The sequence below is a fragment of the Desulfovibrio sp. genome, from assembly GCF_047607245.1.
Taxonomy (GTDB): Bacteria; Desulfobacterota; Desulfovibrionia; order Desulfovibrionales; family Desulfovibrionaceae; genus Desulfovibrio.
Map to the genome: position 1 here is coordinate 1 of NZ_JASGDK010000064.1, position 55,671 is coordinate 55,671.

The 55,671-nt window shown below is 55.8% G+C and carries 62 protein-coding genes and 2 tRNA genes (1 of these 64 only partly in view); 18 read left to right on the top strand and 46 right to left on the bottom strand.

The window, feature by feature from the left end; translation table 11 throughout:
* Positions 1 to 135 precede the first annotated feature (135 nt).
* The 3 genes from QM579_RS04610 to QM579_RS04620 form a co-directional block, all read right to left on the bottom strand.
* Positions 136 to 879: a basic amino acid ABC transporter substrate-binding protein gene (locus QM579_RS04610; protein WP_414998027.1), complete on the bottom strand. Its 744-nt coding sequence runs from the start codon at positions 877 to 879 to the stop codon at positions 136 to 138.
* Between the two features lie 60 nt (positions 880 to 939).
* Positions 940 to 1,683, bottom strand: a complete 744-nt coding sequence (locus tag QM579_RS04615; protein ID WP_414998028.1) for a basic amino acid ABC transporter substrate-binding protein — start codon at positions 1,681 to 1,683, stop codon at positions 940 to 942.
* 239 nt (positions 1,684 to 1,922) lie between these two features.
* The gene (locus QM579_RS04620) at positions 1,923 to 2,639 is read right to left on the bottom strand and encodes an NYN domain-containing protein (protein WP_414998029.1); all 717 of its coding nucleotides are present in this window, start codon (positions 2,637 to 2,639) and stop codon (positions 1,923 to 1,925) included.
* A gap of 150 nt (positions 2,640 to 2,789) precedes the next feature.
* Between QM579_RS04620 and QM579_RS04625 the strand changes: the two genes are divergently transcribed.
* Positions 2,790 to 4,166, top strand: coding sequence for an O-antigen ligase family protein (locus QM579_RS04625; protein WP_414998030.1), 1,377 nt, complete (start codon positions 2,790 to 2,792; stop codon positions 4,164 to 4,166).
* A gap of 297 nt (positions 4,167 to 4,463) precedes the next feature.
* Here QM579_RS04625 and QM579_RS04630 read toward each other — a convergent pair whose 3' ends face one another.
* Positions 4,464 to 5,270: an FAD-dependent thymidylate synthase gene (locus tag QM579_RS04630; RefSeq protein WP_414998031.1), complete on the bottom strand. Its 807-nt coding sequence runs from the start codon at positions 5,268 to 5,270 to the stop codon at positions 4,464 to 4,466.
* A gap of 329 nt (positions 5,271 to 5,599) precedes the next feature.
* Here QM579_RS04630 and trpB point away from each other — a divergent pair, with 329 nt between their 5' ends.
* The gene (gene trpB, locus QM579_RS04635; protein WP_414998032.1) at positions 5,600 to 6,811 is read left to right on the top strand and encodes a tryptophan synthase subunit beta; all 1,212 of its coding nucleotides are present in this window, start codon (positions 5,600 to 5,602) and stop codon (positions 6,809 to 6,811) included.
* Positions 6,812 to 7,034: 223 nt separating this feature from the next.
* Here the strand turns inward: trpB and QM579_RS04640 are convergent, their stop codons facing one another.
* From QM579_RS04640 to rpsJ, 36 genes are all read right to left on the bottom strand, one after another.
* The gene (locus tag QM579_RS04640) at positions 7,035 to 7,457 is read right to left on the bottom strand and encodes a hypothetical protein (protein WP_414998033.1); all 423 of its coding nucleotides are present in this window, start codon (positions 7,455 to 7,457) and stop codon (positions 7,035 to 7,037) included.
* Positions 7,458 to 7,777: 320 nt separating this feature from the next.
* Positions 7,778 to 10,219 carry an endopeptidase La gene (gene lon, locus QM579_RS04645; protein WP_414998034.1) on the bottom strand — a complete coding sequence of 814 codons (2,442 nt, stop codon included), beginning with the start codon at positions 10,217 to 10,219 and terminating at the stop codon, positions 7,778 to 7,780.
* Positions 10,220 to 10,407: 188 nt separating this feature from the next.
* Positions 10,408 to 11,706, bottom strand: coding sequence for an ATP-dependent Clp protease ATP-binding subunit ClpX (gene clpX, locus QM579_RS04650; protein WP_414998035.1), 1,299 nt, complete (start codon positions 11,704 to 11,706; stop codon positions 10,408 to 10,410).
* Between the two features lie 2 nt (positions 11,707 to 11,708).
* On the bottom strand, positions 11,709 to 12,317 hold the full coding sequence (gene clpP, locus QM579_RS04655; RefSeq protein ID WP_414998036.1) for an ATP-dependent Clp endopeptidase proteolytic subunit ClpP: 609 nt from the start codon (positions 12,315 to 12,317) through the stop codon (positions 11,709 to 11,711).
* A 103-nt stretch (positions 12,318 to 12,420) separates the two neighbouring features.
* Positions 12,421 to 13,791 (bottom strand): trigger factor, encoded by a 1,371-nt coding sequence (tig, locus tag QM579_RS04660; protein WP_414998037.1) that lies wholly within the window; start codon positions 13,789 to 13,791, stop codon positions 12,421 to 12,423.
* Positions 13,792 to 13,819: 28 nt separating this feature from the next.
* Positions 13,820 to 13,903 (bottom strand) — tRNA-Leu (locus QM579_RS04665).
* Positions 13,904 to 14,179: 276 nt separating this feature from the next.
* A complete protein-coding gene (gene selD / locus QM579_RS04670; protein ID WP_414998038.1) occupies positions 14,180 to 15,238 on the bottom strand; it encodes a selenide, water dikinase SelD in 1,059 nt (352 codons plus the stop codon).
* Positions 15,239 to 15,695: 457 nt separating this feature from the next.
* Positions 15,696 to 16,199, bottom strand: coding sequence for a 50S ribosomal protein L17 (rplQ, locus tag QM579_RS04675; RefSeq protein WP_414998039.1), 504 nt, complete (start codon positions 16,197 to 16,199; stop codon positions 15,696 to 15,698).
* On the bottom strand, positions 16,189 to 17,232 hold the full coding sequence (locus tag QM579_RS04680) for a DNA-directed RNA polymerase subunit alpha (RefSeq protein ID WP_414998040.1): 1,044 nt from the start codon (positions 17,230 to 17,232) through the stop codon (positions 16,189 to 16,191). The genes rplQ and QM579_RS04680 overlap by 11 nt, the downstream gene beginning before the upstream one ends.
* Positions 17,233 to 17,244: 12 nt before the next feature.
* The gene (gene rpsD / locus QM579_RS04685) at positions 17,245 to 17,871 is read right to left on the bottom strand and encodes a 30S ribosomal protein S4 (RefSeq protein WP_183717189.1); all 627 of its coding nucleotides are present in this window, start codon (positions 17,869 to 17,871) and stop codon (positions 17,245 to 17,247) included.
* A 44-nt stretch (positions 17,872 to 17,915) separates the two neighbouring features.
* On the bottom strand, positions 17,916 to 18,305 hold the full coding sequence (rpsK, locus tag QM579_RS04690) for a 30S ribosomal protein S11 (RefSeq protein ID WP_183717181.1): 390 nt from the start codon (positions 18,303 to 18,305) through the stop codon (positions 17,916 to 17,918).
* Positions 18,306 to 18,429: 124 nt separating this feature from the next.
* Positions 18,430 to 18,798, bottom strand: a complete 369-nt coding sequence (gene rpsM, locus QM579_RS04695) for a 30S ribosomal protein S13 (RefSeq protein ID WP_414998041.1) — start codon at positions 18,796 to 18,798, stop codon at positions 18,430 to 18,432.
* A 15-nt stretch (positions 18,799 to 18,813) separates the two neighbouring features.
* Positions 18,814 to 18,927: a 50S ribosomal protein L36 gene (gene rpmJ, locus QM579_RS04700; protein ID WP_005027799.1), complete on the bottom strand. Its 114-nt coding sequence runs from the start codon at positions 18,925 to 18,927 to the stop codon at positions 18,814 to 18,816.
* Between the two features lie 137 nt (positions 18,928 to 19,064).
* Complete coding sequence (map, locus tag QM579_RS04705; protein ID WP_414998042.1) at positions 19,065 to 19,859, bottom strand: type I methionyl aminopeptidase; 795 nt, start codon at positions 19,857 to 19,859, stop codon at positions 19,065 to 19,067.
* 18 nt (positions 19,860 to 19,877) lie between these two features.
* Positions 19,878 to 21,191 (bottom strand): preprotein translocase subunit SecY, encoded by a 1,314-nt coding sequence (gene secY, locus QM579_RS04710; RefSeq protein ID WP_414998043.1) that lies wholly within the window; start codon positions 21,189 to 21,191, stop codon positions 19,878 to 19,880.
* 227 nt (positions 21,192 to 21,418) lie between these two features.
* On the bottom strand, positions 21,419 to 21,880 hold the full coding sequence (gene rplO, locus QM579_RS04715) for a 50S ribosomal protein L15 (protein ID WP_414998044.1): 462 nt from the start codon (positions 21,878 to 21,880) through the stop codon (positions 21,419 to 21,421).
* A gap of 19 nt (positions 21,881 to 21,899) precedes the next feature.
* Positions 21,900 to 22,076: a 50S ribosomal protein L30 gene (gene rpmD / locus QM579_RS04720; protein ID WP_183717171.1), complete on the bottom strand. Its 177-nt coding sequence runs from the start codon at positions 22,074 to 22,076 to the stop codon at positions 21,900 to 21,902.
* Between the two features lie 2 nt (positions 22,077 to 22,078).
* Positions 22,079 to 22,591 (bottom strand): 30S ribosomal protein S5, encoded by a 513-nt coding sequence (gene rpsE / locus QM579_RS04725; protein ID WP_183717169.1) that lies wholly within the window; start codon positions 22,589 to 22,591, stop codon positions 22,079 to 22,081.
* A 1-nt stretch (position 22,592) separates the two neighbouring features.
* Positions 22,593 to 22,952: a 50S ribosomal protein L18 gene (gene rplR / locus QM579_RS04730; RefSeq protein ID WP_414998045.1), complete on the bottom strand. Its 360-nt coding sequence runs from the start codon at positions 22,950 to 22,952 to the stop codon at positions 22,593 to 22,595.
* A 10-nt stretch (positions 22,953 to 22,962) separates the two neighbouring features.
* Positions 22,963 to 23,502 carry a 50S ribosomal protein L6 gene (rplF, locus tag QM579_RS04735; RefSeq protein ID WP_183717165.1) on the bottom strand — a complete coding sequence of 180 codons (540 nt, stop codon included), beginning with the start codon at positions 23,500 to 23,502 and terminating at the stop codon, positions 22,963 to 22,965.
* 11 nt (positions 23,503 to 23,513) lie between these two features.
* The gene (gene rpsH / locus QM579_RS04740) at positions 23,514 to 23,894 is read right to left on the bottom strand and encodes a 30S ribosomal protein S8 (RefSeq protein WP_183717163.1); all 381 of its coding nucleotides are present in this window, start codon (positions 23,892 to 23,894) and stop codon (positions 23,514 to 23,516) included.
* 102 nt (positions 23,895 to 23,996) lie between these two features.
* Positions 23,997 to 24,182, bottom strand: a complete 186-nt coding sequence (locus QM579_RS04745; RefSeq protein ID WP_012624307.1) for a type Z 30S ribosomal protein S14 — start codon at positions 24,180 to 24,182, stop codon at positions 23,997 to 23,999.
* 10 nt (positions 24,183 to 24,192) lie between these two features.
* Positions 24,193 to 24,732, bottom strand: a complete 540-nt coding sequence (gene rplE / locus QM579_RS04750; RefSeq protein WP_183717161.1) for a 50S ribosomal protein L5 — start codon at positions 24,730 to 24,732, stop codon at positions 24,193 to 24,195.
* A 9-nt stretch (positions 24,733 to 24,741) separates the two neighbouring features.
* Positions 24,742 to 25,074 carry a 50S ribosomal protein L24 gene (rplX, locus tag QM579_RS04755; protein WP_012624305.1) on the bottom strand — a complete coding sequence of 111 codons (333 nt, stop codon included), beginning with the start codon at positions 25,072 to 25,074 and terminating at the stop codon, positions 24,742 to 24,744.
* 9 nt (positions 25,075 to 25,083) lie between these two features.
* A complete protein-coding gene (gene rplN, locus QM579_RS04760; RefSeq protein ID WP_183717157.1) occupies positions 25,084 to 25,452 on the bottom strand; it encodes a 50S ribosomal protein L14 in 369 nt (122 codons plus the stop codon).
* Positions 25,453 to 25,461: 9 nt separating this feature from the next.
* Positions 25,462 to 25,725 carry a 30S ribosomal protein S17 gene (gene rpsQ / locus QM579_RS04765; RefSeq protein WP_012624303.1) on the bottom strand — a complete coding sequence of 88 codons (264 nt, stop codon included), beginning with the start codon at positions 25,723 to 25,725 and terminating at the stop codon, positions 25,462 to 25,464.
* 1 nt (position 25,726) lies between these two features.
* Positions 25,727 to 25,957: a 50S ribosomal protein L29 gene (gene rpmC / locus QM579_RS04770; protein ID WP_414998046.1), complete on the bottom strand. Its 231-nt coding sequence runs from the start codon at positions 25,955 to 25,957 to the stop codon at positions 25,727 to 25,729.
* On the bottom strand, positions 25,958 to 26,371 hold the full coding sequence (gene rplP / locus QM579_RS04775; protein WP_012624301.1) for a 50S ribosomal protein L16: 414 nt from the start codon (positions 26,369 to 26,371) through the stop codon (positions 25,958 to 25,960). It lies immediately after the preceding gene.
* Positions 26,371 to 27,012, bottom strand: coding sequence for a 30S ribosomal protein S3 (gene rpsC, locus QM579_RS04780; protein WP_183717151.1), 642 nt, complete (start codon positions 27,010 to 27,012; stop codon positions 26,371 to 26,373). The genes rplP and rpsC overlap by 1 nt, the downstream gene beginning before the upstream one ends.
* 3 nt (positions 27,013 to 27,015) lie before the next feature.
* Entirely contained in the window at positions 27,016 to 27,354 is a 339-nt protein-coding gene (gene rplV / locus QM579_RS04785) for a 50S ribosomal protein L22 (RefSeq protein ID WP_179979729.1), read from the bottom strand.
* Between the two features lie 9 nt (positions 27,355 to 27,363).
* A complete protein-coding gene (rpsS, locus tag QM579_RS04790) occupies positions 27,364 to 27,648 on the bottom strand; it encodes a 30S ribosomal protein S19 (RefSeq protein WP_183717149.1) in 285 nt (94 codons plus the stop codon).
* Positions 27,649 to 27,657: 9 nt separating this feature from the next.
* Positions 27,658 to 28,506 (bottom strand): 50S ribosomal protein L2, encoded by an 849-nt coding sequence (gene rplB, locus QM579_RS04795; protein WP_414998047.1) that lies wholly within the window; start codon positions 28,504 to 28,506, stop codon positions 27,658 to 27,660.
* Positions 28,507 to 28,508: 2 nt separating this feature from the next.
* Positions 28,509 to 28,799: a 50S ribosomal protein L23 gene (rplW, locus tag QM579_RS04800; protein WP_183717145.1), complete on the bottom strand. Its 291-nt coding sequence runs from the start codon at positions 28,797 to 28,799 to the stop codon at positions 28,509 to 28,511.
* A 2-nt stretch (positions 28,800 to 28,801) separates the two neighbouring features.
* Entirely contained in the window at positions 28,802 to 29,434 is a 633-nt protein-coding gene (rplD, locus tag QM579_RS04805; protein ID WP_414998048.1) for a 50S ribosomal protein L4, read from the bottom strand.
* A gap of 11 nt (positions 29,435 to 29,445) precedes the next feature.
* Entirely contained in the window at positions 29,446 to 30,075 is a 630-nt protein-coding gene (gene rplC / locus QM579_RS04810; protein ID WP_414998049.1) for a 50S ribosomal protein L3, read from the bottom strand.
* 12 nt (positions 30,076 to 30,087) lie between these two features.
* Complete coding sequence (rpsJ, locus tag QM579_RS04815) at positions 30,088 to 30,405, bottom strand: 30S ribosomal protein S10 (protein ID WP_022658146.1); 318 nt, start codon at positions 30,403 to 30,405, stop codon at positions 30,088 to 30,090.
* 78 nt (positions 30,406 to 30,483) lie between these two features.
* Between rpsJ and QM579_RS04820 the strand changes: the two genes are divergently transcribed.
* A complete protein-coding gene (locus QM579_RS04820; RefSeq protein WP_414998050.1) occupies positions 30,484 to 30,630 on the top strand; it encodes a hypothetical protein in 147 nt (48 codons plus the stop codon).
* Positions 30,631 to 30,721: 91 nt separating this feature from the next.
* On the opposite strand, the gene QM579_RS04825 is transcribed toward QM579_RS04820, so the two are convergent.
* The gene (locus tag QM579_RS04825) at positions 30,722 to 30,910 is read right to left on the bottom strand and encodes a hypothetical protein (protein WP_414998051.1); all 189 of its coding nucleotides are present in this window, start codon (positions 30,908 to 30,910) and stop codon (positions 30,722 to 30,724) included.
* A gap of 256 nt (positions 30,911 to 31,166) precedes the next feature.
* Between QM579_RS04825 and QM579_RS04830 the strand changes: the two genes are divergently transcribed.
* Positions 31,167 to 32,528: a tetratricopeptide repeat protein gene (locus QM579_RS04830; protein ID WP_414998052.1), complete on the top strand. Its 1,362-nt coding sequence runs from the start codon at positions 31,167 to 31,169 to the stop codon at positions 32,526 to 32,528.
* 292 nt (positions 32,529 to 32,820) lie between these two features.
* On the opposite strand, the gene ftsY is transcribed toward QM579_RS04830, so the two are convergent.
* From ftsY to queF, 4 genes are all read right to left on the bottom strand, one after another.
* On the bottom strand, positions 32,821 to 34,485 hold the full coding sequence (gene ftsY, locus QM579_RS04835) for a signal recognition particle-docking protein FtsY (RefSeq protein WP_414998053.1): 1,665 nt from the start codon (positions 34,483 to 34,485) through the stop codon (positions 32,821 to 32,823).
* Positions 34,486 to 34,848: 363 nt separating this feature from the next.
* Complete coding sequence (locus QM579_RS04840) at positions 34,849 to 35,976, bottom strand: hypothetical protein (protein WP_414998054.1); 1,128 nt, start codon at positions 35,974 to 35,976, stop codon at positions 34,849 to 34,851.
* On the bottom strand, positions 35,963 to 37,732 hold the full coding sequence (gene murJ / locus QM579_RS04845) for a murein biosynthesis integral membrane protein MurJ (protein ID WP_414998055.1): 1,770 nt from the start codon (positions 37,730 to 37,732) through the stop codon (positions 35,963 to 35,965). The genes QM579_RS04840 and murJ overlap by 14 nt, the downstream gene beginning before the upstream one ends.
* A gap of 325 nt (positions 37,733 to 38,057) precedes the next feature.
* Positions 38,058 to 38,558, bottom strand: a complete 501-nt coding sequence (gene queF / locus QM579_RS04850) for a preQ(1) synthase (RefSeq protein WP_183717131.1) — start codon at positions 38,556 to 38,558, stop codon at positions 38,058 to 38,060.
* Between the two features lie 154 nt (positions 38,559 to 38,712).
* On the opposite strand from queF, the gene QM579_RS04855 reads away from it, so the two are divergent.
* Entirely contained in the window at positions 38,713 to 39,543 is an 831-nt protein-coding gene (locus tag QM579_RS04855; RefSeq protein ID WP_414998075.1) for a MogA/MoaB family molybdenum cofactor biosynthesis protein, read from the top strand.
* A 97-nt stretch (positions 39,544 to 39,640) separates the two neighbouring features.
* Here the strand turns inward: QM579_RS04855 and QM579_RS04860 are convergent, their stop codons facing one another.
* Positions 39,641 to 39,814: a hypothetical protein gene (locus tag QM579_RS04860; protein ID WP_414998056.1), complete on the bottom strand. Its 174-nt coding sequence runs from the start codon at positions 39,812 to 39,814 to the stop codon at positions 39,641 to 39,643.
* A 9-nt stretch (positions 39,815 to 39,823) separates the two neighbouring features.
* Between QM579_RS04860 and QM579_RS04865 the strand changes: the two genes are divergently transcribed.
* The 13 genes from QM579_RS04865 to QM579_RS04925 form a co-directional block, all read left to right on the top strand.
* Positions 39,824 to 40,735: a 4-hydroxybenzoate octaprenyltransferase gene (locus QM579_RS04865; protein ID WP_414998057.1), complete on the top strand. Its 912-nt coding sequence runs from the start codon at positions 39,824 to 39,826 to the stop codon at positions 40,733 to 40,735.
* Positions 40,736 to 40,743: 8 nt separating this feature from the next.
* On the top strand, positions 40,744 to 41,355 hold the full coding sequence (yjgA, locus tag QM579_RS04870; protein ID WP_414998058.1) for a ribosome biogenesis factor YjgA: 612 nt from the start codon (positions 40,744 to 40,746) through the stop codon (positions 41,353 to 41,355).
* 100 nt (positions 41,356 to 41,455) lie between these two features.
* Positions 41,456 to 41,531, top strand: a tRNA-Thr gene (locus QM579_RS04875).
* A 497-nt stretch (positions 41,532 to 42,028) separates the two neighbouring features.
* Positions 42,029 to 42,718: a MotA/TolQ/ExbB proton channel family protein gene (locus tag QM579_RS04880; protein WP_414998059.1), complete on the top strand. Its 690-nt coding sequence runs from the start codon at positions 42,029 to 42,031 to the stop codon at positions 42,716 to 42,718.
* Positions 42,719 to 42,823: 105 nt separating this feature from the next.
* Positions 42,824 to 43,075: a hypothetical protein gene (locus QM579_RS04885; RefSeq protein WP_414998060.1), complete on the top strand. Its 252-nt coding sequence runs from the start codon at positions 42,824 to 42,826 to the stop codon at positions 43,073 to 43,075.
* A gap of 308 nt (positions 43,076 to 43,383) precedes the next feature.
* Positions 43,384 to 46,284 carry a M16 family metallopeptidase gene (locus QM579_RS04890; RefSeq protein WP_414998061.1) on the top strand — a complete coding sequence of 967 codons (2,901 nt, stop codon included), beginning with the start codon at positions 43,384 to 43,386 and terminating at the stop codon, positions 46,282 to 46,284.
* Positions 46,284 to 47,180, top strand: a complete 897-nt coding sequence (locus tag QM579_RS04895; RefSeq protein ID WP_414998062.1) for an ATP-binding cassette domain-containing protein — start codon at positions 46,284 to 46,286, stop codon at positions 47,178 to 47,180. The genes QM579_RS04890 and QM579_RS04895 overlap by 1 nt, the downstream gene beginning before the upstream one ends.
* Positions 47,181 to 47,199: 19 nt before the next feature.
* Entirely contained in the window at positions 47,200 to 47,868 is a 669-nt protein-coding gene (locus QM579_RS04900; protein WP_414998063.1) for a hypothetical protein, read from the top strand.
* Positions 47,865 to 49,169, top strand: coding sequence for a DUF4857 domain-containing protein (locus QM579_RS04905; protein ID WP_414998064.1), 1,305 nt, complete (start codon positions 47,865 to 47,867; stop codon positions 49,167 to 49,169). Before QM579_RS04900 ends, QM579_RS04905 begins: the two co-directional genes overlap by 4 nt.
* 177 nt (positions 49,170 to 49,346) lie before the next feature.
* Complete coding sequence (locus QM579_RS04910; RefSeq protein WP_414998065.1) at positions 49,347 to 51,899, top strand: TonB-dependent receptor plug domain-containing protein; 2,553 nt, start codon at positions 49,347 to 49,349, stop codon at positions 51,897 to 51,899.
* Positions 51,900 to 52,022: 123 nt separating this feature from the next.
* On the top strand, positions 52,023 to 53,831 hold the full coding sequence (locus QM579_RS04915) for an extracellular solute-binding protein (protein WP_414998066.1): 1,809 nt from the start codon (positions 52,023 to 52,025) through the stop codon (positions 53,829 to 53,831).
* Positions 53,831 to 54,919 (top strand): microcin C ABC transporter permease YejB, encoded by a 1,089-nt coding sequence (locus tag QM579_RS04920; RefSeq protein WP_414998067.1) that lies wholly within the window; start codon positions 53,831 to 53,833, stop codon positions 54,917 to 54,919. The genes QM579_RS04915 and QM579_RS04920 overlap by 1 nt, the downstream gene beginning before the upstream one ends.
* A protein-coding gene (locus tag QM579_RS04925) for an ABC transporter permease (protein WP_414998068.1) crosses the window boundary here: on the top strand, positions 54,916 to 55,671 show its 5' portion. The gene runs 291 nt beyond the window's last position; only the first 756 of its 1,047 coding nucleotides appear in the window; the start codon lies at positions 54,916 to 54,918; its stop codon lies off the right edge, out of view. The genes QM579_RS04920 and QM579_RS04925 overlap by 4 nt, the downstream gene beginning before the upstream one ends.

The window sequence follows — 55,671 nt, forward strand, 5'->3', positions numbered from 1 at the left end:
AGGCTCCATCCGTGACCATAATGATATTGCCTTTGCTTCCGTCTTTTTTATCGTGCATCTCAATCCTTCAGATCAGTACGGCTGCGGCGTCCGGGCAAGAGCCCGGACGCCCATAAAGTCATGATGGAAAGCGGTCTACTTGGACGCGCCCATCCACTTGTCGAGCAACTTGGCTTCAACGCCGGAAGCTTTCACTTCCTTGATGCCCTTGTTCAGCTTTTCAACAAGATCCTTGCGGCCCTTGCGAACGGTAAAACCGTAGTATTCCTTTTCATCCGTCTTGAACGAAAGGTTCAGTTTGCCCGCGGTGTCAGCCTTTTTATTGGCATAGTACATAGCAACAGGATCGTCGCAGATGACAGCGTCAAGGCGGCCGCCAAGCATGTCCTGAATGGCCAGACCCACATCGTCATATTCCTTCAGGTCCACGGGAACGCCAGACTTGCGAATGACGAAAACGCCGGTGGTGCCGATCTGGCCACCGACCTTCTTGCCCTTGAGGTCTTCAAGGCTCTTGATGCTCTGCCCGGCAGGCAGCACCACAGCCTGAGCCACTTCATAGTAAGGGTCAGAGAAGTCAAACTGCTTCTGGCGCTCGGGCGTGATGGTGGTGGCAGCCGCAACAATGTCGTACTGACCAGTAGCCACGCCGCCAAAAATGCCGTCCCAGGCAATATTGCGGACATCAACTTCAAAACCGGCGGCCTTGCCCACCTCGGTAATGAAGTCAACGTCAAAGCCCACGGGCTGCTTGTTTTCGTCAAGAAATTCCATAGGGGGCCAGGTGCAGTCTGTAGCCACAATATATTTTTCAGCGGCCACAGCCTGACCGCAAAGCAGAGCCAGGGTCAACAGGGTGAGAGTAAGACGACGGATCATGAAACCTCCTTGCATAGCGGCAAACGCCGCTGGCATGCGTCAGCAGCGTTCCCTTGCGGGCTAATTGGATTTGCCCATCCATTTTTCAATAATCTTGGCTTCTTCTCCAGAAGCCTTTACTTCCTTGATACCCTTGTTCAGCTTTTCAAGAAGATCCTTGCGGCCCTTACGTACGGTGAAGCCGTAGTATTCTTTTTCGTCCGTCTTGTACGAAAGGTTCAGCTTGCCGGCGGTATCGGCTTTCTTATTGGCATAATACATAGCAACGGGATCATCGCAGATCACAGCGTCAATACGGCCATTCACAAGGTCCTGCATAGCCAGGCCCACATCGTCATATTCCTTGATGTCCGCGCCCACATCAGCCTTGCGCAGCACAAATATACCGGTGGTGCCGATCTGCCCGCCCACTTTTTTGCCTTTCAGTCCAGCAAGATCCTTGATGTTCTGCCCTTCAGGCAGCACAACGGCCTGCACCACTTCGTAGTACGGATCGGTAAAATCAAACTGCTTCTGGCGCTCGGGCGTAATGGTGACAGAAGAAGCCACCACGTCATACTGCCCAGTGGCAATGCCGCTGAAAATGCCATCCCAGGCCACATTGCGAACATCCATATCCAGGCCTACTGCCTTGCCAATGGCGCGCAGATAGTCCGTGGAATAGCCTTCAGGTTTTTTGTTGGCGTCAAGCATTTCCATTGGCGGCCAGGTACAGTCGCTGGCAACCACAATTTTCTCAGCCGCCAAAGCAGGGCTGCACATAAGAACGAGACCAATCATGGCGAGGGTAATTCGGCGAAGCATGGGGACCTCCTAAAATGGTTTCCTTCAAAGCCCGCCGCCCACGGCGTCTGTGGGGGGGACGCCTGCTCCGCAACGCCGCTCGAGCGGCAAACAGACCGCTGTTGGACCGTTTTTTACCGGATTGCGCAGTGCCACCAGTGCGGGGCGGGCAGCCAGAAAAGAGCGTGTTCTTCTTTAGCGTCGAGCGCACGTCGCGTCAAGCGCCCAAGCCGTTCAAACACGCTACTTCAAGAACACGTTTACCATGTGTTGCCGGGGGAAGGTTCGTTGCCATCAGGGATGTCTGATGGAATATCCTCTGCTTTATTGCCGTACCCGTTGCTGTCGCCAGCATCAATTTTTCGGGCATGCGGTAATATATGGGGGACCGATTTTCCTACAGTGTCCACACCGTCGCCATCCAGATCGTCACGGTCATCTCGCAGAGCCTGTTGCAAAAACCAGTCTTCGCGGATGCGCCACGATGCCGCAGCCGTATACGCCGGGGAAGAATATCCCACTGACAGCACCAGGGTGCGGCGGGCGTGCTCCTGAAGGCGGATAAGCAAGGGCGTGAAATCGGCATCGCCAGAAAGGATGATAAACTCGTCAAACTTGGTGGAATGCGAAAGATCATCCATACAGTCCATGACCAAGTGGATGTCAGTGCTGGTCTTGCCACGCGATGTAAGCGGAGGACAGTCCACCACCTGAAAGGCGCTACGGATGAAGAAATTACGAAATTCCTGATATCTCTGTGGATTAAGATAACACATACGCTTCAGAATGCGGCGGCGTACGCCCTCGCCATAAAGAATGCGCAAGGCATGATTTTCTATCCAGCGCACCCAGCGGTAGGGTGCAGAACCAAAAGCGCGTGCGGCCTCGGGGTCAATTTCAAGAAATCGGGTGAAAATATTGTCGAAATCAACGTAAAGAGCGCTGTAAACCTCATCAAAACCAGTAAATCGTGCCATATTATCCTCATAGTAAGCTCACGTATTAGCTTAGTATATTTTGCCTGCCTTCAGATGGCAAGGTTTTTGCCCCACTTGAATTACCAATGTCCACAGGGTATTATTGAGCCTCATACAAGTCAGCTTTATATTTTTTGGCATGGAGGGACAGTGTACAACCTACTGGAATACGGAAAAAGCCGTCTGGCCGCCCTACGGACGTTGGCCGAAGCTTTCCGGCAGTCCCCTCCGGCAGAGCGCTGGTTCTCCTGCCTGTTCTGGTCCTTCTGGGCTTCTCTGGTCACATTCCCTATGGGCTACGCTATCCGCGACATTATGCCCCTGCTTTGTCTGATATTCCTGATCCTTTACTACCGCCACAACTGGCGAAACAGCGTTCTGCGGCGGCTCACCCCGTGGCCGCTTTTTGTCTGCCTTGGACTCATGATTTTTATCGGCGTGGCCTTTTCCGAAAACGTAATCGCATCATTGCAACACGCGGGTTCCGGCCTCAACAAGGGTTTTATTCTTCCCTTCATCGCGATGGAATGCGTCCGCTGTGAAAAAGATCTGCGCCGACTGGTCTGGGCCAGTGTACTGGCTGTATTCTGGCAAGGCCTGGACGGCGTATGGCAAGCGCAGACGGGCAAAGATTTTCTTATGGGTTACCCGCCCAATAGCGGACGCCTCACAGGCAGCTTTGACGATTATGAGGTGGGCAACTATATCGCCCTGGCTCTGATCCCGGCCTTCGGCCTGTGGTACATTTTGCGCCAATCTCTTTCACGCCTGCCCACGCTGCTGCTCTGCGCAGCAACCTTGTGGCCAGCGTTTTTTCTGCTTGCAGGCGCAGGCAGCCGCAGTGGCGCATTGGCCATTGCAGCAGCCTTTGGCCTGTGGTTTTTGCTGACAGGGTCTTCCAATCGCTGGAAAAGCATACTCTTCGCTGGTGCAGCCTTGCTTTTGGTTCTTCTGGCCCAGGGGCGCGCCCGCCTGGATGCGGTAGTGGACGACGGCAGGTGGAGCTTATGGAAACTGGGCTGGCGCGTTTTTCTTGAACACCCCTGGTTTGGAGCCGGGGCCGGGCAATATAACAGCGCCTTTCGTTCCCTCGGCCTCACGCCGGAGAAAGACCTCATTACCATAAGCCATCCGCACAACCTGTATCTTGATATGCTTTATGCACACGGAATCATTGGATTTACCCTGGGCATGATCTTTCTGCTGGGTTTCTCATGGTGGGGCTACCAACGCATTCGCCCTTGCCTTCTGGCAGAACGCCCTCATAGAGGAAAGAGCATCTACTGGCACATGGCGGCATGGTTCTGGATAGGATTTGTGGCATGGCTGTTCAACGGAATTTTCGGCCATGATTTTTATCGAGTCTGGTGGCTTGCTCTCGCTATGGGACATTTGGGAGTCATGATCGGCGCTATCGTCAATGGTCCCAAAGATGATGAAGCCACCCGGCATGTCGCCCACAGATATGGCGAAGCAGCTGAAAACAACATGCATGCCCAGCCATTTTCGCAGAATGAAGAGCGGTGAGTCACTGTACCAGAAGAGATACCGGGGCCGGAACATGAAGTTCCGGCCCTATTTCATTCAGTCAGCTTGAGGCAATCTTGCTGAAGCACTCCCGCTGCTGCCATACGAGCGCGGCTGGCGGCATAACCACCTTCACAAGAGCTGGCAGTTTCAGCATGACCTACCCTGCCATATTCAAATTTATCCGGACCTACAGCCAGTCAGCACAGGCATCACGGGAGAAACAGCAATCGTCAGCCGCACAACGGCAGGCGTCATTCAAAGATACGCAAAATTTCCGCCAGAAGGCAGACTAAACTATTCTCCGGCAAATTCGTCCGCGACGGGCGGTGCTCCCGCGCTGGCGTTTCTGTTCGCGCGCAACAAGGTCATGGCCTCATCCTTGGTGATGATGCGGCCCTTACAGCGGGCGTTCTGAAGCCCGTTTTCGGGACAGTACCCCATCTGCACGCAGTTGGGGCCAGCGCCCGCAAACAGGTCGGGAGCTGCCTTGCGGCACAGCCGTAACATCTGCCATGCGAGATGCCTGATCTCATACTGCGCGTTGCGGCAACAGCGAATGGAAAACCAGTCCAGCAGCGCGTGGGCGTTCATGCCCACGATAGCTTTGAATTCTGTGGCCTGGGGCTTCAAATAGCGCAAATCTTCTTCAGGCAGTCCGGCATCAAGTCCCGCGTCATACCACTGACGGCCCAAATCGGCCAGATCACGCCCACTCAGGTTGACAGTTCCCCCGCCAGGCAGGTTTACCTGAGCTGTGAACTCTGCCGCATTCTGCGGATACACAACAGAATAGCGCCGCTTTCCGCCCAGCTCTGCCCGGCCGGATTTGATCAGATAGGAGGCCAGGCGCTTGCGCACCAGCTGTGTTTCGGTAACGCGCGAGTATCCCTCAAGCCCAAAGATAAAAAAATCAAATTCCAGAGCAGCTCTGTGCCCGGAAGACAAAATGTTCTCTACTATTTTTTTCGAGTACGGCGAGGCCACGATGTCCTCAAGGTCACGTTCACTCCGCACAAAGCGGGCCGCGATGTCCGTGTAGATTTTTCCACCGCCGGCCAGCAATACCACCTTGCCGTTACCTGTAAATTTTTCGTTCAGCATTACAACTCCTTGGCGCGCAGTGGCGCTGACCAAAGTAGCATATGCGAAACCTCGCCATGCAGCAAGACGAGCTATCAAAATCACAAACCGCATGCCTTTGGAATGAAAGGCCCAAGCATACTCGCAACCACCCATATCTTGACACAGCAGGGCCAAAAAGCCAGAGTGAGAACCGTTTTCCAGCACCCGCGCTTTTCAGGCTTGCCCATGCCCGCAACTGACTTTTTTCTGACCGGGCACTGAGCTGCGGCCCTGACCGCAATTCACTGCAGCATGAGTGCGAGACGCATCCCCAAAGTACCTATGAGTTTTATCAGCAAGGAGATCATATGAGCCAGCATTCCGCCCCCAATAACAAGCCGGACAGCAACGGTTTTTTCGGCGCTTACGGCGGCCAGTTTGTTCCTGAATCCGTTAAAGCCCGCCTGGAAGAACTAACTGTGGCAATGGAGGCGGCCCTGGCCGATCCCGATTTCTTGCGTGAACTGGACGACCTCTTCCTCCACTATACTGGACGGCCCAGCCCGGTCTTTCACTGTGCCAACCTGAGCCGCAGGCTTGGCGGCGCCCAGATATGGCTCAAGCGTGAAGACCTCAACCACCTGGGCGCGCACAAGATCAACAATACCCTTGGGCAATGCCTGCTGGCCAAACGCATGGGCAAAACCCGTGTCATTGCTGAAACCGGCGCGGGGCAGCACGGCGTAGCCACGGCGGCCACGGCGGCTCTTATGGGCCTCAAGTGCACCATCTGCATGGGTGAAGTGGACATGGAGCGCCAGCGCCTCAACGTCATCCGTATGCGTATGCTTGGAGCCGAAGTGGTAGCCGCCACGTCGGGGCAGCGCACTCTCAAGGAAGCCGTGGACGAAGCTCTGGGGCTGTGGGTGGCTGATGACGAAATGTTCTACGTGCTTGGCTCTGCTGTGGGGCCGCACCCCTACCCCTACATGGTACGCCAGTTCCAGGCCATAGTGGGCAGTGAAGCCCGCGCCCAGATGCTTGAAGCCTGCGGTCGCCTGCCTGATGCAACCCTGGCCTGCGTGGGCGGCGGCTCCAATGCCATAGGCATTTTTTCTGGCTTTCTGGATGACGCCAAAGTACGGCTCATCGGCGTGGAACCGGGCGGACACGGCAACGAGTACGGGCAGCACGCCGCATCACTCTGCCTGGGCGAACCGGGCGTACTGCACGGTTTCAACTCGTACATGCTCAAGGATGAAAACGGTGAAGCCGGAGCCGTGTACTCCATTTCAGCTGGGCTGGATTACCCCTCGGTGGGACCAGAGCACTCCATGCTCAAGGACGCGGGCCGTGCCGAATATGTCAGCATCACTGACAAGGAAGCTCTGGAGGCATTTTTCGCCCTGTCCCGCCATGAAGGCATCATTCCGGCTCTTGAGTCTTCACACGCGCTGGCGCAGGCTATGAAAATGGCTCCTGACATGCCTGCTGACGCCATTTTGCTGGTCAACCTGTCTGGCCGTGGCGACAAGGACGTGGCGCAGGTTGCAGAGATGATGGAAAAAGGCGAGATATAAGGCCTAGCCATCAAGAACATTTGCCGAACGTAAAAGCCCCCGTCGTTTGACGGGGGCTTTGTGGTCCTTTTGGCGGGCACACGCCGGAGGTCCAAAAACTGATGTAGACAGCCTCAGTATATGCTCCTCAAGGGTGAGCGGCAGCAGTCTCACAGAGCAGACATGCAACGCTTGCGGCATTCGAACTGGCCCTGGCCAGTCCCACCAATTTTAGAATGGAGCCCTAAATAACCTCATTCAGGGCAGAAAGCTGTTCCTGCGCCCTGAACTTCTGTTGCAGCATAATAGGCAGAGCTTCAGGGTCAGCCGGATCATACTCGAACATGACCGCAGTGCCGAAGCAGGAAAAATATTTGCTGCCATCCGGGTGGAAGGCCACATTTTCACTATATCCCACAATGGCCTGCGCGCCTTTGTTCATAGCACGCCCGGCCATGCCAAAAAAAGCTTCTTCAGAGTCAAAACCCCGGCAGCAGACAAGGCCCAAGACCTTGGCAATGCGTCGTCCTTCGACCTGATGCGTGGTCACCACGGGAAAACGCCCAGCCAGAAAAACCTCACGCACACGAGCTGTGGCATCTGATACGCGTGCCTGTTTTTCGGCTTTGCGAGCCTTTTTTTCCTGACCGCCCAGTAAGAAGAACATGCCCTACCTCCAAAAGCAAAGGGATGGACAGCGCTGAGCGCCATCGTATGCCAATTAGTTGCAAAGGGCTTGCCAATATTTTTTTAAACTATAATTATAGCATGTTATAAAAATAAAATCTGTTTTTGGTCAAAGCCTTGACGCCCGCATCTGCCTACAAGCCTTGCGTTGAACAATCACAGCACGTCCTGCCTCTCCACAATTCCGTCATGGTCACACCTGCTGGAAATGCTGAACAAAGCCTTCCTGTTTCGCCAGGGGCCATAAAACAGTAAAGCCCGCCAATGGCGGGCTTTACTGTTTTATGATGCTGTCCGGCGCTATTGCGCAGGCTGCTTTTTACCTTCTGCTTCATTTTTTTCCGGGCGCAGGATACGGCAGATAGGCTGGGCTGTTGCCCGGCCGGAGAATATCTCCTCTGCGGTGGCGTCCAGAGCCTGAGGCAGAACTTCATCCACATGATCCACAAAAACAATCTCAAGATCTTTCAAAACCTCGTCGGGTACTTCCTTGAGATCCTTTTCATTGTCGCGGGGCATGAGTACTTTTTTAATGCCGCTGCGGCGGGCCGCCAGCAGTTTTTCACGCAAGCCGCCAATGGGCAGCACGCGTCCCCTCAGGGATATTTCACCCGTCATGGCCACATCATTACGCACAGGGATGCCAAGCAGCGCCGAGGTAATGGAGGTCGCCAGGGTGATACCCGCCGAAGGGCCGTCCTTGGGTGTTGCTCCTGAAGGCACGTGAACGTGAATGTCCACCTTGCGATGGAAGCGGGGGTCAAGACCAAGCACTTCAGCCCGTGAACGCACGTAGGAAAGCGCAGCTTTGGCCGATTCTGTCATGACTTCACCCAGCTTGCCCGTGGTGACCACCTGACCAGACCCGGCCATAAGGGTAGTTTCCACCAGCAGAATTTCACCACCGCGCTGGTTATAGGCAAGCCCGGCGCATACTCCGACTTGGGGTTCGGCTTCGCGCTCGTCATGACGGTATTTTTTGACGCCAAGTGTAGAGGCCAGACTTTGGCGCGAAATATTCACGCACTTGTCCAGATTATCCTCTTCCACAAGCTTGATGGCAGTTTTGCGGCACAAGGCGGCAATCTCACGCTCAAGGTTACGCACGCCAGCTTCACGGGTGTAGGAGCGGATAACTTCAAGAATGGCATTGTCCGACACGCGGATATTGCTTTCCTTGAGGCCGTGCTCCTCGATCTGGCGGGGCAGAAGAAAATGCCGCGCAATGTGACGTTTTTCCGTCTCAAGATAGCTGTTAAGTTCAATGATCTCCATGCGGTCCAGCAAGGGCACAGGAATGGTGTGCAGCGAGTTGGCCGTGGTGATGAAAAGTATCTTGGACAGGTCGTATTCCAGATCCAGATAGTGGTCCATAAAGGTGTGGTTCTGTTCCGGGTCCAGCACTTCCAGCAGGGCCGAGGACGGATCCCCCCGGTAGTCGGAGGTCATCTTGTCCACTTCGTCCAGGCAGAACAGGGGATTGTTGTACTTCACCCTCTTGAGGGATTGAATGATCTTGCCCGGCAATGCGCCCACATAGGTACGGCGATGACCGCGAATTTCAGCCTCGTCGCGCACTCCGCCCAAGGACAGGCGCACAAAATCGCGCCCGGTGGCCTTGGCTACGGATTTGGCCAGCGAAGTTTTGCCCACGCCGGGAGGCCCCACAAAACAGAGGATGGGCCCTTTGAGCCCCTGCGAAAGCTTTTGCACGGCCAAGTATTCAAGGATGCGTTCCTTGGGCTTTTCCAGCCCGTAGTGGTCGCCGTCCAGAATACTGCGCGCTTTTTCAATATCAATATCGATCTGCTTCAGATCATTCCAGGGCAGATCAAGAATCCAGTCCACATAGTTGCGCACAACCGTGTACTCGGCAGCCGAGGGCGGCATGCTGCGCAGCTTTTTGGCTTCTGAAAGAGCCTTTTGACGTGCCTCTTCAGGCATGTCGCGGGCTTTCAGCTTCTGCTCAAGTTCATCTACCTCGGCAAGGGGGTCGTCATCGCGCCCCATTTCCTTGTTGATGGCCTTGATCTGCTCATTGAGATAATACTCGCGCTGATTGCGCTCCATCTGAACCTTGACGCGGTTCTTGATGCGCTTTTCTACGGAAGCCAGCGCCACTTCGCCGTGCAGCATCTCGTAGGCCAATTCCAGACGCTCGGTCACGTCGTCCAGCTCAAGGGCTTCCTGCTTCTTGCGGTAGTCCACCTTGAGATTAGGAATGATGGCATCAGCCAGCGGGCCGGAATCGTGCAAAGCCATCATGGAAAGCACGGATTCCTGCGAAAGCTTTTTATTGTTCTTGGAAAAATCTTCCAGAGCCTCATGTACGGCGCGCACCAGTGCCTCCCGTTCATCAGGACGGCTCTGGTGTTCACTGCGGCGGCTTACCCGCACCACGGCGCACTGCTCATCTTCACGCAGATCTTCCCAGTTGGCACGGTACATGCCCTCAAAGAGCACCTTGATGGTGCCATCGGGCAGGCGCAACATCTGAAGAACCTTGCTCACAACGCCCACGGGGGCAAGATCAGACGCTTCGGGTTTTTCCAGTTCCGGTTCGCGCTGGGCTACCAGAAAGATCTGTTTGCTGTAGCTGGACTGTGCGGCTTCTATGGCCTTGATTGAGGCTTCGCGCCCCACAAAGAGCGGCATGATGGAACGCGGAAACATGACCACCTCGCGCAGAGGCATGATGGGCAAGTCCACGAATTTAACAGTGCCGCGTTCGGATTCAGTCATAGTTTTCCCCTGAAAGACCAGATGGAGCCGCTTTAACGCGGCGTATACGCTTGGGAGATTAGAGCAGTTTTATTTGTAATGGTAAACTGCTCTGCGCGAATTGAAAAATCCGCGCAGAGAGTTTTTTGCCGGGGCAGCGTTGTTCCGCCACTCCCGCTAAAACGTATCGGCCAAGCCCAGAACAGGCTTTAGGCGGAATCACCACTCGCCTGCGCCTGACCGCCCTTCGCGGCCGAATTCTCGCCCGCTTCTCCGAACAGCAGCACAGGTTCCTTACCTTTATCAATAACAGCCTGATTGATGAGGCACTCGCGCACATTGGGCATGGAGGGCAGCTTGAACATGATATCCAGCATGGTACGTTCCATCACGTTGCGCAAACCACGCGCTCCGGTCTTGCGCTCAATGGCCTTGGCTGCAATAGCCTTGAGGGCATTGGGCGTAAAGCGCAGGGTCACGTCTTCGAAGCCGAAAAGCTTCTGGTACTGACGCACCAGAGCATTCTTGGGTTCGGTGAGAATACGCACCAGGTCTGCTTCGTCCAGTTCGTCCACATGCGTGATGATGGGTATACGGCCCACAAACTCGGGGATGAGACCGAACTTCACCAAATCCTGCGGATGAATTCTGTCCAGCAGTTCGCTCAAGGGCATTTCCTTGCTGGCGCGTACCTTTGCGCCAAAGCCCATAGCCCCGCCGCTCATGCGCGATCCAACGATCTTGTCCAGGCCCACAAAAGCGCCGCCCACGATGAACAGAATATTGCTCGTGTCCATGCGGATGAATTCCTGCTGCGGGTGCTTGCGGCCCCCCTTGGGAGGAATGTTGGCTTCGGTGCCTTCAATAATTTTCAGCAAAGCCTGCTGCACACCCTCGCCCGACACGTCACGTGTGATGGAGGGGCCGTCGCCCTTGCGTGAGATCTTGTCGATTTCGTCAACGTAGATGATGCCCTTGCTGGCGGCTTCCAGGTCATAATCGGCATTTTGCAGAAGCTGAACCAGAATGTTTTCCACATCTTCGCCCACGTAACCGGCTTCAGTCAGGGTCGTGGCGTCGGCAATGGCAAAAGGCACACGCAGCACGCGGGCCAGCGTTTTGGCCAGCAAGGTCTTGCCGCTGCCCGAAGGGCCAACCAGCAGGATATTGCTTTTTTCAAGCTCAACGTCATCGTCGCCCGTTGCGTCTGCGTAGAACACACGCTTGTAATGGTTGTGCACGGCCACGGAAAGAATTTTTTTGGCCTCGTGCTGACCAATGACGTACTGGTCAAGCCTGTCTTTTATCTCTTGAGGTGAAAGCAGACGCTCGTCGCCCTCGGTGTTTTCCACCTGGTCGCGGGCGATGATGTCGTTGCAGGCCTTTACGCACCTGTCGCAGATGCTGGCACCGTCCTGCACGATAAGGTTGCGCACCTCAAGCTCGCTGCGCCCGCAAAAGGAGCACGCCAGAGGTTCGCTGACCGTGGGTTTGTCGTTCTTGGCCATATTTATTCGCTCTTTTCCTGAGCCATTTCATGGCGCGAAGTCAGTACGCGGTCGATGATGCCCAGCTCTCTGGCTTCTTCAGGAGTCAAAAAGTTATCTCGTTCGGTCGCCTTGACGATGTCCTTGCAGGGGCGTCCGGTGTTTTCGGCAAGCATGCGGTTGAGGCGTTCTTTAAGGCGCAGCACCTCGCGGGCATGAATTTCAATATCCGTGGCCTGCCCCTGATACCCTGCCGAAGGCTGGTGGATCATGATCTGGCTGTTGGGCAACGCATAACGCATACCCGGCTTACCCGCAGCCAGCAGGAAGGCACCCATGCTGGCGGCCCGCCCCATGCACACCGTTGAAACAGGCGCGGAAATAAAGCGCATGGTGTCATAAATGGCAAGGCCGGCCGTAACTGAGCCGCCGGGAGAATTGATATAAAGATAAATTTCTTTTTCAGGATCCTGAGACTCAAGGAAAAGCAGCTGGGCACAAATGAGCGAGGCCACGGTGTCGTTGACCTCGGAACCCAGAAGAACGATACGGTCCTTGAGCAGGCGCGAGTAAATATCATAGGCGCGTTCGGAACGGCCAGTGGTTTCGATAACCATAGGAACTAGCGACATGTGAGCCTCACTACATGGCCCAAAGGGCCGGATATAGCGGTCCAGAGGTATCCGGGCCGCAAAAAAAGCAAAAGGCGGCCTTAGGGGCCGCCTTCCCTTAATCTTATTTGCCTTCCTTGTCGCCGGGCTGAGCGCTGGCGGTTGCGCCCGGCGCGGCTTCACCCTCTGCCCCGGCTTCGGGAGCTTTGGGTTCCACTTCCTTAACATTGGCCTTGGCGTAAATAAGGTCCATGGCCTTGTCTGCCAGCATGCGATCACGCAGCACGAAGATCATGCCAGAGCGTTCATACTGTTCACGCAGCGACTTGAAATCTTCGCCCGTACGCATGGCAAGCTGGTAAATCTGGGTGTTGACTTCCTGATCGGTAACGTCCAACCCTTCTTTCTTGGCGATAGAAAGAAGCAGAACCTGCGAACGGGCCAACTCGTCGGCCTGGGGCTGCGTTTCTTTGCGCAGCTCTTCCATGCTCTTGCCCAGGCTTTCAAGGCTACGGCCCTGACGTTCAAGCCGCGCAGCCATATCGCCCAGCAGCGTGTTCATCTGAACTTCCACAAGGCTGGGGGGCAATTCAAATTCCACCATCTTGAGCAGAGCGTCCAGCAGGGTCTTCTGAGCTACGCTCTTGTTCAGATTGCCGCGGCTCTGGGTGTAACTGTTGCCGATGGTTTCCTTCAGCTTTTCCACGCTTTCAAGACCAAGCGTCTTGGCAAGTTCGTCGTCGAGCTCGGGCAGCTTGCGTTCCTTGATGGCATGAACCTTGACCTTCATGGTCACGGTTTTACCAGCCAGGTCCTTGGCAAGAAAATCTTCGGGGAAGCGGATTTCGCCTTCGCCTTCTTCACCGTATTTCACGGTCTTGACCAGGGCTTCAAAGTCTTCCAAAGCCTGACGCTCGCCAAGGGCCAGATCAAAGCTTTCGGCCTTTACACCTTCCACAGGTTCGCCGTTTTCAAAAGCGGCAAAGTCAACGGTGGCAATCTGGCCGTCAACAGCAGGGCCCGAGCCGTCTACAGGCACAAGCTGGGCGCGGTCACGCAGAATGCGGTCCAGCACTTCTTGCACTTCTTTCTGGTCAACCTCAACTTTTTCCTGCTCCACGTCCATACCTTCATAAGGAGGCAGGGTAAAAGCGGGCAGAACTTCAAATTCAATGGTATAGGCAAAGCCCTTGCCGCGCTCAAAGGAGTCCGGCGTATCCACATCAAGGCCGGAAAGCGGCATGACGTTGAGCTTCTGCATCACATCATTGATGTGCACATTGATGAGGTCCTGACGGGCTTCTTCATAAATTTTGTCGCGGAAGCGCTGCTCGATGACCGAGGCCGGAACTTTTCCTTTACGGAAACCGTCAACCTGCACGGAGGTTTTGTACAGGGCGACTGCGCCCATAATGGCGGCTTCGACTTCCTGGGGTTCCGTGGTGATGACGACCTTTTTTCTTACCGGCGAAATGTCTTCAGCGCTATATTCCACGTGGGGCTCCTTTTCTGGGTGGGCGTGATGGTGCGAGAGGGGGGAGTTGAACCCCCATACCTATGGTGCTGGATTCTAAGTCCAGTGCGTCTACCAATTCCGCCACTCTCGCAAAGCGTGTTTCCATAGCACACTTGCGCTCGGCCCGCAAGCCAGGACATGGTCCGTCATAGCTGCTGGCTGCACGGCGGCAAAAATGGAACAGGCAACAAAATCGCAACTCTTTAATACTAACACCTTAAAAGCCAATGGCAACCAGCAAGTTAAAAAAAAGAGTAATAAACCCGCCAGCCCCTGCCATCAGCCCAAATAGCACTCTGTCGTAACCACCGTCGCGCTGGCAGCTTCAAGCATCGGCCTATCACGAAAATTTGTTTTTGCTGGCAGCTTACCTTAAAATCAGAGCCTTTCCGTCTGAACGGGCTTCGGCGACCTCACCAACCAGACAGGCCAAATCGCCGCCAGCCAGCAACATTTGCTGTGCTTCTTCAACCTGATGCGGATGAACAGCCAGAAGCAGCCCACCAGAAGTCTGGGCATCAAAGGCCAGGCTTTCAATGGCCTCATCCACATTTTCTTCGACCAGGGTTGAACAAGCGCAGTGCTTTCTGTTCAGATGACTGCCCGCTGGTATAAGGCCGTCGCGTGCATACTCGAGGGCGCGCGGCAAAAGCGGCAAGGCATCTGAATGAAGAATCACACAGACACCCGAGGCGACCGCCATTTCAAGCACATGGCCCCCAAGACCAAAACCCGTAATATCAGTGGCTGCAGTAAGCTTTAGCTTGCGGATAACTTCACCGCCCACCTTGTTCAAACGTGAGCACCATCGGGTGATTTCTGCTTCACTCTCGTCAGCTCCGTCCCAGCGAGCTTTTACGCCTGTGGCCAGCACACCCGTTCCCAACGGTTTGGTTAACAAGAGTTTTTGCCCTTTTTCAAGGCCGTCATTGCGGGCCATATGAGAGGGATCAATGATCCCGGTTACGGCAAGGCCGTACTTGAGTTCGTCGTCCTGTACCGTATGCCCACCAGCCAGCACCGCTCCCGCCTCATTCATGGCATCCAGACCACCACGCAGTATGGCAGCAAGAATCCCCTGGGGATCATCCTCAGCCAAGGCCTGCGGAAAAAAAGCCACATTCATAGCGCTCCACGGCTGGCCTCCCATAGCGTATACGTCCGAGAGAGCATTGGCCGCGGCAATGCGCCCAAAGCTGAAGGCATCATTTACAATGGGCGCAAGAATGTCCACCGTCTGTACAAGCGCGCAACCAGACGGAACAGTTAAAACAACCGCATCTTCGTTGCGGGCACGGCCAGCCAGCACACGGGATTCAAGGTCAGGCCGGGTGTCGGAGGGCAGGCCGCGCAAAAGCCGCTCCAGGGCCCCTGGAGCAAGTTTTGCCGCTCAGCCGGCAGCGCGGGCTTTTTCCAAAAGCTTCATGCGCGTCTCCTTGCAAAAAATTACATCGACCCAATGCCTTAGAATAGTATGCGCTTATGTCAACCAAAGGTCAAAAGCAGGTTCAAAACAATGCAGTTCAAGGAAGGGGCAGCGCGGTTGCACGAAAGAGGCAAGAGCGTTAGCTGTTTTGACAACGTGGGTAAAACAATCGAGCCTGACGCTAGGCCAGTTCCGGCATCAAAATAAGACTGGGAACACAGAGACTAATACTTAGAACAACGAACCAAGTCTGACGTTGCATATCGCAGACACCAAACTTCTCAAACCGCGCAAAGGTGTAACGCGACGGAACTCTCGATAAATTCAGTTAAAAAAAATTTACGCTGAATAGAGCATTGAAATTTGAAACGGTTCAAACCCAATCTGCTCTAGCAAAAAAACAAAGGGGGCGCATTGCGCCCCCTTCGAATATACCTATAACCCAGAAAGTGCTTGCCTAGTTGGCTTCGCCTTCTTCCTTGGCGGATTCAGCAGCAGCTTCTTCTGCCTTGGGCTTGCGAGCACGCTTGGGCTTGGCAGCCTCATCAGCAACCTTGGCTTCCTTCGCAGGAGCAGCCTTGGTGGCTTCAACAGCCGCTTCAGTGCTACGGGTCAATTCAATAATAGCCATAGGGGCGTTATCGCCCTTACGGGGCATGGCCATTTTGAGAATACGGGTGTAACCACCGGGCACGCCGGCGAAAACAGGACCGATTTCATCAAACAGGCGCTTGACCAGGGCATGATCGTTAAGCACACGGTAGGCCTGACGGCGGGCGTGCAGGTCGTTGCGCTTGGCAAGGGTGATCAGGGGCTCAACGACGCGGCGAAGCTCCTTGGCCTTGATTTCCGTGGTGCGGATTTTGCCGTGGATCAGCAGCGCCTTGGCGAGATTGTGCAACAGCGCCTTACGGTGCGCAGGAGTACGCGAAAGTTTCCTGCCGGAATTGCTATGCCTCATTTTGCTGCTTCCTTTTCCATTCCTGATATTTCTTGTCGAAAGAGTCGACCTTGATGCCGAAGTCGAGGCCCATGCTCAAAAGCATACTCTTGATTTCGTCCAGCGATTTGCGGCCGAAATTCTTGGTCTTGAGCATTTCAGCTTCCGTGCGCTGCACCAGTTCACCCACAAGCGCTATATTGGCGCTACGCAAGCAGTTGGTGGCACGAACGGAAAGCTCAAGATCGTCAATGCTTTTGAAAAGATGCTCATTGACTTCGCCGCTTTCGCCGCTGCCATTGCGCATGTCGCCGGATACACGCTCATCAAAGTTGATGAATACGGATATCTGATCCTTGATGATCTTGGCGCTGTAAGCAATGGCGTCTTCAGGCGTAAGGGAGCCATCAGTCCACACTTCCAACAGAAGACGGTCATAGTTGGTCATCTGGCCAACTCGGGCCTGCTCCACCGTGTACGCAACTTTGCGGACAGGGGAGAAGCTGGAATCCAGCTTGATGATGCCGATTTCTTCGGTCAGACCTTCGTGCATGTCCGCAGGCTCGTAGCCCTTGCCCATGCGGGCCTCCAACTCCATCTCCAGCACGACGTCCTCAGTGAGGGTCGCTATGTGCAAATCAGGGTTAAGTACTTCAACGTGCTGATTGGCCATAATGTCGGCAGCGGTCACCGCGCCCTTGCGCTCAACCCGAAGGGTCAGACGCTGGGGTTCTTCCGTGTCCATACGCAGCCGCACCTGCTTGAGGTTCAGAATGACATCAGTGATGTCTTCCTGAACGCCGTGAATGCTGCTGAACTCGTGCTGTACACCGATGATTTTTACCGACACAAAGGCCGCCCCCTGAAGGGAGGCCAGAAGGACGCGGCGCATGGCATTACCGATGGTGGTGCCGTAGCCCCTTTCCAGAGGTTCACAGACAAACTTGCCGTGTGTGCCGCTGGCGGTCTCTTCTTCGCGCATGATCTGATCAGGCTTGACAAGCTCCGACCAGTTGCGCGCATTGATAAGGCGTTCGCCCTGTTTAATAAGCATGCGAACCCCCGGTTATTTCGAGTAAAGTTCGACGATAAGCTGCTCGTTGACGGGGAACTGGATGTCGTCACGCTGCGGCATGGCCTTGACAGTGCCTTTGAAGGCAGCGCCGTCGGCTTCAAGCCAGGCGGGGCAGCCACGGCGGGCAATAACTTCCTGAGCTTCTGCAAGCACGGGAATCTTGCGATTCTTTTCAGGCACTTCAATGCTGTCGCCCACACGCACCTGCAAGGAAGGAATGTCTACCTTGCGGCCATTGAGGGTGAACACGCCGTGACGCACGAGCTGGCGAGCCTGATTGCGCGAGTTGGCAAAGCCAAGGCGGAAGACAACGTTATCCAGGCGGCGTTCAAGAATCACGAGCAGGTTGGTACCAGTGACACCCTTCTGCATATCGGCTTTAACAAAGTATCCGTGGAACTGACGCTCCAGGATACCGTAAATACGGCGCGTCTTCTGCTTTTCACGCAGCTGAACGGCGTATTCGCTCACCTTCTTGCGGGCACGGCCATGCTGGCCGGGAGCGTAGGGGCGGCGATCATAAGCGCATTTGTCGGTGAAGCAGCGGTCGCCCTTCAAAAAGAGCTTGCAGCCTTCGCGGCGACACATACGGCACTTTGCTTCAGTATATTTGGCCATTTATTAATCCTCTTACGTTACAGGCACGACCCGGGCAGGGCCGACTAGACGCGGCGGCGCTTGGGCGGCCGGCAGCCATTGTGCGGAATGGGCGTGACATCACGAATGAAGGCAACCTTCAGGCCAGCAGCCGAAATGGCTCGCATGGCGGCTTCACGGCCGGAGCCGGGGCCTTTCACATAGATGCCAACTGTACGCATGCCGTTGTCCTGCGCCTTGCGGGCGGCCGTTTCAGCAGCAACCTGGGCTGCGAAAGGCGTGGACTTACGTGAGCCCTTAAAGCCGCTCTGGCCCGAAGATGCCCAGGAAACGGCGTTTCCGCGCGTATCCGTAAAAGTAATAATGGTATTATTAAACGAAGCCTGAATGTGGGCTATGCCCACCGGCACGTTTTTCTTTTCCTTTTTCTTGACCGCTTTTTTGGGTCTGGCCATATCTATCCCTCTGGATGGAGCTTGTCAGATTTATGCTCCGCGCGCGGCGGAAAATCCGTTCGTCCTCACGGCAGCACGAATGCTGCGTCCGCTTTACAAACTGCGACAAGCGCAGCCCGCACGCCTACTTCTTTTTGCCCACTGCACCACGGCGGGGGCCCTTACGGGTACGCGCGTTGGTGTGCGTGCGCTGGCCGTGCACGGGCAGGCCGCGACGATGACGAAGGCCGCGGTAGCAGCCAATGTCCATAAGACGTTTGATGTTACCGGACACTTCACGGCGAAGATCGCCTTCCACCTTGTAGTGCTGTTCGAGTTCCTTACGGATCTCGTTCACTTCGTCAGCGGAGAGATCGTCAATACCACGCTCCCAGTTGACTCCGGTGGTGTCCAGAATTTTCAGGGCCGTCGTGCGGCCAATGCCATAAATATAGGTGAGCGCAATGTCCACCCTTTTGCCTCGCGGCAAATCAACACCTGCTATTCTCGCCACAATACGTCTCCTGCCCTAGCCCTGGCGCTGTTTGTGCCGGGGGTTTTCGCAGATAACTCGAAGCACTCCCTTGCGCCGGATAACCTTACACTTGGGGCATATTTTCTTGACGGAAGGTCTTACTTTCATTCCATTTCTCCAATAAGAGCCTTAGCTTTGACAAATAAAGTCTCCGGCAACCGGCACATGCCGCACAGACGGCAGACCGACGTCCTCTTAAGAAAGAGGACATGAACGGAGATCATTATCTGCCTTTATATGTTCTGTCAACCTTCAATGGTGTGCCGGTTGAGTCCACGGTCCGAGATGCTGAGGATTTGCGGTCCGGACGGCGTAATGGCCACACTGTGCTCAAAATGCGCGGCCCACTGGCCGTCTCGAGTTACCGCAGTCCACTGATCGTCAAGAATATCGACTTCGTAGGTGCCTATGGTCACCATAGGTTCAATCGCAATGACCATACCATTTTGCAAGGTCAGGCCGCGCATTCCAGGCCGAAAGTTTGGCACTTCCGGCTTTTCATGCATTTTGGCGCCAACGCCATGCCCCACAAAACGCCTAACCACTCCAAACCCGGCTGCTTCCACATAATCCTGCACAGCGGCGCCAATGTTATACACATCATTGCCAGCCCGTGCCTGCTCAATGCCGACGTAGAGGCTTTCCTCAGTAATCCGCATGAGCTTGCGGGCTTCGTCACTCACCTTGCCCACAGGGAAGGTACGCGCGGCGTCGCCCACAAAGCCTTCAAAGACCACGCCCATATCCACACTGACAATATCCCCTTCCTCAAGCAGCCGCGCGGAGGGGAAACCGTGCACCACCTGTTCGTTAACCGAGCAGCACAGTGCAAAAGGATAGCCGCAATAGCCCAAAAAAGCTGGTTTTACCTTGTAATCGGCGCACATATCGCGCGCCAATTCTTCAAGACGCATGGTTGGAAGGCCCGGAGCCACCATGTCGCCCACGGCATCAAGAACATTGGCAACCATGCGGTTGGCTTCACGCAGGCAGCCGATCTCACGATCGTTCTTGATGTACGCGCCTTGATATTTCTTCATACCCAATCCCCTGTCGGTCTACAGTCGGCCGCTTTTACGAGCCTTGGCCATAAGGCCCTGGTACTGACTTGAGATCATGTGAGATTCCACCTGATTCATGAAGTCCATCGCTACACCCACAAGAATCAGCAAACTCGTGCCGCCAAAAAAGAACGGAACGTTAAAATTGCTGATAAGCAGCATGGGCAGAAGGCAGACCAGCGAAATATAGGTGGCCCCCGAAAGGGTCAACCGCGTAAGCACAGTATCAATGTACTCTTGCGTCTTGTCGCCAGGACGTATTCCAGGAATAAACCCGCCGTTCTTCTTGAGGTTCTCCGCCATATCTTTGGGATCAAAAATAATGGCTGTATAGAAGTAGCAGAAGAAGAACATGAGGCTCACATAAAGCACGTTGTAGGCGATTCCGTGGGGCGAAAAGAGCTCCGCCGCATGCTTCACATATTCATTGCTGGAGAACTGACCAATGGTGGCCGGGAACAGCAGCAACGAAGACGCGAAAATGGGGGGAATAACGCCCGCAGTGTTAAGACGCAAAGGCAGGTGAGAATTCTGCCCACCGTACATCTTGCGGCCAACCTGACGCTTGGCATAACTGATAGGTATGCGACGCTGCGCCCTTTCAACAAAAACAATGGCTACAAGTACGGCGGCCATAAAAACCACGATGACGGCAGCCATGAAAATGCTCATGTCTCCCGCCTGGATAAGCGCCAGAGACTGGATGATGCCACGCGGAATACCAACCACAATACCGCAGAAAATGATGAGCGATATGCCGTTACCAATGCCGCGTTCCGTAATCTGTTCACCGAGCCACATGACCAGGACCGAACCGGCAGTAAACGTGGTCATAGTGACCATACGGAACTGCCAGCCGGGATTGAGCACTATGGAAGTTCCGGCAGGGCTCGTCATATTCTCAAGCCCCACAGCGATCCCCAACCCCTGCACCAGAGCGATAAGCACGGTAAGGTAGCGGGTGTACTGGGTGAGCTTGCGCCGCCCGGCCTGCCCTTCTTCCTTGGCCATACGCTTCACGTCAGGGCTGATAACCTGGAGCAGCTGCATAATGATGCTACCCGAGATATACGGCATGACGCCCAGAGCAAAGACGGAAACGTTGGACAGACCGCCTCCGGAAAACATGTCAAAAAGGCTGAACAGCGTCCCCTGCATACTTTGGAAAAATGATGCGAGAGCGGCGGCGTCCACACCCGGAATGGGCACATGCACACCGATGCGGTAGCAGCACAAAATCAGGAAGGTCCAGCCAAGCCTTTTAACCAGCGAAGGCTGACCTGCCATTGTATTTGCCGTTCCTACTGCCATGTAAGACTCTTTGCGTTTATGCGCCGACGGCGCAGTATGTGCACAGCCACACTGTTCTCCGCAAAACGGGAACAGTGCGGCAAATGCCTGGCACTAACAGTATCTCGCCTTGAGAGCGCTTGCGGGAAGCCTAAACTCCCCATCAAGGGTTCTCACCGCCCCGCATGGCTTTTGCCAGTAGCGGAAGAAACCGGCTGGTGGTTAAACCAGCCGGCTTGAGTCAACTATTAGACCGAGGGAACTGCTTCAAGTTCGGTCACGTCGCCGCCAGCGTTACGGATCTTTTCCGCAGCAGACTGGCTGAACTTGTGAGCTTCGACCTTGAGAGCGCTTTTGACTTCGCCACGTGAAAGGATCTTCACAGGCGAGCCCATACGGGCCAGGCCGCGGGCGTAGATGTCGTCCAGCGTGATGTCGCTTTTGCCTTCGAAGGCTTCCAGCAGGCGGTCAAGATTGATCACGTTGTAGGTAACCCGGAACGGAGCATTCTTGAAGCCGTGCTTGGGCAGACGACGCTGCAAGGGCATCTGGCCGCCTTCGAAACCGGGGGCTACACCGCCACCGGCACGGGCGTTCTGGCCTTTATGGCCTTTGCCCGCCGTGCAACCCAGGCCGGAACCAGAGCCACGGCCCACCCGACGGCGGGTCTTGCGCTCTTCCGGAAAGGGAAAGAGATTGTGCAGTTGCATGGTATATGTCCTCCGACCGTTATTCGATAACGGTCACCATATGCGGAACTTTGGCGATGATGCCCCGGATAGCCGGGGTGTCCTTGAACGTCTTGACCATCTCGCGGCGCTTGAGGCCAAGGGAGTCCAGCAGCTTGCGCTGCGCGGGCGTGGAGCCGATACGCGAACGCACGAGTTTAACCTTGATTTCTGCCATGACTACTTCCTCGGAGCTTCGAGCTTCTTGCCGCGCAGGGCCGAAACATCGTCGGCGCTGCGCAGGGCAACAAGACCCTGCATGGTGGCACGAAGCACGTTGTGCGGGTTGTTGGTGCCGATGGCCTTGGCAAGCACGTCGCGCACGCCAGCAGCTTCCATAATGGCACGCACTGCACCGCCAGCGATGATACCGGTACCTTCGGAGGCCGGTTTAAGCATCACACGTCCGGCGCCGAAGCGGCCCAGAATTTCATAAGGAAGGGTGCCATCCACAAGAGCCACCTGAACGCGGTTCTTACGAGCGCGCTCAGTCGCCTTGCGCAGGGCTTCGGGAACTTCCTGAGCCTTGCCCAGGCCAAAGCCCACGCCGCCCTTGCCGTCGCCTACCACCACAAGGGCGCTGAAGCTAAACCGACGGCCACCCTTGACCACCTTGGCCACGCGGTTGAGGGAAACGATCTTTTCGATTTCGCCCAACTCGTTCTGCTGAGTTTCGGTATTTTCCTGACGCATATTAGAACTCCAGGCCGCCTTCGCGGGCGCCATCGGCTACAGCTTTGACGCGACCGTGATAAAGATACCCGTTGCGATCAAATACCACCTTGTCGATATTCTTTTCCTTGGCCATGCGAGCAATCTCCATGCCCACCTTCTCAGCACCGCTCTTGTTGCAGTGCATTCCCGCTTCGTTCTTGGCGAGCGAAAGGGTCGAGGTGGCCGCCAGAGTGGCTCCGTCCAGATCATTAACAATCTGGGCGTAGACATGCAGGTTGGACCTGTAAATAACCAGACGCGGGCGCTCGGAGGTGCCGCTGATCTTTTTGCGAATGCGAATCTTACGGCGTTGCCGTGACTCATTCTTGCTGTATTTCATGACGCGCCCCCTACTTCTTGCCGCCGGACTTACCGACCTTGCGGCGAATCGTCTCGGTGGTGTACTTGATGCCCTTGCCTTTGTAAGGCTCAGGCTTGCGGATGCGGCGGATCTTGGCGGCCATTTCGCCAACCAGTTCCTTATCAATGCCGCTGATGGTCAGAATCTGACCTTCCACAACAGCCTTGAGACCCTCAGGCAATTCCACCAGCACAGGATGAGAATAACCAACCTGCAGCTCAATGATATTGCCCTTAACCGCAACGCGGTAACCAACGCCGATGACTTCCAGAGCCTTGGAAAAGCCCTTGGTTACGCCATCGATGCAGTTGGAAAGCAGGGTACGACGCAGGCCGTGCTGGGCGCGGGTGATGCGGTCATCTTCAATGCGGCTCAGAGTCACGTGGCCTTCGGCCTGTTCGTACGTGAGCAGGGAGCAGACAGGAGTGCTCAGCGAGCCCTTAGGGCCTTTCACTTCCACAACATCCGCTCCGATCTTGACTTCAACGCCATTGGGAACGGGAATGGGCAGTTTACCTATTCTGGACATGCTCGCACCGCCTACCAGATTTCACACAAAAGTTCGCCGCCCACCTTCTTCTCATGGGCAGTCATACCGTCCAACACACCGCTGGACGTGGACAAAATGCAAATACCGAGGCCGTTCTGTACCCTGGGGATCTTGTGAGCGCCCACGTACACCCGGCGACCGGGCGTGCTTATACGCTTCAAGCCGCTGATAACGGCCTTGCCCATCTGGTACTTCAAAGTGATGGTGATGTTACTGTCGGCCACGGCCACGTCCTCGACGTAACCTTCCTGCTTGAGGATGGCGGCTAACGCTTCCTTCATCTTCGAGCGCGGCACATTTACTTCCTTGTGCAGGGCCAAATGTGCGTTGCGGATACGGGTCAGCATATCCGCAATGGGATCTGTCAACATCGAAAGCTCCTGAAAGTTTGGGTGCGGGGTTGACGGCCCAATGCCGCCACTTCCCACAGGTGCGCAAAAACGCACCATCCGGGCGCTTTCGCGCCCGGAAATTTACCAGCTCGACTTGCGAACGCCGGGCAACTCGCCACGAAGGGCCATGTTGCGGAAGCAGATACGGCAGATGCCGAACTGACGCAGAAAGGCCCGGGGCCGACCGCAAAGCGGGCAGCGATTGTAAGCACGAGCACTGAATTTGGGCTTGCGCTTAGCCTTTACTTCCAAAGAAGTACGGGACATAGCTTAACTCCTACTTGCGGAACGGCATGCCCAGCTGGTCAAGAAGGAACTTGCCTTCTTTGTCCGTGGACGCCGTGGTGACAATGGTGATGTTCATGCCCTTGGGATTTTCCACACGATCAGCCTCAAGTTCGGGGAAGATGGTGTGTTCTTTGATGCCCAGGGTGAAATTGCCGCGCCCGTCAAAGCCACGATCCGGAATACCCCGGAAGTCGCGCACACGGGGCAGGGCGAAGTTCATGAGCTTGTCAAGAAAGTCCCACATGCGTTCCTTGCGCAAGGTAACGCGGGCGCCGATGGGCATGCCTTCGCGCAGCTTGAAAGCAGCGATGGATTTTTTGGCGCGAGTCACCACGGCCTTCTGGCCTGCGATGGCCGAAAGTTCGGCCATTGCTTCTTCCATCAGCTTGTTGTTCTGGCTGGCGGCGCCAAGGCCGATGTTCAGAGAGATCTTTTCAATCCCGGGAAGTTGCATCGAAGAGGAGTAGCTAAACTCCTTCTGCATTACCGGAACTACTTTCTCTCTATATATCTTTTCAAGGCGTGTCATCGTATCACCTTATTCCATGACTTCGTTGCACTTTTTGCAGAAGCGCACTTTCTTTTCCTTGCCCTCGGACTCAATGGTCTTGTAACCCACGCGGGTGGCTTTGCCACAAGCGGAGCAGACAACCATGACGTTGGAGACGTGGATAGGCATTTCCTTTTCCACGATACCACCGGGCTGCTGGGCATAGGGGTTGGGGCGCATATGGCGCTTGACCATATTGGTCTTTTCCACCAGCACACGATCCTTCTTGCGCAGGATCTTGAGCACTTTACCAATCTTGCCCGCGTCTTTGCCGGCGATTACCATCACCTTGTCGTCCTTGCGGATACGATACATTTTCATGACGGTCTCCTACAGCACTTCCGGGGCCAGCGAAATGATTTTCATGAAGTTCATAGCGCGCAGCTCACGAGCCACGGGGCCGAAGATGCGGGTGCCGAGGGGTTCGCCCTGGCTTGAAAGCAGCACAGCGGCGTTGCCGTCGAACTTAATGTAGCTGCCGTCCATGCGACGCACTTCTTTGGCGGTGCGCACGATAACAGCCTTCATAACGTCGCCCTTCTTCACCTTACTATGGGGTATGGCTTCCTTGACGGAAACCACTACAATGTCACCCACCGAGGCGTAGCGGCGGTGTGAACCGCCCAGCACCTTGATGCAGGCAACCTTTTTGGCGCCGGAGTTGTCGGCGACCTGAAGCGTGGATTCTACCTGAATCATGGTACTACCCTACACGGCTTTTTCAATGATGGAGACCAGGTGCCAACGCTTGTTGCGCGACAGCGGACGGAACTCCACAATCTTGACCTTATCGCCCATACCGCATTCGTTCATCGGATCATGAGCCGTGAACTTCTTGCGGCGCCTCACATACTTTTTGAGCAGAGGGTGCTTGACCAGGGTCTCAACGCGCACGACAATGGTCTTGTCGTTCTTGTCGCTCACCACAATGCCGGTCAGCGTTCTGCCCTTGCGATCTTCCAGAGCTTGCATTTTAGACCCTCTGTTCCTTTTCGTTCAGTACAGTCTCGATGCGCGCCACCTGCTTCCGCATGGCTTTCAGCTCGGAAGTCTTTTCAAGCTGCGCAGCGGCGTGCTTGAACCGGACGGTCATCAATTCCTGGCGCTGCTCGACCAGCTTGCCGCGCAATTCTTCAACGCTCATGGCGCGAAGGTCGGCGGTAGCGGGCCGGACGCTCTTGTCAGTTTTTTTCTTGGCAGCCATTTAGATGCCCTCCCTCACCACGATGACGGTCTTCACGGGCAGCTTGTGCGCGGCGCGGGTGAGCGCTTCGCGGGCAAGGTCAAGGCTGACGCCCTTGATTTCATACAGAACACGACCGGGCTTCACCGGAGCGCACCAGCCCACCGGAGCGCCTTTACCGGAACCCTGACGGGTTTCCAGAGGCTTCGCGGTCACGGGGCGGTCGGGGAACACGCGGATCCAAACTTTACCACCACGCTTGATGTGGCGCATCATGGCGATACGCGCAGCTTCAATCTGCTGGCTGGTAAGCTGTCCGTGCTGCACGGCCTTCAAACCAATGTCGCCAAAGGCAACGGTAGCACCGCGGGTGGCCAGGCCGCGAAGGCGGCCCTTCTGCCATTTGCGGAATTTAACTTTTTTAGGCGCAAGCATTACTGATCAACCTCTTTGTCAAGGATTTCACCCTTGTATATCCACACCTTGACGCCAATGATGCCGTAGGTGGTGCGCGCTTCAGCAAAACCGTAGTCGATATCGGCGCGCAGGGTCTGCAAGGGCACCCGGCCATCGCGGTACCATTCGGTACGGGCGATTTCAGCACCGGCCAAACGTCCGGAGCATGTCACCTTGATGCCTTCGCCGCCAAACTTGCGAGCCATAGACACGGTGCGCTTCATAGCGCGCCGGAAGGCTACACGGCGCTCCAGCTGCTGGGCGATATTTTCGGCCACAAGCTGGGCGTCCACTTCAGGACGGCGAATTTCGTTTACTTCAAGAGAAAACTCACGGCCGAACTTCTGACGAAGATCGTTGCGCAGCTTTTCAATTTCCACACCCTTGCGCCCAATAACAATACCGGGGCGGGCAGTGGACAGGATAAGCCGTACCTTGCCGCCAGCACGTTCGATTTCAATTTTGGAAACGCCCGCATGAAACAGGAGTTTCTTCACGAACGCGCGGATCTTGCTATCTTCATAGACAAAGGCGGGGTATTCCTTCTTGCTGAACCAGCGGGACAGCCAATTCTTATTATACCCAAGCCGGAACCCGAACGGATGTACTTTCTGACCCATAGCCTATTCCTGCCCTTCTGCGAGTATAACGGTAACGTGGCTCGTGCGCTTGTGAATCTTGGTTGCCCGGCCTTGAGCACGGGGCATGAAGCGCTTCCAGGTGGGGCCTTCGTTAACCACGACTTCCTTCACCACCATGGCGTCCACATCAACGCCGCCCAGCTGGGAAGCATTCGCCAGCGCGCTTTTCAGCACACCGTAAATAACCCCAGCGGGCTTATTGGGCGTAAAGCGCAGAAGGTTCATTGCCTCCTCCACTCCAAGACCCTGCACGTTTTTGGCCACAAGACGGGTCTTGCGCGGCGAAACGCGCTGGAACTTCGCAATAGCTTTAGATTCCATATCGCTACCCTATTTCCTGCCGGCCTTAGCCTTTTTGTCGGCGGCATGCCCATGGTAGGTACGGGTGGGCGAGAACTCACCCAGCTTGTGGCCAACCATGTTTTCGGTGACGAACACCGGCACGAACTTTTTGCCATTATGCACCGCAAAGGTCAGTCCCACCATTTCGGGCAGGATGGTCGAGCGGCGCGACCAGGTCTTGAGCACACGCCTATCGCTGTTAGCCGCGGCGGTGTCGACCTTCTTCATCAAATGACCGTCAACAAACGGCCCTTTTTTCAATGATCTCGGCATGAGCTACTCCTACTTCTGGCCGCGGCGTTTAACAATAAGCCTGGAAGAGGCTTTCTTCTTGTCGCGGGTCTTGTAACCCTTGGCGGGCATGCCCCAGGGCGACACAGGATGACGGCCGCCAGAGCTTCTGCCTTCGCCACCGCCCAAGGGATGGTCGATGGGGTTCATGGCCACGCCACGAACCTTGGGGCGACGACCGAGCCAACGGTTACGACCAGCCTTGCCCAGAGAGATGCTTTCGTGGTGCACGTTGCCTACCTGGCCAACAGTGGCCACGCAGGTGACCAGCACCTTGCGCACTTCACCGGAGGGCAGACGCAGCAGTGCGTGATTGCCTTCCTTGGCAACAAGCTGAGCATAGGTGCCAGCGGCGCGGCAGAGCTGGCCGCCCTTACCGGGGTACAGCTCAATGTTGTGGATGACGGTACCCACAGGAATGCGCTGCATGGGCAGAGCATTGCCGGGCATGATGTCAGCCACGACGCCGTTGCGTTCGTTAACGCCGGACATTACCACATCGCCCTGTTTCAGACCCACGGGGGCCAGAATGTAACGCTTTTCGCCGTCAGAATAGTGCAGCAGAGCGATACGGGCAGTACGGTTGGGATCGTACTCAATGTGAGCCACACGGGCTTCAATACCGGTTTTGTCGCGCTTGAAGTCAATGATACGGTACAGACGCTTCACACCACCACCGCGACGGCGGCTGGTGATACGGCCCAAGTTATTGCGGCCGGCCTTTTTGGTCAGACCGACAGTAAGGGACTTCTCAGGGCGCGTCCGGGTGATTTCCTCAAAATCGGAAACCGTCTGGAAACGACGCCCAGCGGAAGTCGGTTTCAGCTTGCGGACAGCCATGCTTATACTCCCTCGAAGAACTCGATTTTATCGCCCTGGCGCAGCGTCACATACGCTTTTTTCCAGCCAGGCTTACGGCCAACCACACGACCCTGGCGCTCCCTGTTGAGGGGCGCGCGGCGGATCACGTTGACCGCTTCCACTTTAACATCAAAAGCCTTTTCCACGGCCTGCTTGATTTCAAGCTTGTTGGCCTGGGTGTGGACCAAAAAGGCCACCTGCTGCGCTTCGTCCTTGATCAGGGTCGTTTTTTCGGTCAGCAGGGGCTTGAGCAGAACAGAAGTGATTTCCATAACTACGCTCCCTTCTTCGCGAAACGCGCCTGCACAGATTCCACAGCACCTTCAAGCAGCACGAGCTGCTTGTGCTTCAGGATTTCAAGCACGCTCAGGCGGTCCACCGTGGTCAGGGTGAGGCCGGGGATATTGCGAACTGAGCGGGTCAGCTCTGCATTTTCCTCGTGCGCCACGATGAGGGCCTTGTTGAGGCCCAGGGTGTTGGCCACCTTGGCAAAATGTTTGGTTTTGGCTTCGGGCAGTTCAATGCCCTTAACCACCATCAGGGTTTCACCGGCCAAACGGCTGGACAGAGCCATCCTGAGAGCCAGAGCGCGAACCTTGCTATTAACTTTAAAGCTGTAGTCACGCGGGCTGGGTCCGAAGATGATGGCGCCGCCGCGCCAGATGGGTGAACGGTTGGAACCGGCGCGAGCACGGCCCGTACCCTTCTGCTTCCAAGGCTTAACGCCGCCGCCGGAAACAAAGGCGCGGGTTTTGGCGTTATGCGTTCCGGCGCGTTTGGCCGCCATTTGGGCGCGCGCCACGAGGTTGAGGATTTCGGGCCTCACCTCGATTTCGAACACATCGGAAGCCAGCGTAATTTCACCGCTTTCCTGCTTGTTCTGATCGAATACTTTCACGGTAGCCATTGCTGCTTCCTCTACTGCTTGCGGATCAGCACCAGCCCGTTCTTGGGGCCGGGCACGGAACCTTTAACCAGGATAACGTTGTCTTCAAGACGAACGTCAACAATGGTCAGGCCCATTTCCGTAACGGTTTCATTGCCCCAGTGGCCAGCCATCTTCCGGCCCTTGAACACGCGGCCTGGGAAGGTGTTGTTACCGATGGAGCCGTTGTTGCGGTGCACCTTTTCGCAGCCGTGCGTATCCTTAGAACCTGCGAAGTTCCAACGGCGCATGCGGCCCTGGTAACCCTTACCAACGCTCTTGCCAGTCACCTTGACGGTGTCGCCGGCAGCGAACATTTCAACGGTAAGTTCCTGGCCCAACTCCTGCTCAGGAGCAGCCGAAAGGCGGATTTCGCGCAGATGGCGGAAGAGACCCTTGCCAGCCTTGGCAAAGTGGCCCTGCATGGCCTTGCCTACGTGTTTTTCCTTAGCGGCGGTCAGCGCGATCTGCACAGCATTGTAGCCGTCAGAATTCGCGGTCTTGACCTGGGTGACAGGGCAAGGTCCTGCCTCAATCACCGTAACGGGCACAGCGGCACCGCTGCCGTCAAATATGCGGGTCATACCGAGTTTGCGACCCAAAATTCCCATTTTCTCAGCCATGACTGCCTCTCGCTAGAGCTTGATTTCCACGTCCACACCGGCGGGCAAGGAAAGCTTGCCCAGCGCGTCGACGGTCTGCTGGGTGGGTTCCAGAATATCCATAAGCCGCTTGTGAATGCGCATCTCAAACTGCTCACGGGACTTCTTGTCCACATGCACGGAACGCTGAACGGTATACTTATGAATGTTGGTGGGCAGAGGAATGGGCCCCGCCACACCGGCACCCGTATTGCGCGCCGTATCCACGATTTCCGCAACGGCTTTATCCAGAATGCGGTAATCGTAGGCTTTGAGCTTGATCCGAATGCGATCGCTGCTAACTGTCGTCATTGTTGCCTACTCCGTTTGCATAAACATCCCACGCGTCGACCACCGACTGCGCAGGCTTCTTCACAGCATTCGCGGGCCATGAAGCATGGCCCGAAGGCCGACCTCACCCTGGAATGGGACGGACGGAGCAACGTAAGGGGCTGCGCTAATGCGCACATCATGCCTGATATTCAGGAAAATTCGGAAGATTTTGGACGCCTGAACGCGCCTGCATCATCCGCATGATGCTCCCCGGCGTCGCCCAGGCCAGGCCACCAAGAAAGGTGGCAAGGCGGTCCCGCAGGGTCACCAAATGAGGGGAATACTCCCCCCTACCTTACAGCCCCGGGTCACGCGCGCCTCCGGGGCTGCGGTGGGATCCGTCGTTGGGCTGGAACGGCTCGACATTGTCCGGCATCTGGTAACGCCTGCACATGTCAAAACCTGTCAGACCCACACTGGGGCCGTTCCAGGTACAGCAGGGCAGACTCAATCTGCCCTTCCCTGCCGTCCAGGGAATACCCATTGAAGACACCTGTCCCAATGGGCAAGGGATGTTTTAGCTAACACTTGCCTTGGCGTCAAGGCTTTTTGCGATTTTTTTTGTTTTGCGTCACCCAAACGTCACTTGACAATATAGCATTTTACTAAGTATATGAAAAAATCGAGAAATAAAGTATTTCCTATTTTGTATAATGCGTGATGCTATGATACACTGGCATCCTCATTACTGGGCGCACTGCGCCACCCACTTTCCCCAATTCTTCGAGCGAGGAGAATGCATGGCATTTGACATGGCCCCGAAGGCCAAGCACATTTCTTATCAGGATACCGTCATCAACTATATGAAAAAAGATGGCGGACACGTTATAGTTCTTACGGATGATCAGGCTTTCAGCACACAACTGCGCCTCACGCTTGCCAAAGATCTCGGGCTGACAGCACCAGGCCTTTTCACTGCCCTGACCGACCCGCGCCAGTTGCTGCGTGAGCTGCGAGAGCTGCTCCCCAACCACCCTTCCCCCATACTTTTTCTTGAGCGGATAATGGGCGGGCAGGACCTGAGCTTTCTGGTCGGCCAGATAAAACAGGCGTATAGCGGCCTCAAGATTGTTATACTTACCAGCGACGTGCAACGTGACCGCCTTATGCTTCTGCACGAGGTGGGAGCGGACAATTTTATTGCCAAACCCGTTTCCATCAACACGCTTATTGAAAAAATGGCCTTTACCATCAAACCGCAAAGCAAACTCGGCCAGGCTATCGACTTTGCCAAGGGCCTGCTGACGCGCAAACAGTTTCAGCAGGCTTTGTCTGCCAGCCAGAAAATACTTGAAATAAAGCCCGGCAGCGCCGCGGCCTATCTGGTAATGGGCGACGCCTACCGTGGGCTCAAAGAGTATGAACAGGCCCGTGTAGCCTATGAAGCAGCGGCAGCGGCAGCTGATCTTTATCTGGCGCCGTTGCAAAGGCTGGCAGAAATGTATGGCGAACTGGAGGACAAAGAAAACCAGCTGCGTTACCTGCAGAAGCTCGACAACATTTCACCGCTCAACGTCAACCGCAAGGTCAGTCTGGGCGAGGTACATCTGGCACTGGGGCATGTGGATCAGGCCGAGGATTTTTTTGACAAAGCCCTCACCCAGATGAACCGAGAGGCCGTTGAAGGGCTCAGCGCCCTTTCGAGCCGAATTGCCGACGTTTATGCTGAACGTGACCCGCAGAAAGCTGAAAAGTTCTTGCGCAACAGCCTTGAAGTTAAAGGTAAATATCTTTCAAAAAGCGATATTGTCGTATTCAACCAACTTGGCATCAGCCTGCGCCGACAGGGCCGCTGGCAGGATTCCATCATCGAATACAAACGCGCCATCAAGATCGCTCCTGATGACGCCAATCTCTACTATAATATGGGTATGGCCTTTGCTGAAGGTCAGGACTTCATTCAGGCCAAGGCCAACTTGCTGAAGGCTCTGGATCTGGATGCCGATCTGTTCAAGGCCAGTGCTCCCATTGCCTTCAACTATGGGGCTGTTTTTCTGCAGTCACGCGACAAGCAGCGTGCAGCGCAATTCTTTCAGACCACACTTGATCTGGATCCCAACCACAAGGCTGCCCGGCAAGGTCTGGAGCGCAGCATGGTCTAAGGAAACGCTGATTTATTCCGTTTGGCGGCGTTGCTTTACTTTTTTGAAACAGTCGAGGACGGAAGAGTCCACTCCTGCTTCAAAAAAAGATCGCGCCTTGCCAACCGAAATAACTGCGCGCTTCCAGAAGGCTCTTTAATCAGTGCTTCCCTAAGGTTTGCTTTCAACATTCAATGCTAACAATAAGGGTGCGTTTCCACTGGAAACGCACCCTTTGTCAAAGCTGCTATAAAAGCACTGCCAAATTCATGATTGTGCAGAGACCGCGCCTGCCCCGCTGCACTGCCTTTTATCAGGCAGCTCCGCTTTCTTTCTGGCCCAGCAGAGCGCGGGCGTAATCTTCGCCATTGAAAGGCCGTAGATCTTCCAGTTTTTCACCCAGCCCCACAAAGGTAATGGGCAGGTGGTGCTGCATGGCCACGGCGATGGCAACGCCGCCTTTGGCAGTGCCGTCAAGCTTGGTCAGAATGAGCTCATCCACCCCTGCCGCCTCTTTGAACAGTTTGGTCTGCGACAGGGCATTTTGCCCGGTGGTGGCGTCAATAACCAAGATGCTGCGGTGCGGCGCGCCGGGATGCTTTTTGCCAAGCACCTGACGGATCTTGGTCAGTTCTTCCATAAGATTAACCTTGGTTTGCAGACGGCCAGCCGTATCTACAAAAAGGATATCAACGCCTTCTTTTACCGCCCTATCCATAGCCTCGTAAGCTACAGAGGCAGGGTCGGCTCCCGGGGTCTTGGCATGAAAGAGCGCGCCAACGCGCCCGGCCCATACCTGCAATTGCTCGATGGCGGCTGCGCGGAAGGTATCGGCGGCGGCAATCATGACTTTTTTGCCCTGCATGCGGGCGCGATGAGCCAGCTTGGCAATGGTGGTAGTTTTGCCCACGCCGTTGACGCCAATCATAAGGACAACTTCAGGAGGATTGATGGCGGCAATGCGGCGCGGCGCGCGGAAGATTTCTTCCACCTCGGCCATGAGCAGAGCGCGCATACCAGAAGCCTCTGTAACTTTTTCCTTGCGGGCACGCTCTTTGAGGCGCTCCACAAGCTCCATTGAAGGCTCGTAACCCAAGTCGGCCATGATAAACAGTTCTTCCAGCTCTTCCCAAAAGGCGTCGTCAAGTTCGCCGTGACTGGAGAACAGAGAATCCAGACCGCGCGCGAATTGTTCACGTGTGCGGGCCAGCCCCTCGGTTATCTTGATGAACAGACGGCTACGTTCGTCCTCTTCATCTTCCAGATCAAGAGCCAGAGCCAGACGATATTGCAATTCTGAACGGAATTCCTCCACCTGGCGGTATTCCATACGTTGCGTCCAGGCGCGAAAATCGTCAACAAACGCCTGAGTTTCCTGCGGTGGCGCTTCCAGTGCGCCGAGCAGAAAGGACAACCGCTGCCACAGCAGGTCGCCTGTTTCATCCACGCCTTCCAGCACAATGCCAAGCCATACAGAAAGGCGCGGCTCAGCTTCGCGCAAGCGCAGGGTAAGCGCTTCTTCCCCGGAGCCAGCAACAAGAAGGATTGAAGCAGGCGCTGATGGCGCAACAGCAGCGGGTTCAGTGGCAGCGGCAGCCGTACCAGAAGCAGCAGGGGCTACCGCGTGCGCTGCGGCAGCTGTGATGCCGGAAGCGGGCTGCAATATGGGTTGCTGCCGTTCTGTGGGGGCAGCCTCGCCCGCCGTGTGCTCCACGGCATCCGGCTCGGCAACAGCGTTCAATACTGTTACGGGCGCGGCAGGCTCAACGTCCAAAGGCACATCTGCGCTGACTTCAGCGGCAGGCGCAGCAGACGCAGAACTTTCGCCCGCAGGCATTTCTTCAGGCTGTGCAAGATGCTGGTCCGGGGTATGATCCTGCTGCAACGCAGAAGCATCGCCTTGTTCTGGATTCTTCGATTCTTGCCCTTCAACTGATTCAGAGCCGAACATCTTCTTGATGGCTGAAAAAAATCCCATTCCTTCTCCTTGTTGCTCATGTTCGACACAAAGCCTTTCCGCAACAGCTATATTCAGAGCAGATTAACGTTGAAATTTTCAGTCGTTCAAACTTCAGGCAGTTTAACGCTGAAATTCTTCACATTTCAACGTTGTCACTCTGTCCCCAAATGCATTCGGCGGGAAATCTGTGCCGCACAGGGTGCGTAGTTCGTCCTGCCCGTTGTCGGCATCTTGATTTTCAACACCAAGAATGCACACAGTCTCAGCGCACCCCAATGAGTAGCACGCCGTGCGCGCCAAGACCATAGCCTTGTTGCCACAGTGAAAAACCAGCCCTGACGGCACGTACAGGTCAACCGAAATTCAGGCGGCTTCAGTTGTTCAGCGCAGGGAGTCCAGCACTTCATCCAGAGCCAGAATGCACTCTTCAACCGCCAATGTTTTACGCAAACCGTCGGGCCCGTGCAGGGCCGTCTGCATGTCTCTGGCCGCGACGGTCAGGCGCTCGGCTCCCAGACAGGGAGCAGCTCTTTCCAGCAGATCGCCCAGACGGCACAGCGATGCGCTGTCACCCGCTTCATACAAACGGCACATAAGTCCCGGCGCACGAACAAAGCTATGCCGGAACAAGCCAGCCGTCACCTGCCATGCATGATCATGACGACGTAAAAAGGCCAATCCCAAAGCAGGACTGACAACTTCCCCGGCGGTCAGGGACGTCACCAGCGACGCAAGGGCTTCATCATCGCATGTGCTTTCGTCGCCATTGGTCAAGGAGCCGTCAAAGGAATCATCAGATGCGGTCTGAGCCTCCTCGGACTGAACGGGCAGACCAGCCAGCGCAGCCACTCTTGCCGAAGAAGCCGCCGCTGCTTTTTCACCCTGCGTACTGCCAAGTTTCGCATCACTTTCAACCGTGGCATCGCGCCTGAATCGCACGCGCCAGACAAAACAAAGAGCCGCCGTCCAGCACAAAACACTGAGCGCAAACCGCCATACTTCGCGCCGGGCAGTGAGGGCGCTGCCTTCCTGGCTTACCCGTGGAGACATATAGACCTCCACAGTGCCCACAGGCCGGCCTTCCATGCGCAGAGGACTCAGGCCAGCCACGGCCTCTTCGTCCATTTCATCATCCCAGGGCACCGGCTCCCACTGATAGTTGCGGCGCTGGCCTTCCAGCATTCCTTTGGGTGTCTGTACCTTGATGGCATAAATGCTTTCGTCTTCCATTGCGGCCATAACAATAGTGCGCGCCGCAAGTTCGTCCACATCCCATGCGGGCACAGCCAGCAAGGCCGAAAGCTGCACAGCAGTGTTGCGCGCATCAACGGCAAGGTGTTCCCGCGCGGCTTCGCGCTCTTCCCACACAGTCCAGAGGGCAAACAGCAGAAAAAGCAGCAGTCCAGCGCACCAGATGGCAACCAGCAGACGCCCGGGGGTAATTTTTACATGCTGCGATAGTGTTCTTTCCACAAAAAGCCGCCTTCGCGCCGTATCAGGCGTTGCCATCAGTTATATGAGGGCGCGGCTTTCTGCGCAAGCGGCCCGTTATAAGGGCCATATCTGGATCGCGCAATATCCGCAAACACAAGGCCCATACCGACATGCCCCCCAGAATGGCCAAACCAAGAGATGCCCACAATCCCCAGGGCGCTGCAAGGTGGACAAGGGCCTCGGCCACAATACCCGTGAGTGCTCCAGCCAGAGCGTGCCGCCCCAAATCCTTCCAGCCGGGCAGCCAGGACGGCAGAAGGCACCGTTTACCTGACAGTGCCGGGGCTGACGCGCTGCCTTTCTGCTCCGGCAGGGTTCGCCGTAACAGAAAGAATAACAGGGCGCACTGCAACCAAAGGCCAAAACTTACGGCCAAAGCCGGGGCCATAACACTGTATTGCGGTTCAAAAAAACGGGCCAGAGCCAGTCCTGCCACTACTGTGCCCCCAACAGCCCAAAGCGAGCTTTGCGCCGTGTGCCGCACAAGCCCCAAGGCATTACAGGCGGCCAGCAATGAACGAATACAGGCAAAAGCGGGCAATCCTGGCACATAGGCCAACAAGGCGAAGCCCGTTTCGCGCGAGGCCTGACTGTCAAAAGCGCCGTGCCCCAGTAGTCCTTCAACAAGTTGCGGCCCTACTGCCCATAGCCCTGCGGCTGCGGGCAGACTGAGCATGACCGTCAGCCGCAGTGATGTGGACAGATGTGTTCCAAACAGGCCGAAATCTTTTTCCGCCGCCAGACGGCTCAAAGTCGGCAGGCTGGCCATCCCCAGGCAGACCCCGACCAGCCCCAGAGGCAACTCCAGCAGGCGCTCGGCATAGTAAAGAGCTGCAACCTGCCCCCGCCCCAGTTCTGAAGCCAGGGCCATTGCCGCCAGCATGGCAAGCTGCGGCGCGGCAGCCCCAAGAACGCCGGCTGGCAGTAACGCCAGACAGCGCCAGGCAGCGCCATTAACCGCCTTGGCATCGACAGCGGCACGACTGTCACCAGAGCATTCCACGCAACTGCTATTGGAATGACCGCCAGACACCCGTGATGCACCATCAGGCAGAAGGCGGCGCACCGCCAGCCATTGTGCCAGCCATTGAGCCAATCCACCGCAAAGCATACCAAGGGCCAGAGCTTCCGCTGGCGGGCAAAGATGCAGTGCCGCCGCGGCTGCCGCAAGCAACATCACCAGATTAAACAGAGCCGGGGAAAGCGCAGGCAGCCAAAACACCCCCATGCTGTGCAAAAGGGCCATGCCCAGCGCAGCCATACCTGCCGCCAGCACATAGGGCAAACAGATACGCAGGAGCACAACGGTGTGCTCCATTTCCGGCCCGCTGAAACCAGGGGCCAGAATCCGGGCCAGCCAGGGAGCAACCGCCAGCCCCAGCAGGCTCAACAGCAAAAGCACTATGCCCAATCTGAGGGACAAGGCGCGACCCAACAGTCGTAAGCCGGACTCCCCGGGCTCTCCGGCCGAAGAGTTTCCCGCGTCAGGATGCCTTACCGCGTGGAAGCCATACCCTTGCCGCAGATGCACAAGGCTGGCCGTGAGCGTCATTGACAGGGAACCTTCGCCAAGCAGCCGCCGCAGCACATGCGGCAGGCGCATGGCCGCCACCAGAGCATCAGCCGCTGCCCCGCCGCCCAAAAGCCACGCCATGCTCATATCACGCGCAAGGCCCAGCAGCCGGGAAAAAAGGGCAAAGCCTCCCAGAAGCGCCGCAGTGCGGGCCAAACCGGAGTCTGATGTTTTTTTCTGCTGACCGTGCATGGACATGGCTCACAAACCGTGGATTAAGACCGTCATTTAAGGCTGTTCGCTATACTGCGCCACATGGCAAAACCGTTTGGGCGACAAAATCTTTCTGCGTTGATCTTTTTCAGTCTGTGCCCGGCAGGCCCTTTATGGATATGGCGACACTGCGCAGCAGGAACCACCCTGCCACGCCACGAGGCCTTCAAGTCTCTGCCTGCAAGGAGCCCTGCTCTGTAGTTGCAAAGAATCCGGCGCAGAGATTTGCAACGGAGCCGCCAGATATTCCCACACCTGACAGCCCCGGATGTAATCCTGAGCAGAGTAACTTTACAAAAGCTAAAATGCTCTAGGGAAGGTGCGGGTCCGGCTCAGATTTCCACGAACGCACAACTTCGCGCACAAGGGCATTCTGCTCTTCGGGCATATCCTTGAAGGATTCCGCAAAGACATGAATGCGCGTTCCGCCGCGAGGCGCGAACAAGCCTTTAACGCGGCACCAGCACGGGTTCAGCAGCGTGCGCAGGTCGTCCAGCACGTTATTGGTGATCGTTTCCATAAAAGACTGATGATTGCGAAAAGCGAACATATAGAGCTTAAAGCTCTTGGATTCCACGCAAAATTCGTCAGGAATGTATTCAACGGTGATGGTGCCGCAATCGGGCTGCCCCGTCACCGGGCAAAGCGATGTGAATTCGGGAAAACTGATGCTGATAACATAGGGCCGTTGCGGAAAACAGTTGGGAAAGGCCTCCAGCAGGGCCACGCTCGGGCCTCCTTCCGGGGATTCAAGACGGCCTGTGCCCAGCACTTTCAGGTCTTGGGTCTGATCCTGGCTGCGAGTAGTCATAACTTCAAACTCCTTGAAAATAATGCCCTGCACCCTCCGAAACCTGAAGGGCACGGGCGCGTATTGGACTTGTAACCCATCGCGCTTGCGGCTACAATATTCTATTATTCACATGAATCCGATACCTGCCATGCGGATTTTTTCGGAGTATCCCATGAATATTCTGATGCACATACACGCCTGCCAGCGGGGCCAATGCCTGCCGCTTCTGCCAGTGGGCGTTCCGGTTGACGAGTATCTTGCCAGGCATGGCCTTATGGCGCCCGAGCAGTGGGCCCTGCCGGCCCTTACTGTGGGCACCACCCTTTGCGGCGCCTGTGGCACGCCCCTGCTCAAGGTGACCGGAAGGGCATGGCTGGCTGTGCCAGGCTGCCTGGGCGGCGCTGCTCACGGCTGCGGAATCGGGGCTGCCCGCCATTCGGCGCACAGCCTGATGCTCACGGCCCTCACTGACTTGCCCGAAGGCCCGTTGGAGCTGACGCCCCGCAAAAACGGACACAGCCTTGCCTGGATAACCCTTTCAGACAAGGGTTCACGCGGCATGCGCGAAGATTTGAGCGGTCCGGCCATAGCCGAAACCATTGCCGCCGCCATGCCCCTGTGCCACAGTCAGGGTTTTATGCTGCCGGATGAAGCCGCTCAGTTGCGCGCGCTGCTGACAGAGCTGGCCCTGAGCCACGGGTATGACCTCATCTGCACCACCGGCGGCACCGGGCTGTCGCCGCGCGACATCACGCCTCAGGTGACAGAAGCTCTGCTGGACGCGAGCCTGCCCGGCTTTACCCAGGCAATGCTTGCCGCCAGTATGGCAAAGACGCCGCATGCCGTCATATCCCGCGCGGCAGCAGGAACACTAGGCCAGAGCATCATCATCAATCTGCCGGGCAGCCGCAAGGCCGTTGTTGAAAATCTGGCTGCCGTGCTGCCTGCCCTGCCCCACGCCCTGAACAAGTTGCAGGGAGATCCCGGCGACTGCGGCGATTAGGGCGAATGCACGAAAAGCAACTAGCTGCCCCGTGCCGCGCAGTGTGACTTCACCTGAACGTCACGCTGGTTTGGCGGAATAACAATATCGGAGTGCCCTACACTCCAGCGTCAATCAGATCCAGACGACGCAAAACCGAAATATTTGTCCCTTCCGCGGGCTGTCCGGCAGCCCCGGAATATTTTTGTCCTGTGCCCAGCCGCACAAGCACGCCATCGTGAGTGGCCGGGCAGACATCAGGAATGCGCATCCTGCTTACGAAACGCTCCAAGGAGAAACCATGCGCTTCAAAAATCCTTTCGGCCAGATGTCACTGTCAATGGACAGTATGGCCGCGCCCTTCGGCAGGTTTACAGACATCTGCCGCATGATCAAGATCGAGCATTCCGTCTTTGCCCTGCCCTACGCCTGGGCCGGGGCTGTACTGGCGGCTCGCGGGCTGCCCCCGCTATGGAGCCTTGTGTTTCTGACCATCGCGATGGTTGCGGCACGCTCCTTCGCTATGGCCTTCAACCGCTTGGTGGACCTGCCCTTTGACCGCGACAATCCGCGCACGCAAAGCCGTCCTCTGGTCACCGGAGCCATTACCACCAGACAGACCTGGGCTTTTTGCGCAGTTATGGCCATCATCTTTGTGGCGGCCTGTGCCTGCATCAACGAAGTCTGCTTGTGGCTGTCAGTGCCTGCCCTCATTTTTTCCGCAATTTACAGCATCCTCAAGCGGTTTACGCCTCTGTGCCATTTCTGGCTGGGAGCAACCCTGGGGCTGGCTCCGTTGGCCGGATGGCTTTCGGTAAGCCCATACAGCCTGACCATGCCCCCTTTGCTGCTGTTTCTCGCCGTTACTTTTTGGGTAGCCGCCTTTGACATTTACTATGCCTTTCAGGACATGGACTTCGACGAGGCCTTCGGGCTACACTCCATTCCGGCCACATACGGCCCCAGCACCGCGCTGGTTCTGGCCGCTTTCTCACACACTATGACATCGGTGTTTCTGCTGCTTGCCGGTTTTGCCGCCGGGTTGCACTGGCCCTGGTATCTCGTGTGGTTTGGCATCACCGTCATGCTTTTTGTTGAGCACAGAATTATGAAACCGCAGGATCTGCGGTATGTGAACACGGCCTTTTTCACGCTTAACGGCATCATTTCGCCAGTGGTGCTGGTTGGCGTGATATTGGGCATCTACCTGTAGGACATTTCATGCCTCGTAAAAAACAGTATCAATGGCACGCCAAGGATGAAAACGGAGATCAGGATTTTTCTCCGCCCAGCCGCTCGGCCAAAAAGCGTGAAAGCCTTGCCCAGCAAGCCCTGGGCGAAGAGCTTTCCCGCCTTTCCCCCCAGGAAGTGCAGGCTCTGGATCTGCCGCCTGACCTTGCCGAAGCTCTGGCCCTGTATGCCCGCCTGCGCGATCATGAAGGCCGCCGCCGCCAGATGCAGTACATTGGCCGCCTTATGCGTGAAGCCGATACGGCCCCCATCCGTGCTGCGCTTGATCAGCGCAAGGAAACCTCTGCCGCCGCCACCGCCGCCCTGCACAGGGCTGAACAGTGGCGCGAGCGCCTGCTTGAAGCGCCTGAAGCCGAACTGGACGACTTACTGCGCAGCCTGCCCCGCCCCAATGCAGCTGACAGTGGTACAGAAGCCGGCACGGATCAGACTGAAGAACAGCCACGGCAAAGCAAAAAAACACCCAGTACGGACGACCTGCGCAAGCTTGTGCTTCAAGCCCGCAAAGAGGCTGTCGACAAAACATCACCGCATGCCCGCCGGGCACTGTTTCGCGCTTTGCACAGCCTGTTGACCGCATAAATTGCCGTCTTGCACGCCAACACAAAGATAAAATTGCGCAGCATCAGGAAAATGCTTGACGATGAAACAGGCTTAGGCTAAAAGCATTCTTCGTTACAACGCCCTTGTAGCTCAGTCGGTAGAGTGCATCCTTGGTAAGGATGAGGTCAGCAGTTCAATCCTGCTCAAGGGCTCCACGAAATCAAAAGGTCACTGTTTACGCAGTGACCTTTTTTCTTTGGTACATATGGCTCTGCACAAATTTTAATTCCAACACTGCGCCCGGCCCCAGCGTGCTACGTGGAATTCATCTTAAGCTTGTGACTGGCATTTCCATAGTTGCAGGCAGGTTGCCAGAGTTATGACTACCCATTTTAGCGAACCTGCTTTGAGTCTTGAAGAGACTATAAAGGCGGCTTCACGTGCACCAATTATTTTCCTGAAGAAATACTTTCCTCAGTATCAAGAGCTGCAAAAAGGCATGATCTGTTGACATACCATACCCTTTTACTAGAAATACTGCCGTACCTAACCAGCCGTCCACACTGGATATGGCACCCCACTTTGGTTGACGCGCACTAAAGTATCCGCTACAAGCTGCAAATCAACATTCAAATTCAATTTCTTTTTATCCCGTATAGGCCAGGCAAGCATTCGGCGTCGGGACGGCATTAAGGGTTCTGGGGGGGGACTGATGGACTCCATGATTCAGGCCATTTTGCAGGCTACGCTTATTTCCAAATTTGTTCTTGTTCTCCTGTTGGGCATGTCGGTGGCCAGCTGGGCCTACATGTGCGGCAAGTGGCTGACCTTACGTACGGCCCAACGCCGCGCCACAGAAGGGTTGGCGGCTTTTGACGAGGCCGGGCCCCTGCGCGCTTCGCTGCCCATCATGGCAGCAGACGAGCACTCTCCCCTTTTCAGCATCACCTGGCGCGGTGTGCGCGAATTTAATCGCCTAGCGCGTACTGGTGACACTGCACGCCTGCTTGACGATAATGTGCGCCGCGCGCTCCACTTTGGCATTGCTGAAGAACTTGCCAGCCTCAAGTCATCATTGGCCCTTCTGGCCACTGCTGCCAACACCGCACCTTTTATTGGCCTTTTCGGTACCGTATGGGGCATCATGCACTCTTTCACGGCAATCGCACAGATGAAGAGCGTGTCCCTGGCAACGGTGGCTCCGGGCATTGCCGAAGCCCTCATTGCCACGGCAGTGGGGCTCTTTGTGGCCATTCCCGCAGTCTGTGGATACAACGTTTTTCGAGCCCGCCTAAGAGCCATAGAAGGCGTGTGCATCAACTACGCGGGGCAACTGCTCAACCGCCTGCAACACGAAGTTGCCGACCACAGCAACGGGCTTGGATTTGCCGGAGAAGCCTAGCAAAAACAGGCGCGCAGGCGGATGACGACTTTGTAGCAAAAACTAACGTCACGCCCCTTGAGGATGTGACGCCGGTTTTCTCATTATCTTTATGCCTACAGCCCTATGATGACAGACGGGCTTGATGGGAATCTGCCCAAGGTTGAAACCTCCGAAGTGCTGCCCACTGATGCCGACAATGTTCTGCTTGCAGTCAAAGCCGGGGGCGTAATTTTTCTGAATCAGCAAAAGACTGTGGTAGCCGCCCTGGCGGAAGCAATTACCAGTCTGGAATACAGGGACAAGCAGATATTTATGCGGCTGACAAGGATGCTCCTTACGGAAAAGTTATGGACAGGCTACGGGACGCGGGCATGACCAAGGTTGGCCTTGTGACCGTGTCCTCCGGATTGGATCAGAATAGCGAACCCTCCTCGGCGGGTCCGTAGCCAAGGGGGCTCCGACTGGGTTTACCGGGTTGCTGCCCAGAGGCGGCTGACTGTGGCTTTGCGTTTTTTCAAGCACCCTGCCTGCACTCCTTCAAGCAACACGTTTGATGGCGACAGACACATTAAAAGAGCTGTATGCCGCCACCTAAATGGAACAAGTGTTCATTTTCAATTTCAAATCATGTGACCTGCGTCTGCTCAGGCGGGCGTGTACTGTCACACGTAAAAGGTGATGATATGCCCATATTCCGCGCTATGGCGGCATTAGTAGCACTTGCTGGCTGTCTGGTTGGAAGCCCTTTGGATCTGTATGCAGGGCCGTCGCAAACGTCGCTTGCCGAAGCTTTTTGGTACGATGGCAAATGGGCCCACGAGCATTCGGATCTTCCTGCCGATCCTGCCATTACCTTTGGCCGCCTGCCCAACGGTTTTCGATATGCTGTCATCCCCAACGCCAACCCCAAGGGGCGGGTGTCGTTGTACCTTGATGTGCAGGCCGGTTCCCTTATGGAAAAGGAAGATGAGCTGGGGTACGCCCACTATGTGGAGCATATGGCCTTCAACGGCACGCGCAATTTTCCTCCTGGCTCGCTTGTTCCCTTTTTCCAGAAGCACGGCATGAGCTTTGGCGGCGACACCAATGCCCATACCGCCTGGACGGAAACAGTCTATAAATTGAATCTGGCCGGAACAGACAAAGAAACCCTGAGCATGGGCCTTACCATTCTGCGGGATTTCGCTGACGGCATGCAGTTCGACCCCAAAGAAGTAGAAGAAGAGCTGGGCGTCATACTGGCGGAAAAAAACCATCGCGACAATGAAGCCATGCAGAGCCGCCGTCAGCGCACAGCCGAGCTATATGCGGGCACGGCCTTTGTCAACGAACCCATCGGCACTGAAGAATGCCTCAATGCCGTCACATCAGAACGCCTGTCTGCCTTTTACCACAAATGGTACCATCCTGAACGCATGATTCTGGTGGCCGTTGGCTCCGTTACTGCGCCGGAAATGGAACGCCTGGTGGCAGAAGCTTTTGGCGACATGAAAAATACAGGCCCGGCCCCTGCGCCCCAGACGTGGGGCAACCCCAAACTGGACGGAATCAGGGCCATCAGCGAAAAGCGGGCCATCAGCGGAGAAGACGTTTCCGTCATTCTGCATTTTCCCCGCGTGCACCAGCGCGATTCTCAAAAAAACCAGCTCGAACAGCTTACCGACTCTGTGGTGGAATATTGCATGCAACGCCGCTTGCAAGAGCGCGACCAGCGTGACGCCCTCTGGAACAGTGGCCGTTTTATGAATCGCTGGCGGCAAGGGCTCATCCCGTCCGCAGTGCTGGGCGTGAACACGCATGCTTCCGGCTGGCGTGATTCGCTTGAAGCCCTGGCCGAGGAAACCCGCCTTGCGGCCACGCACGGGTTTACAGATCAGGAAATCGCCCAGGCTCTCGACGCACTGAAAAAGACCTACGCACGCCGCGTCGGGCAGCGTTCCGGCATGAGCAATACCGACGTGGCCGACGAATTCGTGCGTACGGCCAACGCGGATTTCGTGCAAACATCGCCTGCTGCCGACCTGAATCTTTTTGAACAGTTACGCAAAGACGTTAAGGCCAAAACCGTCAACGCCGTTGCTCGCAAGGTACTGGGCGGCAATAACCTCACGCTTGTTGTCGGGGCTGCTGTTCCCCCTGATCAGCAGGAAATTCTCCAGGCCTGGAAACGTGGCGCAGCGCGAGAACTTGCCCCCGTTACCCGCCGCGAAAGTCCGGCATTTCCTTACCTGCCTGTGCCCAAGGAAACGCCCGCCAAGGCTTTACCATCGATGGAAAGCCGTGTGCTTTCACTGCCGGGCGAGCAAGATGTGCGCCTTTATCAGGCGCAGCTGCGGGATGGAACGGAAGTTTACGTGCTGCCTCTGCCTTTTGAGTCTGGCAAGGCTGCGGTGCAGGTTCTGTACGGGGCAGGCTACGCGGCTCAACCTGATGCCGAAATTGCCCTGGCGCAGACAGCTACGGCAGTGCTGGCTGAAGGCGGGATCGGCAAGATTTCACGTCTGGATGCGCAAAAGATCGTGGAAACCATCGGCGGCACGGTGAAGGAAAACTTTGGCGCGCAAGGCGCGTCCATAAGCATTGATGGCGATTCGCGCCGCCTGGAACTACTTGTTCAGGCAGCTTGGACACAGTTTGCCGATCCGCAACTGGACGCGGCGGCATTGCAGAAGGCGCGGCGCAAACTTGAGGCGCAGGTGCGCAAAAAGCGTGAAACCGTAGCCGAAGTAGCCAAAACCGATGGTCAGGCATTTTTTTACGGCGGCGCGCGGCGCTATCGTTCGCTTGAGCCTGAAGAAACCGCTGGGCTCAACCTTGCAGATGTGCGCGACTTTGTGGCCAATGCCCGTAAGGAAGGCCCCCTCCGCGTGGTCATCAGTGGCGATGTGAACCCGCCGCAGGCTCTTGCTCTGGCAGCACGCTATTTTGGCGGTCTGAATTCCGTGCAGCCGCCCCGCACCAACGCCCCTGCGGCCCTGGCCTTCCCTGCTGGCGGCAAGGCGCTGGTCAAGGTGCCGGATACTGTGGACCAGGTGGTACTGCGCAAGGCGTGGCGTCTGGACTTTCCTGCCGATGGCGACCGCTCTGTGCTGGCCGCCCGCCAACTGGCCGCCGCTACCCTGCGTGACAAGCTGCGCCGCGACCTGCGGGAGCGTATGGGAGCCAGCTACAGCCCTTCGGCTTTCTACCGCAACATGCCTGCTGAAAACGGTTATGCGCTGTTACAAATAGAGGTGGGTACCGACAACGCACAGTCTGGAGACGTGGCCGCGTACCTTGAAAAACTCACCCCCTGGGATATTGGCGCAACCGAGCTGGACCGCTTGAGGGCTCCGCTTCTCACAAGTTTGAAAAGCGGCCGGGCAAGCTCCCAGTACTGGCAGCGCTTGCTGACAGCCGAATTGAATATGGGGCTGCCCTTTCTTCAGTGGGCTAACACTAACGGTGAAGAACTGGCCAAGGTAACGCCGGAGGAAGCCACTGCCGCTCTGCGAGAGATGCTTCAGGCTCCTGCCGCTTCATGGACCGTGATGTCCACCCAGTCGGGTGGCGGGGAAGCCGCTGCTCCCGGGGAGAGCTTTTGATGGAAGAAATGGTTTGCTGCCGTGCCCTGCGACACAGCTACCACGGCACTGAAGTGCTGCACGGCATTGATTTCAGCGTACGGCGCGGCGAGGTTGTGGGCCTGCTGGGTAAGAATGGCGCGGGGAAAAGCACCAGCATCAACATATTGATGGGATTCATGCAACCGGATTCCGGCCTGTGTTCCGTCATGGGGCACCCGAGCCACTCCATTCCACCGCAGGTACGCGCGCGGATTGGTCTGTTGCATGAAGGTTTTACACAATACAACTTTATGACCATTGCTGAAATAGAGCGGTTTTACGCCGCTTTCTACCCGCAATGGGACAGCACGGTTTACTATGACCTGGTAAATCGTATGGGCGTGCCCGCCAACAGGCGCATCACACGTCTTTCCTGCGGGCAGCGCTCACAGGTTACTTTGGGGCTCATCTTTGCCCAACAGGCAGAGCTTATGATCCTCGACGACTATTCTCTGGGGCTGGACGTGGGCTATCGGCGGCTGTTTCTGGAGTTTTTGCAAGATCATGTGCGCCGCCGCGGAACAACCGTGCTGCTGACGTCGCACGTTGTGCAGGAGCTGGAAAACCTGCTGGATTCTCTGGTTATCATCCATAAAGGCGCAGTACTGGCCAACGAACGCTATGACAACTTCATGCATTCGTTTTTCTGCTACCGTGTGCCCCTTTCACAGGCTGGCGAAGCTCTGCAGGACAATGACGGCCCCCTGCTGCGCGTGGAACGGGGCGTGGATCACCTCATGCTCTACAGCCGGGCCATGCCTGAAGAAATGCGCTTTTTTCTTGAAAGCCGTGGTGTGAACAATCTGGATGGCCCGCCCGCACCTGTGCCTATGTCCTTTGAGGACGCTTTTGTAGGCCTGACCGGCAGATACTGAACGAGGAAGCGGAAGCACTATGATCAAGGCACTGTTTTTTAAGGAATGGCTCAAGCTCCGCTATTTTTTGTGGGTTCCCTTCATGTTTGCGGGAGCTGCTCTGGCCGACTATTGCCTCACGCTCAAGGGCGTACTGGCAATGCACGGGGCCATAGATACGTGGAACGGCATTATCGCCAAGGACACTATATATTTCAACTCGCTTCAATGGGCATTTGTTTTGGGCGGCGTATGGCTTGCTTCCGTGCAGCTGATACCGGAGAGCACAAACAAGCGGCTGCGCCTGCTGTTTCACTTGCCCGTGTCGTCCTGCCTTTCGCTGGGCGTGCAGATCGTCACCGGGCTGGGGGTCATGCTGGCCCTGTTTTGCGCCGCTTCGCTGGCTTTCATTCTGGCGGGCAGATATTTTGGTTTTCCTCCTGAAATGCTCATGCCGATGTTCCGCACCATCCTGCCCTGGGGGCTGGCTGGCGCGGTAAGCTGGTGCGCCACGGCTGCGGCCATTGCCGACCCGTCTTTCAAGCGCAAGATAGTCATTGCCCTGATTGGGTTTGGCTATATTACCATGCTCATCAATGGCCGGGGCTTTGCCTCAATGGATTCCAGCCTCTGTCTTTACATACTGGCATGTCTGCCCTGGCCTCTGGCTCTCGGAGCCGCGGCCCTGCGCGTTAAGGAGGGCGAATGATGCGTATCTACTGGTTGCGTCTTGCGCCTGTGCTTATGGGAATTTTTGTGCTGGCCTGGTTTGTGCCGCAAACCTATCTGCGTTCGACGCGCGCCGATTATTATCAGGTCAGCGGCATGTACAGCCCGGTATTTAAAGAGTTTGTTCTCTGGGAAACCGGATCGTCTCTTTTCATCTTCAAACGTGAAGACGGAACACGCCTGAGCCTGCGCGAGGGCCGCATGGCCACACCTTTTTCCTTTCCCAAGGATATTGAAAAATGGGGTGGCTTTCCTCTGGAAATAGATGGGCAGACCATCACCTATACGGACGCACAGGAAAACGCCTGGGCCCGGGTGAACCCGCGCGCCGTGATGTTGCCTATGTCCCGTGTGCAGGTGCTGATGGAGTCTGCACCTGAAACCTCTTCCTACAAACTGCCGCCGGACATCATGCTGGTCGACGACAATGCCCTGCGCTTTGTCGATTGCGCTACAGGCAAGGAAAACACTTCAAAGGGCAAAGACTTCACTGCCGCCCTGAATGATGCAGGCGTGCAGTTTCCTCTGCAGGCCGCGGCAAGCAATCCCGATCCCTATAAAGGGCATGATGAAGGCATGTTCTTTGTGGACGCCAGCGGAGCGCTGTTTCAGTTGCGTATGGTCAAGGGGCAGCCTCTCTGCCTCAATACAGGCCATAAGATTTCAGGCAAGCCCCTGTTTATTGACGTCAAAGAAAAAAGAAACAGCGATTTTCTTGGCGTTATAGCCACAGACAACGGGCTGTATCTTAACCTGCGAAACAGTGCCCCCTTGCGCCTTCCTGTCAGCTATGAACCAGACTCGCAATCGATATCCCTGTGGATAACCCCGCTTGACGCCACCATAACCGTCAAGGGGCTGGGCCCTAAAAATCAGCGGCAGGCTTTTATGGTGGCCACTGACAACCAGTTTCGCGTCTTGCGCAACCTTGATCTGGACACGCCTCCTGCCGTTCTTGACAGGCAGCAGAACCTGCAACGTGGCCTTTCACTGCTGACGCCCTTTTCCATTGTACAGTTTGAGCCGCATATTCCAGGCACGGTTCTGCACGTCCGGCCTGCCCAGTATCCCCTGTTGGCTCTGGCTGGCTGCGTGCTGAGCAGCATTGTACTCTTGGCCGTGAGGCGGCGAGCGCGGGCAACGCAAAGCTTTGTCTCCATACTGCGCGGAACCTGGCCAGAAGTGATCCTTACGTTGACGCTGGGCCTGCCTGCCTTGCTGATGCTTCTTCTCATGGGGCCGCTGACGCGGCCATCACCTCCATGCTGTTCTGTTGAATAAAAGGTCAAGGCGACGCGTGTCACGCGTACGGATGGATCGCCGCGCTGCTTTGCAACGAAGGCGAATGGGGCCATCCGTTTAATTAATGTCAAAGGAAGAAAGGGGTTTGTCTGGATGAAAAAGAAATTGCATTTTCTTTCTATAAAAAGGGGGATTCTCTTTTGCCTTTCCCTGAGTTTGTCACTGACGGCAGTGCCCTATGGTGGAATGGCATTGGCGGCAGAAATGGACGCAGCCACCAACGCTGCTGTTGAAGAGGCCCTACGCGCCGGAAGCGGAGATGCTGACGGAACTGCTGAAAAGGAAAAAGCAGAGCACAAGAAAGCGCCGGGTACAGACACGACCAACAAGGTACACGTGGTCGAAGGCGTTGAAGTACGCGGAATAGCTGAGCAACCCGGTGAAATTGTCATCAACCAGAACACCATTGAAATGACGCCTACGGGTACCAATACCGTCACTGACCTGTTGCGCGGCCAGTCCAGTGTACAATTCGATTCATCTTCCCGCAGCGGTATGCTTGGCGGCGAAATCACGCCGCCCAAAATTTCCATTCGCGGCGCCAAGCACAATGAAAACAATTTCATGATCAACGGCATGAGCAACAACAGCCGCATCAATCCCGGCGGATACGACAACGTTGACAACGGCGGTATCCCCAGCGGCGATTCGCAGGCTCTTATTATTGATCCGGATATCCTTAAGGAAGTTAAAGTATACACAGAAAACGTGCCCGCCAAATACGGCAGTTTTCTCGGCGGCGTTATTGATGCCAAGCTTCGTGATGCCGCCACTGATGCGTGGCATGGCATGGCCTCTTTACGCTACACCAGCAGCGACTGGACAAATTTTCACTATACTGAGGCGGATAAAAAACTGACAGAAGGCCCGGCCCGCGCCGGGGGGGACTATCAGCCCGAGTTTTACAAGTACAACAGTTCGTTCCGCCTGGAAGGTCCACTGTGGGAAGACGGGCTTGGGCTTATGCTGACCTACACCAACATGACCTCCATCATTCCCCTGACGCTTATTCCCAATGACGCTTCCGTTACAGAGCGCCGGGTGAACCAGAACTTTATGGCCAAGATAAACACGCCCAAGAGCAGCCCGTTGTTTCTCAGTCTGGCTGCCATCTATGCGCCATACAAATCCACCAGATACAGCGAAAAATACTTTGACGGTGGAAAGTTCAGCGTGGATGGCGGCGGCATCAATTTGATAATTAACAGCTACTACGACACGCCCATCGGCCGATGGGGCAATGATATTTCCTACAGTAAATCAGACCTTTCCCGTCTCAACGATAAAGACAAGCTCTATAACTGGGGAAATTTCGGGTCCATGAGTGACAAGACCTTTAATGGCAAGATGGCCACTGAAGGCGGCATGGGCAACTACAAGCAACGCCAGACGGAATTGAGCTGGAAAAGCGATCTGGACTTGAAGGCCTACGGGCCTGAACTGTTTTCCAACCAGGTTTCGCTAGGCTTTGAACTGAAAAGAACTATGTTTGAGGCAAACAGGGGCGCCTATACGTCATTCCTTGTCGGCACAAAGAATACAAGTGCTGTTGGTTCGCGTGAAGACGGCATCATTACCGGAGAGCAGTTTGCCAAAAACAAGATGGAATACGATGCCCGTGACCGCTATGTAAACATATTCTCCCCATCATTTTATTTGCAGGATTCCATTGAAATAGAACGGCTCACACTTCGTCCAGGCGTTCGCGTTTCTAGCGATTCACTGACCAACAATACTGATATTGCCCCCCGCTTTTTTGCCAACCTGGATATCCTTGACGACGACCGCTTCAATATCTTCGGCGGGTACAACCGTTATTATGGAACGCAAGTTGTACAGAAAGCCTTGATGGCCCCAACGAGCAACACCTCATACAGCCGAACTGCTTACAACAAACCCTGGGTTGCCTTAAAAACAACCACTCCCATCTTTTCACAACTTGGTGATCTAAAAACCCCCTATACGGACGAATACACTGCGGGGGCCTCCGCTGAAGTATGGAACACCCTGTTTAAAGCTGTTTTTGTCAAACGCGATTACCGGGATCAGATAAAAGTCATACCCATTGGGACCACAGGCAGTTCCGAGTACTCCAACCGGGGCAAGACCGACTACAAAGGTATTACCCTTTCCGCAGAGCGTACTTTTGATTTCGGCGATTGGGGCAGGCATGTGGGCGAACTTTCCGCCACATGGTCCAAGACCAAGGGCAATTACACCGATTGGACCGGCAGAACCTATGACGAAGTCGACAACACAATAAAATTTGATCCTGACTACGTTCTTTATAACGGCGTGATGACCAGCGCCTCAAGTTTGCCAGCCAATAACTTCAACTCTCCCTGGGTAATAACCTACACGCAGAATTCTTATTTCTGGGAAGACCGCGTTCGCTTTATGGGGGTGTTGCGGTGGGAACAAGGCGGCAAGCGCATCTTTAGCGATGTGGCCAATAAAAACACACAGCTTGGCCCTTCCGGCATGTACCTCAATGCTTACAAAGAAGGGTATCAGGAAGACATGCTCAATGTTGACACCAAGTTGAGCGTCGACGCCATAAAGTACAAAAACCACACCCTTACTCTGGAACTGGAAGCCCTGAACCTGATGGACAGAAAAAACCTTTCAAACATCAGTACCACAGAAACGACACAGGGCTCCTACTCATTGGGACGCCAGTTCTACGCTGGCATAAAGTACACATTCTAGTTTTTTTGTGGGGGAACAAGCGGCATGCGCAGGCAAATAATATCATGCGATTCTGGTTCGCGCCCATTTCTTGGGGGCCGTCCGCTGGAAATAAGGCTGACTGCAATGCTCGTCTGGCTATTAGTGAGCCTGCTTGCTGCCGCTCTTCCCCCACACGTTCAGGCAGCCCCAAAGGCCGTGCTGGGCCTTTGGGACGACACATCAGAAACTGAAGCAGACGGTCCTTTCGCCCACGTGAATCAAGATGCGCCCAAGGGCGGCAAGCTCCGCCTCAGTGCCATCGGCAGCTTTGACAGCTTTAACGCTTTCAGCCCGCGCGGGGTCAGTGCGTCCCAGATAGCCATTACTTACGAAACACTGGGAACAGAGCAGCGCGGCACACAGGATTTCATCATGCGCGGCCTGTTGGCAGAAAGCTTTGACCTTGCGCCCGACCGCACTTCCCTGCGAGTGAAGTTGCGCCCGCAGGCCCGGTTTGCCGACGGCATGCCCGTGACTGCCAAGGATGTGCTCTACACCTTTAACGCGCTTATTAAAGAAGCTTCCCCCATATACCGCGCATACTATGATCAGGTAGAGAGCGTTGAAGAACTTGGCGAGCACGAGGTGCTGTTCCGCTTTGCCTCCGGCACCAGCAGAGAATTGCCACTTATTGTCTGCCAGATGGCCGTGCTGCCCTCCCACTGGTGGCAAGGCCGCAATCTGGGCGATCCGCAAACCGAGGCCATGCCCGGCAGCGGCCCCTATCACCTTGTCAGCAGCACGATGGGGTCGCGCCTCATCTATGAACGCCGCAAAGACTGGTGGGGAGCAGACTTGGACGTCAACCGTGGCCGCTACAATTTTGACTCCGTTCAGGTGGACTATTATCGCGACGCCGCCATCGCCCGCGAGGCCTTCTTTGCCGGAGAAGTAGATTTTTACAACGAAAACAACATCAAGGACTGGACCAACGCCTACAACGTGCCCGCAGTGCGCGACGGACGCATCACACGCCTGCCCCAGGAATATATACGGCCTATGGGTATGGGCGGCATTTTCATGAACACTCGCCGTCCTGTTCTGGCCGACATGCGCGTTCGCCGCGCCCTGACCTTGCTGTTTGATTTCGACTGGATGAACAGCGCCTTCTTTTACAATTCCCATACGCGCTTCAACAGCTTCTTTACCAACTCCCCTTTTGCCGCCGAATCGCTGCCCTCAGCAGAAGAATTGAAACTTATGGAACGCTGGCGCGACAAACTTGACCCCGCAGTCTTTGGCCCGCTGCCCGAACAACCCACAGGTGGGCAGGCTACCGTGCGCGACAGGCTGCGCGCGGCTTTGGAACTCTTTGGACAGGCCGGATGGCGCGTACAGGACGGGGTAATGGTCAATGAACAGGGACAACCTATGGTTCTGACCATTCTGACCAACTCCCCTTCATTGCAACGCGTTTATATTCCGTTTCGCAACAGCCTGAAAAGAGTGGGCATCACGCTGAACGTGCGCCTTGTGGACCAAACCCAGTATGTGAGCCGCATGCGCGCTTTCGACTTTGACCTGATCCACAGTACGGTGCGCCAGTCCTCCAACCCCGGCAATGAACAGCGAAACTACTGGTCTTCAACTGCCGCAAAAACACGGGGTTCACGCAATTATGCGGGTATTCAGGATCCTGTGCTCGACGAACTGGTGGAAGAACTGGTGGCGGCTCCTGCAAAGCAGGATCTCTATGCCCGCGCAGCTTTGCTGGACAGGCTGCTGCAACATGGCTGTTACGTTATCCCTGCCTGGTACAGCCGTGACATGCGGGTAGCGTGGTGGAAAAACCGCATCACTCCGCCTCCCGGCATGGGTACAACAGGCGTTGATATTATGGCCTGGCATACAACACCCCCGGCTGTGCCAGCACGGGCAGACGCCACACCTGCTGCCAGGGAGGAACGCTGATGCTGCGCTATACCCTGCGACGTCTTTTGCTTGTGTTGCCCACGCTGCTTGGCATTCTGACCATCAATTTTTTTATGGTGCAGACTGCGCCCGGTGGCCCGGTGGAGCAGTTCATCGCCACGCTGGAGGGCAGCGGCAGCGCCTTTATGGAGCGTGTAGGCAGCGCCGGGCCTGATATGACAGCATCCATCGAGGGAGAGGGGCTGTACTCCGGCGCGCGTGGGCTCAATCCCAAAACCCTTGAGGCTGTGAGCAAGCTCTATGGCTTCGACAAGCCCATTCTTACCCGCTATGTGGACATGCTGCGCGATTTTCTCTGCTTTGACTTCGGCAAGAGCCTGTTCAAGGCTGACCGGGTTTCTGACCTGATTGTCAACTCATTGCCCGTATCCATCAGCATCGGCGTGTGGAGCACCCTGCTGATTTATATGGTGTCCATTCCTCTGGGCATAGCGCGTGCCGTGCGCAGGGGCAGCACCTTTGACTTTGCCACCGGGGCTGTGCTGGTGACGGCCAGCGCCATTCCGGGGTTTCTTTTCGCAGTGCTGCTTATCGTGCTGTTCGCGGGCGGGTCATACTGGCAGATATTCCCTCTGCGGGGGCTGCACTCGCTGGGGTACGAAAGCATGCCCTTCTGGCAGCAGGCGCTCGATTACATGCACCACATGGTTCTGCCCGTCATATCTATGACTATTGGCGGGTTTGCCGCGCTGACCATGCTTACCCGCAACTCCTTTCTGGACGAACTGAGCAAGCAGTATGTGGAAACGGCCCGCTCCAAGGGTTTGAGTGAGCGCTCCGTGCTGTACGGACATGTGTTCCGCAATGCCATGCTCATTGTCATTGCCGGATTGCCGGGAACATTTGTGCGCATGTTTTTTGCCGGGTCCCTGCTCATCGAGACCATATTTTCTCTTAACGGTCTGGGGCTGCTCGGCTTTGAAGCTGCCATGCAGAGGGATTATCCCGTCATGTTCGCCACGCTGTATATCTTCACTCTCATTGGTCTGGTCACATCCATCATTGGAGACCTGACCATGACAAAAGTTGATCCCCGCATCGACTTTGCCGGAAGGAGCAAGGCATGAATCCCGTTACGCGCCGCCGATGGCAGACTTTTAAGGGCAACCGCCGCGCCTTCTGCTTTTTCTGCCTTTTCAGTCTGTGCTTTTCACTCAGCTTGTGCGCGGAATTTCTGGCTAACGACAAACCGCTGGTGGTGAGTTACCAGCACAAGCTGTATTTTCCCATTTTTCAGAATCTGGACGAGCGCACTCTCGGGGGCGATCTGCCCATCCTTGCTGACTACAGCGACCCCGTTATCGCCACGTCCATAGCTAAACACGGCTGGGCTGTCTGGCCGCCCATCCGTTATTCCTTCGGCACAATTTCACAGCGCGAAGGCGTTACCTTTCCTGCGCCGCCCAGCGCTGAAAACTGGCTGGGCACGGATGATCAGGGGCGCGACATACTGGCCCGGCTTTTGTATGGATTTCGTCTTTCTGTGCTGTTTGGCCTGTGCCTTTCCTTTTTCGGCTGTGTCGTGGGCATGCTCGCCGGGGTTGTGCAGGGTTACTATGGCGGTTTGGCGGACCTGCTGTTTCAGCGCTTTATGGAGATATGGTCCGGCATACCGGTGCTCTATCTCATCATCATTATTTCCAGCGTCATAACTATGGGCTTTTGGGCGCTGCTGGCCCTGATGCTGGCTTTCAGCTGGATGCGTGTTGTGGGCGTGGTGCGCGCGGAAAGCCTGCGGGCCCGCAATATGGAATACGTGCGGGCCGCCCGTGCACTGGGCGTGCCCGACAGGGGCATCATGCTGCGACATGTGCTGCCC

Bases quoted from the DNA above. Each gene is read 5' to 3' on its own strand.
- clpX (WP_414998035.1), bottom strand. From the start codon at position 11,706: ATGGCCAAGAACGACAAACCCACGGTCAGCGAACCTCTGGCGTGCTCC.
- QM579_RS04880 (WP_414998059.1), top strand. From the start codon at position 42,029: ATGGACTCCATGATTCAGGCCATTTTGCAGGCTACGCTTATTTCCAAA.
- rplW (WP_183717145.1), bottom strand. From the start codon at position 28,799: ATGGAAATCACTTCTGTTCTGCTCAAGCCCCTGCTGACCGAAAAAACG.
- QM579_RS04905 (WP_414998064.1), top strand. From the start codon at position 47,865: ATGATGCGTATCTACTGGTTGCGTCTTGCGCCTGTGCTTATGGGAATT.
- rpsS (WP_183717149.1), bottom strand. From the start codon at position 27,648: ATGCCGAGATCATTGAAAAAAGGGCCGTTTGTTGACGGTCATTTGATG.
- rpsJ (WP_022658146.1), bottom strand. From the start codon at position 30,405: ATGACGACAGTTAGCAGCGATCGCATTCGGATCAAGCTCAAAGCCTAC.
- rpmD (WP_183717171.1), bottom strand. From the start codon at position 22,076: ATGGCAGAAATCAAGGTTAAACTCGTGCGTTCGCGTATCGGCTCCACG.
- rplX (WP_012624305.1), bottom strand. From the start codon at position 25,074: ATGAAAATGTATCGTATCCGCAAGGACGACAAGGTGATGGTAATCGCC.
- QM579_RS04865 (WP_414998057.1), top strand. From the start codon at position 39,824: ATGCGCTTCAAAAATCCTTTCGGCCAGATGTCACTGTCAATGGACAGT.
- rpsC (WP_183717151.1), bottom strand. From the start codon at position 27,012: ATGGGTCAGAAAGTACATCCGTTCGGGTTCCGGCTTGGGTATAATAAG.
- QM579_RS04610 (WP_414998027.1), bottom strand. From the start codon at position 879: ATGATCCGTCGTCTTACTCTCACCCTGTTGACCCTGGCTCTGCTTTGC.
- rpsE (WP_183717169.1), bottom strand. From the start codon at position 22,591: ATGCGTCAGGAAAATACCGAAACTCAGCAGAACGAGTTGGGCGAAATC.
- rpmC (WP_414998046.1), bottom strand. From the start codon at position 25,957: ATGGCTGCCAAGAAAAAAACTGACAAGAGCGTCCGGCCCGCTACCGCC.
- rplF (WP_183717165.1), bottom strand. From the start codon at position 23,502: ATGTCCAGAATAGGTAAACTGCCCATTCCCGTTCCCAATGGCGTTGAA.
- QM579_RS04620 (WP_414998029.1), bottom strand. From the start codon at position 2,639: ATGGCACGATTTACTGGTTTTGATGAGGTTTACAGCGCTCTTTACGTT.
- QM579_RS04825 (WP_414998051.1), bottom strand. From the start codon at position 30,910: ATGGGTATTCCCTGGACGGCAGGGAAGGGCAGATTGAGTCTGCCCTGC.
- map (WP_414998042.1), bottom strand. From the start codon at position 19,859: ATGAAGAAATATCAAGGCGCGTACATCAAGAACGATCGTGAGATCGGC.
- rplD (WP_414998048.1), bottom strand. From the start codon at position 29,434: ATGGCTACCGTGAAAGTATTCGATCAGAACAAGCAGGAAAGCGGTGAA.
- rplB (WP_414998047.1), bottom strand. From the start codon at position 28,506: ATGGCTGTCCGCAAGCTGAAACCGACTTCCGCTGGGCGTCGTTTCCAG.
- clpP (WP_414998036.1), bottom strand. From the start codon at position 12,317: ATGTCGCTAGTTCCTATGGTTATCGAAACCACTGGCCGTTCCGAACGC.
- QM579_RS04895 (WP_414998062.1), top strand. From the start codon at position 46,284: ATGGAAGAAATGGTTTGCTGCCGTGCCCTGCGACACAGCTACCACGGC.
- QM579_RS04900 (WP_414998063.1), top strand. From the start codon at position 47,200: ATGATCAAGGCACTGTTTTTTAAGGAATGGCTCAAGCTCCGCTATTTT.
- rpsD (WP_183717189.1), bottom strand. From the start codon at position 17,871: ATGGCCAAATATACTGAAGCAAAGTGCCGTATGTGTCGCCGCGAAGGC.
- QM579_RS04920 (WP_414998067.1), top strand. From the start codon at position 53,831: ATGCTGCGCTATACCCTGCGACGTCTTTTGCTTGTGTTGCCCACGCTG.
- secY (WP_414998043.1), bottom strand. From the start codon at position 21,191: ATGGCAGTAGGAACGGCAAATACAATGGCAGGTCAGCCTTCGCTGGTT.
- yjgA (WP_414998058.1), top strand. From the start codon at position 40,744: ATGCCTCGTAAAAAACAGTATCAATGGCACGCCAAGGATGAAAACGGA.
- rpsK (WP_183717181.1), bottom strand. From the start codon at position 18,305: ATGGCCAGACCCAAAAAAGCGGTCAAGAAAAAGGAAAAGAAAAACGTG.
- QM579_RS04820 (WP_414998050.1), top strand. From the start codon at position 30,484: ATGAAGCATGGCCCGAAGGCCGACCTCACCCTGGAATGGGACGGACGG.
- rplN (WP_183717157.1), bottom strand. From the start codon at position 25,452: ATGATTCAGGTAGAATCCACGCTTCAGGTCGCCGACAACTCCGGCGCC.
- QM579_RS04680 (WP_414998040.1), bottom strand. From the start codon at position 17,232: ATGCTTATTAAACAGGGCGAACGCCTTATCAATGCGCGCAACTGGTCG.
- QM579_RS04890 (WP_414998061.1), top strand. From the start codon at position 43,384: ATGCCCATATTCCGCGCTATGGCGGCATTAGTAGCACTTGCTGGCTGT.
- rplR (WP_414998045.1), bottom strand. From the start codon at position 22,952: ATGAAATACAGCAAGAATGAGTCACGGCAACGCCGTAAGATTCGCATT.
- QM579_RS04615 (WP_414998028.1), bottom strand. From the start codon at position 1,683: ATGCTTCGCCGAATTACCCTCGCCATGATTGGTCTCGTTCTTATGTGC.
- QM579_RS04840 (WP_414998054.1), bottom strand. From the start codon at position 35,976: ATGGCAACGCCTGATACGGCGCGAAGGCGGCTTTTTGTGGAAAGAACA.
- lon (WP_414998034.1), bottom strand. From the start codon at position 10,219: ATGACTGAATCCGAACGCGGCACTGTTAAATTCGTGGACTTGCCCATC.
- rplQ (WP_414998039.1), bottom strand. From the start codon at position 16,199: ATGAGGCATAGCAATTCCGGCAGGAAACTTTCGCGTACTCCTGCGCAC.
- rplE (WP_183717161.1), bottom strand. From the start codon at position 24,732: ATGACACGCCTTGAAAAGATATATAGAGAGAAAGTAGTTCCGGTAATG.
- rpsH (WP_183717163.1), bottom strand. From the start codon at position 23,894: ATGTTGACAGATCCCATTGCGGATATGCTGACCCGTATCCGCAACGCA.
- QM579_RS04830 (WP_414998052.1), top strand. From the start codon at position 31,167: ATGGCATTTGACATGGCCCCGAAGGCCAAGCACATTTCTTATCAGGAT.
- rpsQ (WP_012624303.1), bottom strand. From the start codon at position 25,725: ATGCAAGCTCTGGAAGATCGCAAGGGCAGAACGCTGACCGGCATTGTG.
- rplC (WP_414998049.1), bottom strand. From the start codon at position 30,075: ATGGCTGAGAAAATGGGAATTTTGGGTCGCAAACTCGGTATGACCCGC.
- murJ (WP_414998055.1), bottom strand. From the start codon at position 37,732: ATGTCCATGCACGGTCAGCAGAAAAAAACATCAGACTCCGGTTTGGCC.
- ftsY (WP_414998053.1), bottom strand. From the start codon at position 34,485: ATGGGATTTTTTTCAGCCATCAAGAAGATGTTCGGCTCTGAATCAGTT.
- QM579_RS04630 (WP_414998031.1), bottom strand. From the start codon at position 5,270: ATGCTGAACGAAAAATTTACAGGTAACGGCAAGGTGGTATTGCTGGCC.
- QM579_RS04640 (WP_414998033.1), bottom strand. From the start codon at position 7,457: ATGTTCTTCTTACTGGGCGGTCAGGAAAAAAAGGCTCGCAAAGCCGAA.
- QM579_RS04855 (WP_414998075.1), top strand. From the start codon at position 38,713: ATGAATATTCTGATGCACATACACGCCTGCCAGCGGGGCCAATGCCTG.
- QM579_RS04745 (WP_012624307.1), bottom strand. From the start codon at position 24,182: ATGTCCCGTACTTCTTTGGAAGTAAAGGCTAAGCGCAAGCCCAAATTC.
- rpmJ (WP_005027799.1), bottom strand. From the start codon at position 18,927: ATGAAAGTAAGACCTTCCGTCAAGAAAATATGCCCCAAGTGTAAGGTT.
- rplP (WP_012624301.1), bottom strand. From the start codon at position 26,371: ATGCTTGCGCCTAAAAAAGTTAAATTCCGCAAATGGCAGAAGGGCCGC.
- queF (WP_183717131.1), bottom strand. From the start codon at position 38,558: ATGACTACTCGCAGCCAGGATCAGACCCAAGACCTGAAAGTGCTGGGC.
- QM579_RS04885 (WP_414998060.1), top strand. From the start codon at position 42,824: ATGATGACAGACGGGCTTGATGGGAATCTGCCCAAGGTTGAAACCTCC.
- trpB (WP_414998032.1), top strand. From the start codon at position 5,600: ATGAGCCAGCATTCCGCCCCCAATAACAAGCCGGACAGCAACGGTTTT.
- rplV (WP_179979729.1), bottom strand. From the start codon at position 27,354: ATGGAATCTAAAGCTATTGCGAAGTTCCAGCGCGTTTCGCCGCGCAAG.
- rplO (WP_414998044.1), bottom strand. From the start codon at position 21,880: ATGCAACTGCACAATCTCTTTCCCTTTCCGGAAGAGCGCAAGACCCGC.